General features: G+C 65.6%; 63 protein-coding genes and 1 tRNA gene (2 of these 64 cut by a window edge). 33 read left to right on the forward strand and 31 right to left on the reverse strand.

Going from position 1 to position 52,841, the window contains the following annotated elements; translation table 11 throughout:
• The 7 genes in view from MKI88_RS02755 to flgB are tightly spaced (at most 27 nt apart) and all read right to left on the reverse strand, a layout consistent with a single transcriptional unit that may run on beyond the window.
• A protein-coding gene (locus MKI88_RS02755; RefSeq protein WP_241629373.1) for a flagellar basal body L-ring protein FlgH crosses the window boundary here: on the reverse strand, positions 1–413 show its 5' portion. 277 nt of this gene lie to the left of the window's left edge; the window shows 413 of its 690 coding nt (coding positions 1–413); it begins with the start codon at positions 411–413; its stop codon lies beyond the left edge, outside the window.
• Positions 394–1,182, reverse strand: coding sequence for a flagellar basal-body rod protein FlgG (gene flgG, locus MKI88_RS02760; protein WP_241629375.1), 789 nt, complete (start codon positions 1,180–1,182; stop codon positions 394–396). Before flgG ends, MKI88_RS02755 begins: the two co-directional genes overlap by 20 nt.
• A gap of 22 nt (positions 1,183–1,204) precedes the next feature.
• Positions 1,205–1,948, reverse strand: a complete 744-nt coding sequence (locus MKI88_RS02765) for a flagellar basal body rod protein FlgF (protein ID WP_241629376.1) — start codon at positions 1,946–1,948, stop codon at positions 1,205–1,207.
• Between the two features lie 21 nt (positions 1,949–1,969).
• A complete protein-coding gene (locus MKI88_RS02770) occupies positions 1,970–3,277 on the reverse strand; it encodes a flagellar hook protein FlgE (RefSeq protein ID WP_241629378.1) in 1,308 nt (435 codons plus the stop codon).
• A gap of 27 nt (positions 3,278–3,304) precedes the next feature.
• The gene (locus MKI88_RS02775; RefSeq protein ID WP_241629380.1) at positions 3,305–3,967 is read right to left on the reverse strand and encodes a flagellar hook assembly protein FlgD; all 663 of its coding nucleotides are present in this window, start codon (positions 3,965–3,967) and stop codon (positions 3,305–3,307) included.
• A complete protein-coding gene (flgC, locus tag MKI88_RS02780; RefSeq protein ID WP_407073292.1) occupies positions 3,964–4,365 on the reverse strand; it encodes a flagellar basal body rod protein FlgC in 402 nt (133 codons plus the stop codon). Before flgC ends, MKI88_RS02775 begins: the two co-directional genes overlap by 4 nt.
• Before the next feature lie 2 nt (positions 4,366–4,367).
• The gene (gene flgB, locus MKI88_RS02785; RefSeq protein WP_241629384.1) at positions 4,368–4,721 is read right to left on the reverse strand and encodes a flagellar basal body rod protein FlgB; all 354 of its coding nucleotides are present in this window, start codon (positions 4,719–4,721) and stop codon (positions 4,368–4,370) included.
• Positions 4,722–4,920: 199 nt separating this feature from the next.
• Here flgB and MKI88_RS02790 point away from each other — a divergent pair, with 199 nt between their 5' ends.
• The 7 genes from MKI88_RS02790 to MKI88_RS02820 all read left to right on the forward strand — a co-directional run bounded on the left by MKI88_RS02790 (position 4,921) and on the right by MKI88_RS02820 (position 10,274).
• Positions 4,921–5,604 carry a MotA/TolQ/ExbB proton channel family protein gene (locus MKI88_RS02790; RefSeq protein WP_241629386.1) on the forward strand — a complete coding sequence of 228 codons (684 nt, stop codon included), beginning with the start codon at positions 4,921–4,923 and terminating at the stop codon, positions 5,602–5,604.
• A complete protein-coding gene (locus tag MKI88_RS02795) occupies positions 5,601–6,086 on the forward strand; it encodes a flagellar motor protein MotB (protein ID WP_241629387.1) in 486 nt (161 codons plus the stop codon). Before MKI88_RS02790 ends, MKI88_RS02795 begins: the two co-directional genes overlap by 4 nt.
• Before the next feature lie 46 nt (positions 6,087–6,132).
• Positions 6,133–6,630, forward strand: a complete 498-nt coding sequence (locus tag MKI88_RS02800) for a flagella basal body P-ring formation protein FlgA (RefSeq protein ID WP_241629389.1) — start codon at positions 6,133–6,135, stop codon at positions 6,628–6,630.
• A 71-nt stretch (positions 6,631–6,701) separates the two neighbouring features.
• Positions 6,702–6,980, forward strand: coding sequence for a flagellar biosynthesis anti-sigma factor FlgM (gene flgM, locus MKI88_RS02805; protein ID WP_241629391.1), 279 nt, complete (start codon positions 6,702–6,704; stop codon positions 6,978–6,980).
• Entirely contained in the window at positions 6,977–7,300 is a 324-nt protein-coding gene (locus MKI88_RS02810) for a hypothetical protein (protein ID WP_241629392.1), read from the forward strand. Before flgM ends, MKI88_RS02810 begins: the two co-directional genes overlap by 4 nt.
• A 196-nt stretch (positions 7,301–7,496) precedes the next feature.
• On the forward strand, positions 7,497–9,515 hold the full coding sequence (gene flhA, locus MKI88_RS02815) for a flagellar biosynthesis protein FlhA (protein ID WP_407073297.1): 2,019 nt from the start codon (positions 7,497–7,499) through the stop codon (positions 9,513–9,515).
• Between the two features lie 30 nt (positions 9,516–9,545).
• Complete coding sequence (locus tag MKI88_RS02820; protein ID WP_241629396.1) at positions 9,546–10,274, forward strand: sigma-70 family RNA polymerase sigma factor; 729 nt, start codon at positions 9,546–9,548, stop codon at positions 10,272–10,274.
• Positions 10,275–10,474: 200 nt separating this feature from the next.
• Here the strand turns inward: MKI88_RS02820 and MKI88_RS02825 are convergent, their stop codons facing one another.
• A complete protein-coding gene (locus MKI88_RS02825; RefSeq protein WP_241629398.1) occupies positions 10,475–11,290 on the reverse strand; it encodes a flagellin in 816 nt (271 codons plus the stop codon).
• Between the two features lie 268 nt (positions 11,291–11,558).
• On the opposite strand from MKI88_RS02825, the gene MKI88_RS02830 reads away from it, so the two are divergent.
• The 19 genes from MKI88_RS02830 to fliS are packed head-to-tail and all read left to right on the forward strand — an operon-like array spanning position 11,559 to position 26,727.
• Positions 11,559–12,821, forward strand: coding sequence for a sigma-54 interaction domain-containing protein (locus MKI88_RS02830; RefSeq protein ID WP_407073293.1), 1,263 nt, complete (start codon positions 11,559–11,561; stop codon positions 12,819–12,821).
• Between the two features lie 15 nt (positions 12,822–12,836).
• Positions 12,837–13,166: a flagellar hook-basal body complex protein FliE gene (fliE, locus tag MKI88_RS02835; protein ID WP_241629400.1), complete on the forward strand. Its 330-nt coding sequence runs from the start codon at positions 12,837–12,839 to the stop codon at positions 13,164–13,166.
• Between the two features lies 1 nt (position 13,167).
• The gene (fliF, locus tag MKI88_RS02840) at positions 13,168–14,898 is read left to right on the forward strand and encodes a flagellar basal-body MS-ring/collar protein FliF (RefSeq protein ID WP_241629402.1); all 1,731 of its coding nucleotides are present in this window, start codon (positions 13,168–13,170) and stop codon (positions 14,896–14,898) included.
• The gene (gene fliG / locus MKI88_RS02845; RefSeq protein ID WP_407073294.1) at positions 14,891–15,910 is read left to right on the forward strand and encodes a flagellar motor switch protein FliG; all 1,020 of its coding nucleotides are present in this window, start codon (positions 14,891–14,893) and stop codon (positions 15,908–15,910) included. The genes fliF and fliG overlap by 8 nt, the downstream gene beginning before the upstream one ends.
• Positions 15,903–16,550 carry a FliH/SctL family protein gene (locus MKI88_RS02850; protein ID WP_241629406.1) on the forward strand — a complete coding sequence of 216 codons (648 nt, stop codon included), beginning with the start codon at positions 15,903–15,905 and terminating at the stop codon, positions 16,548–16,550. The genes fliG and MKI88_RS02850 overlap by 8 nt, the downstream gene beginning before the upstream one ends.
• The gene (locus tag MKI88_RS02855) at positions 16,547–17,878 is read left to right on the forward strand and encodes a FliI/YscN family ATPase (protein WP_241629408.1); all 1,332 of its coding nucleotides are present in this window, start codon (positions 16,547–16,549) and stop codon (positions 17,876–17,878) included. Before MKI88_RS02850 ends, MKI88_RS02855 begins: the two co-directional genes overlap by 4 nt.
• Complete coding sequence (locus MKI88_RS02860; protein ID WP_241629410.1) at positions 17,875–18,300, forward strand: hypothetical protein; 426 nt, start codon at positions 17,875–17,877, stop codon at positions 18,298–18,300. The genes MKI88_RS02855 and MKI88_RS02860 overlap by 4 nt, the downstream gene beginning before the upstream one ends.
• Positions 18,297–19,466, forward strand: a complete 1,170-nt coding sequence (locus tag MKI88_RS02865) for a flagellar hook-length control protein FliK (protein ID WP_241629412.1) — start codon at positions 18,297–18,299, stop codon at positions 19,464–19,466. Before MKI88_RS02860 ends, MKI88_RS02865 begins: the two co-directional genes overlap by 4 nt.
• A gap of 14 nt (positions 19,467–19,480) precedes the next feature.
• A complete protein-coding gene (fliL, locus tag MKI88_RS02870; RefSeq protein WP_241629415.1) occupies positions 19,481–20,002 on the forward strand; it encodes a flagellar basal body-associated protein FliL in 522 nt (173 codons plus the stop codon).
• Positions 19,999–20,943 (forward strand): flagellar motor switch protein FliM, encoded by a 945-nt coding sequence (locus MKI88_RS02875; protein WP_241629417.1) that lies wholly within the window; start codon positions 19,999–20,001, stop codon positions 20,941–20,943. The genes fliL and MKI88_RS02875 overlap by 4 nt, the downstream gene beginning before the upstream one ends.
• Positions 20,940–21,263, forward strand: a complete 324-nt coding sequence (fliN, locus tag MKI88_RS02880; RefSeq protein ID WP_241629419.1) for a flagellar motor switch protein FliN — start codon at positions 20,940–20,942, stop codon at positions 21,261–21,263. Before MKI88_RS02875 ends, fliN begins: the two co-directional genes overlap by 4 nt.
• Complete coding sequence (locus tag MKI88_RS02885) at positions 21,260–21,532, forward strand: flagellar biosynthetic protein FliO (protein WP_241629421.1); 273 nt, start codon at positions 21,260–21,262, stop codon at positions 21,530–21,532. The genes fliN and MKI88_RS02885 overlap by 4 nt, the downstream gene beginning before the upstream one ends.
• Positions 21,525–22,277 (forward strand): flagellar type III secretion system pore protein FliP, encoded by a 753-nt coding sequence (gene fliP / locus MKI88_RS02890; RefSeq protein ID WP_241629423.1) that lies wholly within the window; start codon positions 21,525–21,527, stop codon positions 22,275–22,277. Before MKI88_RS02885 ends, fliP begins: the two co-directional genes overlap by 8 nt.
• Before the next feature lie 4 nt (positions 22,278–22,281).
• A complete protein-coding gene (gene fliQ / locus MKI88_RS02895) occupies positions 22,282–22,554 on the forward strand; it encodes a flagellar biosynthesis protein FliQ (protein WP_241629426.1) in 273 nt (90 codons plus the stop codon).
• Positions 22,551–23,330: a flagellar biosynthetic protein FliR gene (fliR, locus tag MKI88_RS02900; RefSeq protein WP_241629497.1), complete on the forward strand. Its 780-nt coding sequence runs from the start codon at positions 22,551–22,553 to the stop codon at positions 23,328–23,330. Before fliQ ends, fliR begins: the two co-directional genes overlap by 4 nt.
• A 3-nt stretch (positions 23,331–23,333) precedes the next feature.
• On the forward strand, positions 23,334–24,473 hold the full coding sequence (flhB, locus tag MKI88_RS02905; RefSeq protein WP_241629428.1) for a flagellar type III secretion system protein FlhB: 1,140 nt from the start codon (positions 23,334–23,336) through the stop codon (positions 24,471–24,473).
• Positions 24,474–24,529: 56 nt separating this feature from the next.
• Positions 24,530–24,841, forward strand: a complete 312-nt coding sequence (locus MKI88_RS02910) for a hypothetical protein (protein WP_241629430.1) — start codon at positions 24,530–24,532, stop codon at positions 24,839–24,841.
• A gap of 53 nt (positions 24,842–24,894) precedes the next feature.
• Entirely contained in the window at positions 24,895–26,289 is a 1,395-nt protein-coding gene (gene fliD / locus MKI88_RS02915) for a flagellar filament capping protein FliD (protein ID WP_241629431.1), read from the forward strand.
• Positions 26,290–26,322: 33 nt separating this feature from the next.
• Positions 26,323–26,727, forward strand: coding sequence for a flagellar export chaperone FliS (fliS, locus tag MKI88_RS02920; protein ID WP_241629434.1), 405 nt, complete (start codon positions 26,323–26,325; stop codon positions 26,725–26,727).
• Here fliS and MKI88_RS02925 read toward each other — a convergent pair.
• From MKI88_RS02925 to recJ, 10 genes are all read right to left on the reverse strand, one after another.
• Positions 26,717–27,754 (reverse strand): sigma-54-dependent Fis family transcriptional regulator, encoded by a 1,038-nt coding sequence (locus tag MKI88_RS02925; RefSeq protein WP_241629436.1) that lies wholly within the window; start codon positions 27,752–27,754, stop codon positions 26,717–26,719. The two genes, fliS and MKI88_RS02925, sit on opposite strands and share 11 nt — an antisense overlap.
• Positions 27,755–28,116: 362 nt before the next feature.
• Positions 28,117–28,563 carry a MarR family winged helix-turn-helix transcriptional regulator gene (locus tag MKI88_RS02930; RefSeq protein ID WP_241629438.1) on the reverse strand — a complete coding sequence of 149 codons (447 nt, stop codon included), beginning with the start codon at positions 28,561–28,563 and terminating at the stop codon, positions 28,117–28,119.
• A gap of 290 nt (positions 28,564–28,853) precedes the next feature.
• A complete protein-coding gene (locus MKI88_RS02935; RefSeq protein WP_241629440.1) occupies positions 28,854–29,255 on the reverse strand; it encodes a RidA family protein in 402 nt (133 codons plus the stop codon).
• Positions 29,256–29,307: 52 nt separating this feature from the next.
• On the reverse strand, positions 29,308–30,474 hold the full coding sequence (locus tag MKI88_RS02940; protein ID WP_241629442.1) for an acyl-CoA dehydrogenase family protein: 1,167 nt from the start codon (positions 30,472–30,474) through the stop codon (positions 29,308–29,310).
• Entirely contained in the window at positions 30,474–31,283 is an 810-nt protein-coding gene (locus MKI88_RS02945) for an enoyl-CoA hydratase family protein (RefSeq protein WP_241629444.1), read from the reverse strand. Before MKI88_RS02945 ends, MKI88_RS02940 begins: the two co-directional genes overlap by 1 nt.
• Positions 31,280–31,765, reverse strand: coding sequence for a MarR family winged helix-turn-helix transcriptional regulator (locus MKI88_RS02950; protein WP_241629446.1), 486 nt, complete (start codon positions 31,763–31,765; stop codon positions 31,280–31,282). The genes MKI88_RS02945 and MKI88_RS02950 overlap by 4 nt, the downstream gene beginning before the upstream one ends.
• Positions 31,762–32,523, reverse strand: coding sequence for an SDR family NAD(P)-dependent oxidoreductase (locus tag MKI88_RS02955; protein WP_241629448.1), 762 nt, complete (start codon positions 32,521–32,523; stop codon positions 31,762–31,764). Before MKI88_RS02955 ends, MKI88_RS02950 begins: the two co-directional genes overlap by 4 nt.
• Position 32,524: 1 nt before the next feature.
• Positions 32,525–34,828, reverse strand: a complete 2,304-nt coding sequence (locus MKI88_RS02960; RefSeq protein WP_241629451.1) for a bifunctional salicylyl-CoA 5-hydroxylase/oxidoreductase — start codon at positions 34,826–34,828, stop codon at positions 32,525–32,527.
• 231 nt (positions 34,829–35,059) lie between these two features.
• Positions 35,060–35,134, reverse strand: a tRNA-Glu gene (locus MKI88_RS02965).
• Positions 35,135–35,198: 64 nt separating this feature from the next.
• Entirely contained in the window at positions 35,199–36,980 is a 1,782-nt protein-coding gene (gene recJ / locus MKI88_RS02970; RefSeq protein WP_407073295.1) for a single-stranded-DNA-specific exonuclease RecJ, read from the reverse strand.
• Between the two features lie 632 nt (positions 36,981–37,612).
• Between recJ and MKI88_RS02975 the strand changes: the two genes are divergently transcribed.
• Positions 37,613–39,616, forward strand: coding sequence for a winged helix-turn-helix domain-containing protein (locus MKI88_RS02975; RefSeq protein ID WP_241629453.1), 2,004 nt, complete (start codon positions 37,613–37,615; stop codon positions 39,614–39,616).
• A gap of 60 nt (positions 39,617–39,676) precedes the next feature.
• Here the strand turns inward: MKI88_RS02975 and glpX are convergent, their stop codons facing one another.
• The 3 genes from glpX to MKI88_RS02990 form a co-directional block, all read right to left on the reverse strand.
• Positions 39,677–40,651 (reverse strand): class II fructose-bisphosphatase, encoded by a 975-nt coding sequence (gene glpX / locus MKI88_RS02980; protein ID WP_241629455.1) that lies wholly within the window; start codon positions 40,649–40,651, stop codon positions 39,677–39,679.
• Between the two features lie 168 nt (positions 40,652–40,819).
• A complete protein-coding gene (locus tag MKI88_RS02985; RefSeq protein WP_241629456.1) occupies positions 40,820–42,112 on the reverse strand; it encodes a homoserine dehydrogenase in 1,293 nt (430 codons plus the stop codon).
• A gap of 88 nt (positions 42,113–42,200) precedes the next feature.
• The gene (locus MKI88_RS02990) at positions 42,201–42,608 is read right to left on the reverse strand and encodes a DUF3597 domain-containing protein (protein WP_241629459.1); all 408 of its coding nucleotides are present in this window, start codon (positions 42,606–42,608) and stop codon (positions 42,201–42,203) included.
• 176 nt (positions 42,609–42,784) lie between these two features.
• On the opposite strand from MKI88_RS02990, the gene MKI88_RS02995 reads away from it, so the two are divergent.
• Together MKI88_RS02995 and rarD are read left to right on the forward strand one after the other, a co-directional pair.
• Positions 42,785–43,006, forward strand: a complete 222-nt coding sequence (locus tag MKI88_RS02995) for a hypothetical protein (protein WP_241629461.1) — start codon at positions 42,785–42,787, stop codon at positions 43,004–43,006.
• Positions 43,007–43,058: 52 nt separating this feature from the next.
• Positions 43,059–43,964 carry an EamA family transporter RarD gene (rarD, locus tag MKI88_RS03000; RefSeq protein ID WP_241629463.1) on the forward strand — a complete coding sequence of 302 codons (906 nt, stop codon included), beginning with the start codon at positions 43,059–43,061 and terminating at the stop codon, positions 43,962–43,964.
• On the opposite strand, the gene MKI88_RS03005 is transcribed toward rarD, so the two are convergent.
• Positions 43,965–44,486 (reverse strand): hypothetical protein, encoded by a 522-nt coding sequence (locus tag MKI88_RS03005; protein WP_241629467.1) that lies wholly within the window; start codon positions 44,484–44,486, stop codon positions 43,965–43,967.
• A gap of 170 nt (positions 44,487–44,656) precedes the next feature.
• Here MKI88_RS03005 and MKI88_RS03010 point away from each other — a divergent pair, with 170 nt between their 5' ends.
• Entirely contained in the window at positions 44,657–45,559 is a 903-nt protein-coding gene (locus MKI88_RS03010) for a DUF1349 domain-containing protein (protein ID WP_241629468.1), read from the forward strand.
• 210 nt (positions 45,560–45,769) lie between these two features.
• On the opposite strand, the gene MKI88_RS03015 is transcribed toward MKI88_RS03010, so the two are convergent.
• The 9 genes from MKI88_RS03015 to MKI88_RS03050 all read right to left on the reverse strand — a co-directional run bounded on the left by MKI88_RS03015 (position 45,770) and on the right by MKI88_RS03050 (position 51,474).
• The gene (locus MKI88_RS03015; protein ID WP_241629470.1) at positions 45,770–45,979 is read right to left on the reverse strand and encodes a hypothetical protein; all 210 of its coding nucleotides are present in this window, start codon (positions 45,977–45,979) and stop codon (positions 45,770–45,772) included.
• Positions 45,980–46,068: 89 nt separating this feature from the next.
• The gene (locus MKI88_RS03020; protein ID WP_241629472.1) at positions 46,069–47,436 is read right to left on the reverse strand and encodes a cytochrome P450; all 1,368 of its coding nucleotides are present in this window, start codon (positions 47,434–47,436) and stop codon (positions 46,069–46,071) included.
• 123 nt (positions 47,437–47,559) lie between these two features.
• Positions 47,560–48,090: a glycine zipper 2TM domain-containing protein gene (locus tag MKI88_RS03025; RefSeq protein WP_241629474.1), complete on the reverse strand. Its 531-nt coding sequence runs from the start codon at positions 48,088–48,090 to the stop codon at positions 47,560–47,562.
• 276 nt (positions 48,091–48,366) lie between these two features.
• Complete coding sequence (locus MKI88_RS21370) at positions 48,367–48,501, reverse strand: hypothetical protein (RefSeq protein ID WP_281063699.1); 135 nt, start codon at positions 48,499–48,501, stop codon at positions 48,367–48,369.
• Positions 48,502–48,660: 159 nt separating this feature from the next.
• Positions 48,661–49,026, reverse strand: coding sequence for a PilZ domain-containing protein (locus MKI88_RS03030; protein ID WP_241629475.1), 366 nt, complete (start codon positions 49,024–49,026; stop codon positions 48,661–48,663).
• Between the two features lie 85 nt (positions 49,027–49,111).
• Positions 49,112–49,453, reverse strand: coding sequence for a PilZ domain-containing protein (locus tag MKI88_RS03035; protein ID WP_241629476.1), 342 nt, complete (start codon positions 49,451–49,453; stop codon positions 49,112–49,114).
• Between the two features lie 90 nt (positions 49,454–49,543).
• Positions 49,544–50,233, reverse strand: a complete 690-nt coding sequence (locus MKI88_RS03040; RefSeq protein ID WP_241629477.1) for a DUF4893 domain-containing protein — start codon at positions 50,231–50,233, stop codon at positions 49,544–49,546.
• A 150-nt stretch (positions 50,234–50,383) separates the two neighbouring features.
• On the reverse strand, positions 50,384–50,767 hold the full coding sequence (locus MKI88_RS03045; RefSeq protein WP_241629478.1) for a hypothetical protein: 384 nt from the start codon (positions 50,765–50,767) through the stop codon (positions 50,384–50,386).
• 332 nt (positions 50,768–51,099) lie between these two features.
• A complete protein-coding gene (locus tag MKI88_RS03050) occupies positions 51,100–51,474 on the reverse strand; it encodes a glycine zipper 2TM domain-containing protein (protein ID WP_241629479.1) in 375 nt (124 codons plus the stop codon).
• Between the two features lie 184 nt (positions 51,475–51,658).
• Between MKI88_RS03050 and MKI88_RS03055 the strand changes: the two genes are divergently transcribed.
• From MKI88_RS03055 to MKI88_RS03065, 3 genes are all read left to right on the forward strand, one after another.
• Entirely contained in the window at positions 51,659–51,970 is a 312-nt protein-coding gene (locus MKI88_RS03055) for a DUF1905 domain-containing protein (protein WP_241629480.1), read from the forward strand.
• A 141-nt stretch (positions 51,971–52,111) separates the two neighbouring features.
• Positions 52,112–52,552, forward strand: a complete 441-nt coding sequence (locus tag MKI88_RS03060) for a hypothetical protein (protein ID WP_241629481.1) — start codon at positions 52,112–52,114, stop codon at positions 52,550–52,552.
• Positions 52,553–52,640: 88 nt separating this feature from the next.
• Positions 52,641–52,841: the beginning of a TIR domain-containing protein gene (locus MKI88_RS03065; protein WP_241629482.1), read on the forward strand. It continues 723 nt past the right edge of the window; only the first 201 of its 924 coding nucleotides appear in the window; it begins with the start codon at positions 52,641–52,643; the stop codon falls past the right edge of the window.

A 52,841-nucleotide genomic window follows, 5' to 3' on the forward strand; every position in this document is an offset into this window, starting at 1 on the left:
GACTGGGTGGCCTGCCCCTTACCATTGAACGTCATGTTGCCGCCCATATTAACATCGGAGGGCTCAAAAAATGACAGCGGCCCCGTCGTGGGCGGGGTGAGGCCGATCTCGCCCGAGCGGTCGCCGCTCTGCGTGGCGCTCTTGGAGGCGAGCGTGCGCTCGACCAGCGCGATCGTCAGAACGTCTCCCACCATCGCGGCGCGCGTACCGCTGGTGAGCGGGGCGTAACCCTGCGACGCCTGGAAGATCGAACCGTTGGCAACCGGCGCCGCGACGGGCGCGGGCGCATAGCTCGGCGCATATTCGGACACGCGATCCTTCTTGCGCGCCTCGGCGGCGTTGATGAACAGCACAGTGGCGAGACCGGTGACGAGCGCCACCGCTGCGCGGCGGCTAGAGCGTCTGGTTGGCATTGCGCAGCATCTCGTCGGTGGCCGAGATCATCTTGGAGTTGATCTCATAGGCGCGTTGCGTCTCGATCATGTCGACCAGTTCCTCGACGATGTTGACGTTGGAACCCTCGAGCGAACCCTGGCGCAGCGAACCGCGACCATCGAGGCCGGGCTGGCCGACCTGCGGCGCGCCCGAAGCCTGCGTCTCGATCAGCAGGTTGTTGCCGATCGACTGGAGGCCCATGGGGTTGACGAAGCGCGCGGTCTCGATCCGCCCCAGTTCGGTGGACTCGGTTTCGCCCGCCACCTTGACCGATACGGTGCCGTCCTGGCCGATCGTCACCGATTCAGCACCTTCGGGCACCTGGATCTGCGGCACCAGCGGCATGCCGTCGCCGGTCACGATCTGGCCCTCGGGCGAAAGCGTGAAGTCTCCGGCGCGCGTATAGGCGGTGCGGCCGTCAGGCATCTCGATCTGGAAATAGCCGCCGCCCTCGATGGCGAGATCGTAGCTGTTGCCCGTCGTCTGGAGCGAACCCTGGGTATCGATCCGCGAGGTTCCCGTCATCTGCACGCCCGTTCCCAGCGAAAGGCCCGTCGCGTAGCGATTGTCGCCCGATGAGGGCGCGCCCGGTGCGGTCAGGATCTGGTAGGTGAGCGTCTCGAAGCTGGCGCGATCGCGCTTGAACCCCGTGGTGTTCACGTTGGCGAGGTTGTTGGCGATCACGCGCATGCGGTTGTTCTGCGCGTCGAGCCCGGTGCGGGCGACATGGAGAGCGGTGTTGGACATGGGTCTTCAGTCTCCGTGAAAATCAGGAAGGCAGGCGCATCAGATCGGCCGACGCCGTATCGAGATCGCGCGCGGTGGTGAGCAGCTTCATCTGCGTGTCCCAGGCGCGGCTTGCCTCGATCATGTCGACAAGCGCCTGGCTGGTGTTGACGTTGGATGCCTCGAGGCTGCCCGCGATCACGCGTCCCTCGGGATCGGCGGGCAAGGTGCCGCCGCCGCGAACGCGGAACAGGCCGTCCAGACCCTTCAGAACGTCCGAACCCGTGGGCGATGCGATCTTGAGGCGATCGGCCCGCTGGGGCTGTGTGGGGTCGCCACCAGCGGGCACGATCCATACCGTTCCGTCCTTGTCGATGCGGACATCGTCGGCCGGCGGCAATGTGACGGGGCCGCCTTCGCCGAGCACGGGAAGTCCGTCACCCGTTGTCAGCAGCCCCGATTCGGTGAGTTGCAGGTCCCCGCGTCGGGTATAGGCTTCCTCGCCATTCTTCGCCTGCACCCCCAGCATCGCGTCGCCCTCGAGCGCAATGTCGAGCGCGCGACCGGTCTCGGAAATCACCCCCGCGCTCATGTCGGCCGCGACGACTTCCTCCGACGAAGCGACGCGCGCGTCGTAGCCGGGACCATCGACCCAGAGTGGGCGCGCATTCGCCAGTTCCTTGCGAAAGCCCGTGGTGCTGGCGTTCGCAAGGTTGTTGGCGGTCGTCGCCTGGCGCGCCATCGCGCCGCGCATTGCGGTGAGCGAAGTGTAGATCAGACGGTCCATGGCCCAGCCCTCCGACTATTCTCAGGTCCGGATGTTGACGATGGCTTGTGTCATCGTGTTGGCGGTCTCGATGGCTTTCGCGTTCGCCTGGAAGTTGCGCTGCGCCGCGATGAGCTGGACGAGCTCCTCGGTGATGTCGACATTGGCCTGTTCGAGCGCACCCGACTGGATCACGCCGAAACCGTCCTTGCCCGCTTCGCCGATCGTGGCGTCGCCCGACTTGCCCGTGATGCCCCAGCTCGCATCGCCGAACTGACGAAGCCCCGAAGGGTTGGCGAAGGCCGCCATCACGACCTTGCCCAGCGGGATCGTGTCGCCGTTGGAGAAGGTCGCGGTGACGAGGCCGTCGCTGCCGACCGAGACATTGTCGAGCTTGCCTGCGGCGACACCGTTCTGGTCGAACGCGGTGGGCACGAAGGGGCCGCCCGCCTGCGTGGTGGCGGTGCCGAAGTCGACGGTGAAGTTGAGCGGCTGCGCGGCGCCCGAGGGCTGTGCGCTCGCAAAGGTCGTCGGGCCCGCGGGCGCGGTCAGCGTACCCGCGGCGTCGAAGGTGAGCTGCAGCGGAACCGCGGGGCTCGTCTGCGCCGGATTCGACGAAACCTCCTGGTTGCCGACGAACAGATGCGCTTCCCAGGTGCTGTCGGTCACCGCGCCGCCGGGGGCACCCGTGCGGACATAATAGACCGTTGCGGCAAGCGCGTTGCCCGCGGCGTCATAAACGGTCGCTGCGGTCGAATAATTGTAGCTGTTGGGATCGGTGCGATCGAACGCATAGGGGTTCGCGGCATTATAGACCGGCCGGCTGGCGGGAAGATCTGCGTTCTGCGGCAGCGTGACCGAGATGTCGATCGCGCTCGTCGAGATCGACGCGCCCGAGGTCTGCGGGATCTGCAGGTTGCGCGTGGCCGAAATGCCCGTGGCGGTCACATTGCCCTCGGTGTCGACGGGCAACACCTGGAGATACGCGCCGCGCGAGTCACGGACATAGCGCTCGGGATCGATACCGAAAGCGCCATTGCGAGTGAAGCTCATCCGGCCACCGGTCAGCTCTCCGCGCGTCATGAAGAAGCCTTCGCCGCTGATCGCGATGTCGAGCGCGCGTTCCGAAGCCTGGAAGCCGCCCTGGCCGAACTGCTGCGTGATGCTCTTCAGCCGCGTGCCCTGACCCGCGACATTGCCCGACGACATCGGCGATGCCGACATCAGATCGCCGAATTCGGTGCGGCTCTTCTTGAAGCCGACGGTGCCGACATTGGCGATATTGTTGGAGACGACCGCGAGTTCGGTCTGCGCGCCCTTGAGGCCGGAAAGCGAGGTGTAGAAGGACATGGCGTGTGTTCCTTTTCTGGAATTGCGTCAGCCGAGACGTACGGCGTCGTCGGGCGAAAGAAGGCCAAGCGGGGTGACGAGGCGCGTCGAGGCGCCGCCCGCGGGGGACTGAACCCCAGTGATCTGCGTCCATGTGCCGATCGCGGCATCGACATCGCCCTTCGCGCCCGTCGCGTTGACTACGACGCGCAACGGGCCGGCAACTGCATTGCCCTCGGCATCCTTGCCGTCCCACGCGAAGGAGGTGGTGCCCGCCTTCTGGTTCTCGAAGGTGGCGTTGTGGACGACCTGGCCATTGGCATCGACCAGGCTGACGATCACGTTCGACGCATCCTCGGGCAGCGCGACTTCGCCGCGATAGCTGCCATCCGAAAGCGGGGTTGCCTGATCGGTCTCGACCAGCGCGTTCTTGCCGATCCAGCTTGCCGCGCTGCCGAGCCGCGAGGCCTGAAGATCCTGCGCGATCGCGCCGAGGCTCTTGTTCATCTCGGCGATGCCCGCGACGCTCGAGAATTGCGCCATCTGCGCAACCATCTGCGTGTTGTCGACGGGATTGAAGGGGTCCTGCGTCTTGAGCTGCGTCGTCATCAGCTTCAGAAACGCGGTCTGGTCGAGCGTGTTGTTGTGCGTCGCGCCCGGCGGCTGCTCGAGCGCGAGATTGCTGAAGGTCGAACCGTTGACTGTCGTCATTTGCCCATCCTGATCGTGTCGAGAGTGAGGGTCTTGGCGGTCTGGAGGACCTGGACCACATTCTGGTACTGGCGCGCGGTCTCGATCATCTCGACGAGCTCTGCCGCGCTGTCGACGCCGGCTTCCCAGACGTCGCCATTGGCATCGGCGAGCGGATGATCGGGCGCGTGGCGCTTTGTCGGTTCGACCTGCGAGTTCACCACCTGTTTCACGCGCACGGTGGCGGCATCGCCGTCGCGCACCGTCTCGAAGACGGGTTTGAGCGAGCGGAACGCGGTTTCCTTGCTGCCCGAAACCGAACCCGCATTGGCGAGGTTGGAGGCGGTGGTGTTCAACCGCACCATCTGCGCGGCCATCGCGCGGCCGGCGATGTCATAGACCGAAAGCGGACCCGCCATTGTCATTCTCCCCTGATCGCGGTCATCAGCGTGCCGATCCGCCCTTCGAGGAAGGAGAGGGTGGTGCGGTAGCGCACTGCGTTCTCGGCAAACATCGTCTGCTCGGTGCCGAGCTCGACGGTATTGCCGTCCATCGATCCTTCCATCGGGATCCGGTAGCCCATCGCGTCTTCGGCGGCGGCGTCGAGCGCCATGCCGTCCTGCGCCTTTGTCAGCGCCTGGGTGAAGTCGATGTCGCGCGCCTTGTAATTGGGCGTCGCGGCGTTCGCGATGTTGGACGCGAGCAGGGTGAGGCGCTGGCTGCGCAGCCGAAGCGCGTCGCCATGCACACCGAAAATATCCTGCGTCGTCGTCATTTGCGGCCCCCCGCTTAAAGCTCTGTCCGCTCCGCCGTTATGATTGGCAGGAGCAGTCGCGCCCAATGGTCGCAAGTGCCGTGCCAGAAATGGTAAATGCACGCATTTCCGGGGGGATGTCCGGGGCTGCAAAGCCTGTGCGGCAAGCAATTGCCGGGGGCGGCAAATTTTTGCCGGTCATTGCCGGCAAGGGGTGGATATGGCGATTTTCGAAAGGCTTGCGCTCTATTTCGACCCTGTCGCCTTCCTGCTTGTTATAGGCGGTTCGCTGCTGCTTGCGGTGTTCAGGTCGCAAAAAAATGATGTCGGACGCGCGATCGCCGCGCTGGTGCCGCTGCTGCGCGCCAATCCCGCCGCCGACAGCGATGCCGCGATGCGCGCGGTGCGCGCGATGGAACGTATCGCCCAGACGCGCAGCATCCGCTGCACCGATCGCGTCCAGACCGCCGAACGCTTCCTGATGCTCGCAGGCCGCCGGCTTTCCGACGCAGCGAGCGCCGAGGATTTCACGCGCTGGGCCGAAGAGGAGCTCGAGGATCGCGAGCGTCGTCATCGCGGTGCGATCGATTTCTGGAATGCGGTGGCGGACAGCGCGCCGGGCATGGGTATGGTCGGTACGATCATCGGTCTTGTCGGCATGTTCGCGGCGATGAACGACGCCGATCGCATCGGCCCGGCAATGGCGCTGGCGATGCTGACGACCCTTTATGGCATCGTGCTGTCCTATCTGGTGGCGGGGCCGATCGCGCGCCGTCTCGAACGACTTTCGGGGCTCGAGCACGACTGGCAGCGTCGCGCGCTCGCTCATCTCGGCTATCTCGCGCATAACGAACTGGGCGAGCCGCTCAGGCCGCGCGTACCGCGCCGTTCGCGTGCCGCATGATGCGCGCTTCCGACCAGACGCGGTGGCTGCTGAGTTTCGCGGACCTCGTCCTGTTGCTGCTCGCCTTTTTCGTGCTGCTCCATGCACAGAGCATCAATCCCGATGCGGTGGTCGAAAGCATCGGTGAGGCCTTTTCGACAGAGGCGCGGCCAGCGACGATCGAGCGTCGGATTGTGGCCGACGAGATCTTCAACCGTGGCGAAGCGGTGCTCAGGCCTGACGCACGCGTGGCCTTTGAGGGCTTTGCGCGAAGCTGGGCGAGGCGCCGCGGCACTGTCTCGATCACCAGCATCGGCCGTGCGGACGATTCCGCGCGCTTCGACGGCTGGGAACTAGCCGCCGCGCGCGCCGCCGCGCTCGGCCGGCTTATCCGCAACGCGGGCATGGATCCGCAGGCGATCCAGATCGTGATGCCGCCAAGCCGCGGCCGCGAAGGGCTGGGTGGGCAGCGGCTTGTGCTGCGTTTCACGCCGGCGCGCTGAATCTGGCGCGGTACTTGCTACACATGGCGCGAAAGGGTTTTTCGCCATGACGATGACGGTTTTCCGACACCTGATGCTGACCGCCGCATTTGCGGCGCCTGCAGCCGTCCAGGCGCAGGCGTTTCAGAATGTCGACCAGCTCGAAACCGCGCTCGTCGCGGCGCTTGGCGCGGGCGTCGGCGAACCTGGCGGCCCTGCCGCGCCGATCGACCGCCGCCTGAAGCTCGCGCAATGCCCGCAGGCGCCGGTCTTCGATGCACCCATGCTGGGTGCAGTCGCGGTTCGCTGCGTGTCGCTCGGCTGGCGGATCCGCGTGCCGCTGGCACGCGGCCTTTCGGCATCGGCGGTGCGCGAGGAACCCGTGATCCGCAAGGGCGATCCCGTCGAGCTGATCGCGGGGGGCCGTTACTTTGAAGTCAGTACCCAGGCGGTCGCCGAACAGGACGGTGCGCCGGGCGCGCGGATCCGCGTGCGATCGGCGCCAAAGGCTGCGCCGGTCTTCGCCGAAGTGGTGCGCGCGGGCGTTGTTCGCATTGCCGATTAAAGTTGTCCCGTTAATTGCCGTTAAGAGCTTCAAGAGGGCAACAGGCCCGCTGAAAAGCGAAGGATAAGACGATGATCAAGGGCGTGGGGCTTGGGCCCGCCAGCAGGATCGATCCGGTCCGCACCAAGGCTGCCGAACAGGGTGGCACGACGCCCGCAGGCGTTGCGCCCAAACCGCGCGCCTCCGCCGAGACCGCGCTGTCGCAGATGCTTGCGGACGGCCCTCCGGTCGACAGCGATCGCGTTGCCGAACTGCGCGCGAAGATCGCCGACGGCAGCTACAGCATCGATCCACGCGCGATTGCCGAAAAGATGATCGCGCTCGACCTCGGTTCCAGGGACGACGCGTGACCGTAGAACTCGAGGACATGGTTGATGGCATCGAGCGGCTTATCGCCGCGCTCGATGGCCGCGATCCGCAGGCGATTGAACTCGCCAACTCCGCGTTGACGCTTGCGATCGGCCGGTTGCGGGGGCTGGGCGGCTGGCGCGACGACCGCGCCGGGCTCGCCATGCTCGATCACGCGCTCGGGCTTGCCGAGGCGGCGCGCGTGCGCGTCAACCTGCTTGGTGACATGACGCAGCGCCAGCTCGACTTGCTCGGGCAAGCGCGCGCTGAAGCGCAGGAATCGAAGGTTTACGGCCGCAAGGGACGCCGCAGCCGCGCCTGAGACTCAGGTGCCGCGCTTGGCACGCTAATTGCTGGACACCCCATGTACCATGTGGAGGTGTCATGTTTCCGACAGTCGACCAAGTCACCGAAATCGTCCGGATTTTCCGGAGGTGAATCCGGTGAACCTGAAGATCTGGGGCGATGCCGGGCGCGGTGCCATCTTCCCGCTCGCCACATTGCTGATCGTCGGCCTGATGGTCGTCCCGATCCCCGCGGTGATCCTCGACATCGGCTTCATCACCAATATCGTGATCTCGCTGGCGGTGCTGATGGTGGCATTGAACGCCGCCAAGCCGCTTGATTTCTCCGCCTTTCCCACAGTTTTGCTGTTCGCGACGCTGCTGAGGCTGTCGCTCAACGTCGCTTCGACGCGCGTGGTGCTCGTCAGCGGGCATGAAGGCCCCGACGCTGCCGGCCACGTGATCGAGGCGTTCGGCAGCTTCCTGATCGGCGGCGACTATGCCGTCGGCATCTTCGTCTTCGCGATCCTGATGATCATCAACCTGGTGGTCATCACCAAGGGCGCAGGCCGCGTCTCCGAAGTTTCGGCGCGCTTCACGCTCGACGCGCTGCCCGGCAAGCAGATGGCGATCGACGCCGACCTCAACGCTGGCCTGCTGACCCCCGACGAAGCCAAGGCGCGTCGTCAGGAAGTCGCGACCGAGGCCGATTTCTATGGCTCCATGGACGGCGCCTCCAAGTTCGTGAAGGGCGATGCAGTTGCGGGCGTCCTCATTCTCGTCATCAACATCCTCGGCGGGCTTGTGCTCGGCGTGGTCAGCCATGGGCTCTCGGTCGGCCAGGCTGCCGAAACCTATATTCTGCTCGCGATCGGCGATGCGCTGGTGGCGCAGGTGCCCGCCTTGCTGCTCTCGATTGCGGCGGCGGCGATCGTCACGCGGGTGTCTTCACCCTTCGACCTGTCGGGCCAGATCACGAGCCAGTTCGGCGACCGTCGCGCCTGGGTGCCCGTCGCCGCGATCCTGGCGCTGCTCGGCGTCGTGCCCGGCATGCCGCATTTCATGATGCTCTCGGCGGCCGCGATCTGCGCTTTCATCGCCTGGCGGCTGAAGGGTAAGGACGACGCTGAGGGCGAAGCCGCGCAGGTCCAGGAATTGACCGCCGCACCGCAGCCAGCTGCGATCGAATGGGACGAGGTCAGCGATGCCGCGCCGCTCGGCCTCGAAATCGGCTATGGGCTGGTCAGCCTGGTCGACGAGCGCAAGGGCGCTCCGCTGATGGGCCGCATCACGGGCATCCGCCGCCAGCTTTCTCGTGAACTCGGCTTTGTCGTGCCGCTCGTGCGCGTGCGCGACAATCTTTCGCTCGCGCCCAACAGCTACCGCATCACCGTGGCTGGGGCAGTGATGGGCGAGGACGAGATCTGGCCCGAGGATCTGCTCGCGCTCGATGGCGGCGATGTCGAATTTCGTATCGAGGGGCGTGCCGTCACTGATCCCACCTTCGGTCTCGATGCGCTCTGGATCGGCGCCGAGCAGCGCAACGACGCGATCGTCGCGGGCTACACCGTTGTCGACCCCGCGACCGTCATCGCGACACACCTCAACCAGCTCGTGCTCAATCATGCCGCCGACCTGTTCGGGCTCGACGAAGCCGAAAAGCTGCTTGCGGCGCTGAAGGAAAGCGCGCCGCAACTCGTCGGCGGGCTGACCCCGCAGCCGTTGTCGCTGGCCGACATCACCGCGATGTGTCGCGCGCTGCTCATGGAAGGCGTCTCGCTCAAGGACTTCCGCCGCATTGCCGAAGCGATGGTCGATGCGATGCGCGACAATCCCGACCTGGCCATGCTCGAGGAAAATGTCCGCAGCCGCATTGGCCCCATCATCATCCAAGGCATCGTCCCCATAAAGATGCCGCTCCCCGTCATCACGCTCGACGCCGAACTCGAAGGGCTGCTCGCACAGGCGATCCGCTCGGGGCCTAATGCCTCGCATCCCTTCGATCCCGCACTCTCGACGCGGATCATCGAATCGGTCACCCAGGCCGCCGCACCGCTCGTGGGGGCCGCGCGCTCATTCGCGATCGTCACCTCGCCGCTCGCGCGCCGCGCGCTCTCGAAGCTGCTGCGGCCGCACCTGCCCGATACGCCGGTGATCTCCTTCCTCGAAATTCCCGACGACAAGCCCGTCGAGGTGGTTGCGGTGATCGGCCGCGATGCGCGCAACGTCGCGATCGGCGAGGCCGTCCAATGATGTCTGAAATGCACGCGATGGAGACGCGCCATGTCCGCTAGCCTTGCGGTTTCCTCTCCCGTCTATGGGCGCAATCCCGCGCAGAAGGATGCGCAGGCGCTGATCCGCGCGCATATGCCGCTGGTCCGCAAGATAGCCTGGCACGTCCATGGCCGCGTCGCCTCGGCGATCGACATCGAGGATCTTGCGCAGATCGGCATGGTCGCGCTGGTCGAGGCCGCCAATGCCTATGAGGATCGCGGCCACGCCTTTGGTACCTATGCCTCGATGCGCATCCGCGGCGCGATGATCGACAAGCTGCGCGCGCAGGCAAGCATCTGTCGCTCGGCGATGGGGCGCAGGCGCGAGCTTGCGGCTGTTCGCGCAAGGCTGGAAAACCAGCTTGGTCGCCGGGCCGACGAGGGCGAAATGGCAGGGGCCATGGGACTCGACGCTGCGGCCTATCGCGCGGTGGTCGACGGTTCGGAAGCCACCATCCATGAATCGCTGGACGATCTCTACTCGGACCATTCGATGTGGTTCGCCGATGTCGAGGAGCGCGCCGACGACGCGCTTGAGCGCGAGGCGCTGCGCGATGCGATCGAGCACGGTATCAAGGGGCTGCCCGAGCGCGAGGCGATGATCCTTCAGCTCTATTTTGTCGAGGAACTGAACCTCGAGGAAATCGCGCAGGTGCTCGGCGTCTCTGGCGCGCGCGTCTGTCAGATCAAGAAGGCCGCGCTCGACAAGCTGCGCGCGCACCTCGCCGACTGGGACTGATCCCCAGGCGCAATCGAACTGTCGCAATTAAGCGTCGGCGCACCAGCATCCATTGGGACGCGCTGAAAGGAAAAGGCCTCGCCAATCGGCGGGGCCTTTTTCCTAGGGCAAATGAAAACCCCCGGCGCCATGTGGGGTAGGCGCCGGGGGTGGTGCCACGCGGAAGGGACCATTCTCCCGCGGAGCCATGAGGCTTGTGCTTAACGCAGCAGGCTCATCACGTTCTGGCCCGACTGGTTCGCCTGGGCGAGCATCGCGGTCGCTGCCTGCGAGAGGATCTGCGACTTGGCGAGGTTGGTGGTCTCGACCGAGAAGTCGGTGTCTTCGATCCGCGAGCGCGAGTCCTCCAGGTTGGTCGAACGGCTGGTCAGGACGTTGACCGTGGCGTCGAGGCGGTTCTGCACCGCACCCAGCGTTGCACGGGCTGTCGTCACCGTATCGATCGCGGTGTCGATCGCGGTCATTGCTGCATCGGCGTCACCGGCCGAGCCGATGTCTTCGCCGTCAACGGCCAGCGTCGCGGAGGTCAGATCGGCCAGAGTGATGTCGAGCGTCTCGCCGGCCTTGGTGCCTGTCTGGATCGCAATGGTGGTGTTGGTGCCGTCGGCCAGCGCAACGCCGTTGAAGGACGTGCGGTCCGCAACGTCGTCGATCTGCGCGATCAACTCGGCGAACTCGGCCTGGAGATTGTCCTTGTCGCCGTCGCTCAGTGTGCCGTTGGCCGACTGGACCGCAAGTTCCTTCATGCGGTGAAGCATGTTGGAGACCTCGCCCATCGCGCCTTCGGCGGTCTGCGCCAGCGAGATGCCGTCGTTTGCGTTGCGCATGGCGGCGCCAAGACCTTTGAGCTCGGCGGTCATGCGCGAGGCGATGGCGAGACCGGCGGCGTCGTCCTTGGCGGAGTTGATGCGCTTGCCGGTCGACAGGCGCTCCATCGCCGTGCTGAGGTTCTTGTCGGCGACGCGCGAGCTGTTGTGAGCGCGAAGAGCCGCACCATTGCTGTTGATGACAGTCATTCGAAAATTCCTTTCCCGCTTCTTTAATCCCGGCGGCCAGGCGAAGAAGCGTGGCAGCCACGATCCGATTAACGGCGGGGTGCAAAGCTCTTTAAGCCGATAAATTTTCGTCGGCTTTCCGACGGCTGGCGCGTCGGCTTTCCGTCAGCAGGACTCCCGCGGGGACGCGCGCTATCCTTTGAATGCGTAGATTCACGACTGGCATGGTTATTGCAGCATTACCTCCGGAAGATGGTCGAGGGACCATCGCGTTCGGGGGTATTTGTTCATGGCCATCGCGATCAGCGACCGCGCCGCGGAAGCAAGTCCGACGCTCGCTGCCTGGATGACGGCGGCGGGGATGCCGTGTGCCGTGGCCGCGATCAACTTCCCAGACCGCAAGCAGGGGCCGCGCATCCTCCACGCGAGCGAGATCGCCAAGGCGACCGTCCAGGACGTGCTGATCGAATTCGAGGATGGTGCGCCCCTCTTCATCCCTTCGGTCAATGGCCACCCCGCGCGGCTGCGCTTCGGCTTTGCCGACATGGTGTTCGGGCATGCGCTCGCGACCGAACTGGTCCGCCCAGCCTGTCGTCCCGCGACGGGCGAACCCGAATCCGCGCGCTTCCTCGATCTTGCCGCGCGCGTTGCCGCGAGCGACGCGACCGTCCTCATCCTCGGCGAGACGGGTACGGGCAAGGAAGGGCTGTCGCGCTTCATCCATGCCAGTTCGCCGCGCGCCACCGCGCCGTTCGTGCCGGTCAACTGCGCTGCGCTCCCCGACACCATGCTGGAAGCGATGCTCTTCGGTCACCAGAAGGGCGCTTTCACCGGCGCAGCAGGCGCCAATGACGGTCTGTTCCGCGCCGCCGATGGCGGTACACTGCTGCTTGACGAGATCGCCGAGCTGCCCCTCAATCTTCAGGCCAAGCTGTTGCGCGTGCTGCAGGAGGGCGAGGTGCTCCCCGTCGGCGCGACGCAGACGGTGCCCGTCAATGTCCGCGTCATCGCAGCCGCCAACCGCGACCTGACCGTCGAGGTTGCCGAAGGGCGTTTCCGCGCCGACCTCTACTGGCGTCTCAATGTCGTGCCGATGGCATTGAAGCCGCTCCATGCGCGCCGGCTCGACATCCGCGCGATCGCGGCTGCGCTGTTCGTGCGTCACGCCCCCAGGGACATGCCCTTTCCCTGGCCTACCGCTGCCGCGCTCGACCGGCTGATGGCGCATGGCTGGCCCGGCAATGTCCGCGAGCTCGAAAACGTCATCCAGCGTGCGATCCTGCTGCACGACGGCGAACGGATCGAGGCGGGCGATCTTTCGATCGAGCGCTCTCCCTTCGGGGCGAGCGTGCCGACGCTTGTTCCTGCCATCGCCGAACCGGCGCCGGCCGCCAGCGGCCAGATGGTCGATATCACACGCAAGATCCAGCAGCGCGCGGTCCGCGAGGCGCTGGACGCGGCGGGTGGTCACCGTGGCCGCGCGGCCCGGCAGCTTGGAATCAGTGAACGTACCCTTCGTTACCGTCTCGCAGAAATGCGGGCGGTGGCCTGACGTGGAGACGACGGAATGACCAAGGTGGATGCAGCCAGCGTGCTCGCGATGCGAAACGCGATCATCCAGCAGAACGCCTCGCTGCAAAAGGCGGCGGGCGTGGCGCCGGGCGGCGCAGCGGGCAAAAGCGATTTCGCGGGTGCGCTCAAGGGCGCGCTCAACGAGGTCAACGAGCTTCAGAGCAAGTCCTCGGCGGCGACCGACGCCTATGAACGCGGCGATACCGCCGACATCGCGAGCGTGATGCTCGCGCGCGAAAAGGCGTCGCTCGGCTTTCAGGCGACGCTTCAGGTCCGCAACAAGCTGCTGTCCGCGTACAAGGACATCATGAGCATGCCGGTCTGACATGAGCGAGCTCGTCCCCATGGCCGATACCGGCACCGTCCCCGCCCGTTCGATGGCTGCGCCGCGCGCCGCGGGTAACAGCCCCTTCGGCCCCGCGCTCACCCGCCTGCGCGACTTCACCGCGCAGCCCGCAGTGCAGAAGGCGATGCCCGGCATCATCATCGCGGGCGTGATCGGCCTTGCCGCGCTTGCGTGGATGGCGATCGCGCAGCCGCCGCAGCGCGATCTGTTCACCGGGCTGGCCGATACCGAAAAGGCCGCGGTCGTGGAGGCGCTCAAATCCTCGGGCATCGTTTATGACATCGACAATGCCACCGGCGCGCTCACCGTGTCCGAAGGCGATTATCACCAGGCCAAGATGCTGCTGGCATCGCAAGGTCTGCCCAAGAGCGCGCCCGATGGCGACGCCATGATCTCGTCCCTGCCCATGGGCGCCAGCCGCGCGGTCGAGGATCAGCGGCTCCGCGCGGCGCGCGAGGTCGATCTTGCGCGCACGATCGAGGCGATCGATGCGGTGCAAACCGCGCGCATCCACCTCGCGGTGGAACAGCCCAGCGTGTTCTTGCGCGATCGCGCTCAGCCCGCCGCCTCGGTGATGCTTCAGCTGAAGCCCGGCCGCGCGCTCGCCGAGGGGCAGGTCCGCGCGATCACGCATCTTGTCGGCTCGTCGGTGCCTGGTCTCGCGCCGGAGGGCGTCGCGGTGATCGACCAGAATGGCCGGTTGCTTTCCAAGGCTGGTGGCGATCCCGCATCGGAGGCTTCGGACCGCCAGATCGATATCCAGCAGCGCATTGAGGGGCGCTATGTCGAGGCGCTGACGACGCTGCTCACCCCGCTCATCGGTGCGGGCAACTTCACCACCGAAGTTCATGCCGATGTCGATTTTGCCGAGGTGCAGGCGACGCGCGAGAGCTTCCCGCGCGAGATCGCGGCCGTGCGCGAGGAGCGCGGGAGCTGGACCAAGGAGGGTGCGCCCGAGGGCGCATCGGGCATTCCCGGTGCGCTCGCCAACACCCCGCCGCCCGCATCGCAGGTCCAGGCAGCACCCGGCGGCGCGATCGCTGCCCCCGTGGCCGCGGGCGCCGCGCCCGCCCCCGGACCCGATCGCACCACCGAGAACTACAACCGCACCTTCGAGCTCGGTCGCGAGATTTCGGTTACAAAGCAGCCAGTTGGCAGCGTTCGTCGCCTGTCCGTCGCGGTGGCGCTTAAAAATCCCGAAGGCGCCAAGCCGCGCTCAAAGACCGAGGTCGCAGCGATCGAACAGCTCGTAAAAGGGGCGGTCGGCTTCGATCAGGCGCGGGGCGACCAGATCGCGATCAACGCCCGCAGCTTCGCGCCCGTCGAGGCGCCCGCGACAAGCTGGTGGGAGGCAAGCTGGGTGAGCACGACCGCGCGCAACCTGACCGCGCTGCTGGTTGTCGCTCTGCTCATTTTCGGGCTTGGCCGTCCGCTGCTCAAGCGTCGCGCGGAGGCCTCCGCAGAGCGCGCCAGGATGGCAGAGGTCAACAAACAGGCGCTCAAGGGTGAGCTTGCCACCGCACTGGCCACGCACGCCGCCGCCGATCCGTCGGCGCAGGTCACGCTCGACATGATCGAAGCAGCGCCCGGCTATGCCGCGCGCGCCGAGCTGATCCGCAGTTTCGTCCGGCAGGATCCCGCGCGCGCGGCGCTCGTCGTGCGCGATCTGATCCGTGCCGACATGCCACAGGCGGAGGCGCGCAATGCCTGAGGAAATGATGACAGAAACGGCCGATATCCAGGGTTCGGAGGCCGCGGCCATCCTGCTCATGCTGCTCGACGAGGCCGAGGCCGCCGAGGTGCTCGGCAGGCTCGAACCCGAAGAGGTCAAGCAACTGGGCGGCGCGATGTTCGGCGTTGCCGATGTGACCGAGGGGCAGGTCAACGGCGTGCTCGACCAGTTCGTTCGCCGCGCACGCGAGCGCACCACGATCGGCTTTGCCGCCGATCAACAGATCCGCTCCATGATGGAACGCGCGCTTGGTCCGGATCGTGCGGACAAGGTGCTTGCGCGGATCACGCCGCCGCAACGCTCGGCGACGCTCGATGCGCTCAAATGGATGGACGCTTCGACGATCGCGGCACTTGTGGAGAACGAGCATCCCCAGATTGCGGCGCTTGCGATTGCGCATCTCGATCCCGCGGTCGCGGCCGAGGTGCTGCAGCTGCTGGACGAAGATAAGCAGGCCGATGTCGTCTACCGCGTCGCGACGCTGCGCCCTGTCACCGCCGAAGCGCTTGAGGAGCTTGAGCGCATCATGCTGCGTCAGGTGACGACCCCCGGGCAGGGCGTCACCACGCGCCGCGGCGGCACGAGCGAGGCGGCAAAGGTGCTCAACAACACCAAATCGGGCGCAGACCAGCGCATCATCCGCACGCTGACCAAGGTCGACAAGACGCTGGCGCGCGCCATCGAGGACGAGATGTTCGTTTTCGACAATCTGATGGAGGTCGAGGAAAAGAGCCTTGGCACGCTGCTCCGCTCGGTGGAGAGCGATACACTTGTGCTCGCGCTCAAGGGCGCCGACGAGAAGCTGCGCGCAAAGATGCTCGGCTGCATGTCGAGCCGCGCCGCGCAGACGATCCAGGACGAAATTGCCGATCGCGGCCCGACGCGCCTCACCGAAGTACAGGAAGCGCAGCGCGAGGTGCTGACCATCGCCCGCCGCCTTGCCGAAGCCGGCACGATCATGCTGGCCGGAAAGGGCGACGACTATGTCTGACATCACGTCCGACCTGTGGAACTCGGTCGAGCGCCGCGGCGCGGGCTTTTCGCCCGCCGGATTCGCGCCGTCCGTGCAACCGCGCTTCGTGCCCTGGCACGACAAATATGCGGAACCCGCCGCCGCGCCCGATGCCGCCGATGCGTCCGTGGAATCGGGGCTGGTCGACACAGTGCAGCTCCAGGCTGACGCGTTCAGCGAGGGCTTCAACGAAGGGCGCCGCACCGTCGAGATGGAGGTTGCTGCCGAACGTCAGGCGATCGCGCGCCTGGTGGAGACGCTGGAGCAATATCGCCCCGAACCGCCGCAGATGCTCGCAGAGATGCTTGCGGAGACCGTCGACCGGCTGGTGCGCCAGATTGTGGGCGAGGTCGTCATCGATCGCGCGATGCTGGAGACGCGTGTCGACCATGTCGCGGGGATCATTGCCGAGGCGGCCGCGCCCGCGCGGATGCGGCTCCACCCCGACGATGTCGCACGGCTGGGCAATATCCGGCTTGAGCTCGATCTGGTTGCCGACCCCGCGCTCATACCAGGAAGCGTCATCGTCGAGACCGCGACGGGCTGGATCGAGGACGGTCCCGAAGTCGGCATCGAGAAACTGCGGCAGGCGCTCGACAGGATGAGCGTTCCGCAATGACCGGAGCGCTCGCCCTTCAGGCCGGACGGCTGCTCGACGGCATCGACGTCGCTTCGCTCGGCCCGCGCCGCGTGGGGCGGCTCGTCGCCTTCGACGGGCTGATGCTGGAGGCGACCGGATTCGGTCAGCCGATCGGATCGGCAGCGCGGATCATTGACGCCGATGGCGAGCCCGTGCGCGCCGAGGTCGTCGGCTTCCGCGGCGATCGTACCTTGCTGATGGCGCTCGACAGCGACCGTTCGCATGTCTGCGGCGCGCGCGTCGAGCCCGACGGACTGGGCGGCTCCGCGCAGGTGGGCGAGGCGCTGCTCGGCCGCGTCGTCGACGCATTCGGCGATCCGCTCGACGGGCTCGGACCCGTCGGGGCGACGCATCGCTGGCCGCTTGCCGGGCGCATGGGCAATCCGCTCAACCGTGCCCGCGTCACGCAAGCCTTCGACATGGGCGTGCGCAGCATCAACGCGTTGCTCACGGCGGGCGTCGGCCAGCGCATCGCGCTCATCGCTGGCTCTGGCGTCGGCAAGTCGGTGCTGATGGGGCAGATGATCGCGGGCGCAGAGGCCGATGTCATCGTTGTCGGCCTCGTCGGCGAGCGCAGCCGCGAAGTCACCGATTTTCTTGAAACCAAGCTGTCAGGCGCGATACGCCGCAAGAGTATCGTGGTCGCGGTTCCCGCAGATCATCCCCCGGTATTGCGCCTGCGCGCCGCGATGCGCGCGACCGCGATTGCCGAATATTTCCGCGCGCAGGGGCTCAAGGTTCTGTTGATGATCGACAGCCTGACGCGCGTCGCGCATGCGCAGCGCGAGATCGGGCTTTCGCTGGGAGAGCCGCCGACGATGAAGGGCTATCCGCCCTCGGCGCTCGCGCTAATCCCCCGGCTCGTCGAGCGCGCGGGGGTCGATGCGCGCACCGGCGGGTCGATCACCTCGGTCTATACCGTCCTTGCCGATGGCGACGATCTCGACGATCCGATCGTCGATACCGCGCGCGCGATCGTCGACGGGCATTTCGTGCTCTCGCGCTCGCTCGCCGAACAGGGGGTATTCCCCGCGCTCGACATCGGCCGTTCGCTCAGCCGCGTGATGGCCGATATCGTGTCCGACGAGCATCGCGCGGCGGCATCGGCGTTCCGCCGGCTGTGGTCGGTCTATGAGGAAAATCGCGACCTCGTGCTGATGGGCGCGTACAAGGAAGGCAGCGATCCCGCGATCGACGAGGCGATCATGCGCCGGCGCGAGATTCTCGGGTTCCTGACGCAGGGGCAGAAGGAACGCGTCGACTTTGCTTCGGCCGAAGCCGATCTGGTCGAAGGGTTCGCGCCATGAAGCAGGTCGTAAAACGCCGTGCGCGCATCGCGCGCGTCCGTCGCGCGCAGCATCTCCAGGCATCTGCGCACGCGCAGATGGCGGAGAACCGCGTGCTGACGCTGGAAGGGCAGGCGGGGCACCTGATCCGTCTTGCAAGCGATCTCGACGCCACGCCCGGCGAAGCGACGGGCCGGATATTGGCCAATGCCGGCGAACTGGCGCAGCGGCTGCGCGCGGCGCGCGACGGGCTGACCGACGCGATCGTCGGCGCAAGAGCTACCGCGCTCGAGCGCGCAGCGCGGCGTATCGAGGCGCGTATCAGGCAGGAAAGCGCCGAAAGGCTCGATCAGCGCGCGCGCACCGCGCTCGCTGAATATCTCGAACGCAAGGGCAATGTCCCGGTGCGGCGTCGTCCGCGCCTCGATGGGGGAGACTCATGATGATGGTCCCGGGCGGACTGAACCTCGAAGCCGGGCTGACGCTCCAGCCGGGCATTGTGACAACGCAGGAAGCTGCGCCCGACACGGGATTCACCGAAATCCTCGCGACTCTCGATGCGGGGACGGCCGCGATCGCGGCGCCGATCGATGCCGCGACCCTGATGCCCGCACCCGTTGAGTCGATCGTCGTACCGGATATGGGCGAGGCTTCTGAACCGGTTGAAGACGAGGGTTCCGAGGGCGCCGCGCAAGCGGGTAGCCAGGGCGCTGACACCGCCGCGGAACCACCCTTCGTGGCGCCCCCGATAACCATCGGCGTTTCGAATACGAGCCCGATCGTCGTCGCGCGCGCATTCCTGGCACAACGCGGCGATGCTGTGTCCGGGCAGAAGGTGACGACGAGCCAGATCACGCCCTTGGCCGCTCCCTTCGCGGATGCTGTCGCCATTGATCAGCCTCCCGGGCCGGACGCGCTGGTTGCCGCACTTGCCAGGATGGAGCCGGTCGCGCCGCGCACGCTGCCGACAGGCCTTGCACCGCGTGCCGATGGCAACGCGGCCCCGCCCTCCGGTTTCGCTGGGGATGAGTTGGTGACGATCCCGGCCGCGAGCGATCCCGTGGGAGCCATTGTTCAGCCCGATGTACCTACCGCCCCGCTCCTGCCCCCCGTCACGACACCCATGGGTGTTGATGCAACGCGCCTCGCCGATGCCGCCCCCGATACCGCACGGCAGCTTGGTGAGCAGGCGATGGCGGCACGGCTCGATATCGCCGACGAGTCCGCGATGATCGACCGGCTGGCCCGCGATCTCGCCCAGCTTTCGGGCTCCGAGGGGCGGCTGAAGTTCCAGCTCAATCCCGAACATCTCGGGTCGCTCCATGTCGAGGTCGAACAGCGCGCCGAGGGTGTGTCGCTGCGCTTTGGCACCGAGACCGAGGGCGCACGCCAGGTGATCGCCGATGCGCAGCACCGGCTCATGAACGAGGCGCGCGCGCATGGCATGCGCATCGCGGAAACGCATGTCGATCTGAACAGCCAGAACCAGCAGGGCGCCGGACGCGGCAACACCGCGCAACAGCCCGTCGTCATCACCCGGGGCGAATCCCCAGACGCCAGTGCCGCGGCCATTCCCGGTCGCCGCGCGGGTGTCGAGCGCTTCGCCTGAAAGGAAACAGGACCATGAGCAAGGACGCTGCCGATACGGCACCCAGGAAGAAGGGCGGCATGAAGAAGATTATCGTCATTGCGCTGGGAGCGATCGCTCTGGTCGGCGGCGGTGCGGGCGGCGCGATCTACGCGTCGCAGGCGGGGTTGATCGGCGGCGCCAAAGCCGAGGATTCGTACGCCGACAAGCCCAAGCTCGTCATGCGCGCGGATGGCGGCCCTGAGGCCACCTATTTCGAAATCGAAAAGAACTTCACCTCGAACCTTGCCGATGCGGACGGCTTCATGCAGCTCTCGCTGGGCGTGGCGACCTATTATGACAGCCGCGTGCTCGACAATATCAAGCGGCACGAGGTGCCGATCCGTTCGGCGGTGCTGATGACGCTCGCCGACCAGTCGGTCGATGTGATCGCGACGCCTGCGGGCAAGAAGCAGCTGCAAAAGGCGCTGAAGGACACCGTCAACCGCGTCCTCCAGGAAAAGGAAGGCTTTGGCGGCGTCGACGACGTCTATTTCACGAGCTTTGTCATTCAATGAGCAAGGCCAGGAAATCCGCCGCCGAGGCGACCGTGATCGAGGTGCCCGAGGTCGGCGCGGAGGGTGCGACTTCGCATGCCTTCGGCGCGAGCGACGAGCGTTCGACCGCATGGATTGGCGGGCTTGAGCGGATCGGCGAGCGGCTGGCGCGGCGCATCCGTCCGCTGGTCGAGCCACTGACTCAGAGCCGGACGCAGGTGGTGGCCGCCCCGGTCGAGATTCGCAGCTTCGAGGAATGGCAGGCCACACTGCCCGATTTCCTGAGCCTCAGCCTTTATCGGCTGCGCCCGCTCAAGGGGGCGATGCTCGTCATTCTGGAGCCCGATTTCGTCGCTCGCGCGGTCGACATATTCTATGGTGGCTCGGGCGAGATCCGCCCCGGCCGCGCGCGCGAATTCACCCAGTCCGAAGAACGCCTGATCGCGCGCTTCGCCGATGGCGTGATCGATCGGCTGGGCGAGGCGTGGACCGAGGTGGCGACGCTCGCGCCGACACTCGCCTCGCGCGAGACCAACATCGCCTATGCCAATATCTTTCGCCCCGGCGAGAGCGTGGCGGTGCAGCGCCTTGTGCTGACCCCCGCACAGGGCAAGCCCGCAACGATCAGCATCGTCTATCCCGTCGTGGCGCTCAGGATGCTCGATTCACAGCTTACCGCGCGCGTCCATGACGATGCCGGCCCCGCCGACGAGATGTGGCGCGCGCGCATGGCCTATGCCTTGCAGCAGGTCCGCCTGCCCGTCCGCTCGGTGCTCGCGCGCCCCGAGCTCACGCTTGCCGAGGTGCTCGAAATGAAGCCCGGCGACATCATCCCCGTGGTGCTTCCCCCACGCGTTCCGCTCATCGTCGCGCGCAAGCGGCTGGCGATGGGCACCATCGGCGAAAAGGACGGCCATGCCGCGCTGATGATCGACCATATCGAGAAAGGTGCATTTGAATGAGCGACATGACCGAAGCCCCAGCGCAGGTTGAAAGCCAGATCGGCCCGACCAGCGCCAATTTCCGCCTGCTGGCAGATGTACCGCTGCGCCTGTCCGTCGAAGTGGGCAGCACCTCGCTGCCGCTTGCCGAACTGCTCGAGCTTGCCGAGGGCAGCGTCGTCGAACTCAACCGCCAGTCGAACGAACTGCTCGACATCATGGTCAACGGCACGCTGATCGCCAAGGGCGAGGTGGTGCAGGTCAATGGCCGCTTCGGCATCCGCGTCGTCGATGTCGTGGCGCGCGACGCGCGCATGGCGGGGATCGAGCGCCGCACATGATGACCGCCTATATCCTGCGCCTGCTGATCCTCCTCCCGCTCGTCGCGGGGCTTGCTTATGGCGCGCTGTGGCTATGGCGCCGCGTCGGTCCCGACATGGCGATCGGCAAGCGCGAAAAGCTGGTGCGGCTCGTCGACGTGCTGCCCATGGGGGCCACGGGGCGGCTCGCGGTCGTGGAATTTGCCGACCGCCACCTGCTCGTCTCGGTCGCGCGCGGGCGGATCGAACTGCTCGCCGACAGCAAGGCGCCGGAGTCGACGGATGCGTAAACGCGTTCTTGCGGCGGCGCTCGTGCTCGGCGCGGGACTGCTGGTGGCGGCTCCTGCCTTCGCCCAGCCCGGCGCGCTCGACCGCGCAGTGACCACCATCGCGGGCGACGGACGCCCGCTTTCGCTGTCGCTCCAGATCCTCGTCCTGATGAGTCTGTTGACGGTGCTGCCGTCGCTCATCCTGATGATGACGAGCTTCACGCGCATCATCATCGTGCTCTCGATCCTGCGCCAGGCGCTCGGTCTCCAGCAGACCCCGCCCAACCAGGTGCTGGTCGGGCTCGCGCTCTTCCTTTCGATCTTCGTGATGCGCCCCGCGATCGACCAGATCAACGCGACCGCCTATACGCCCTATGGCGACGGGCAGATCAGCATCGAGGAAGCGGTCAAGCGCACGGGCACCGTGCTCCACGGCTTCATGATCAAGCAGACGCGTGAAACCGATCTCAAGCTTTTTGCCGATCTGGCCGAGGCACCCAAATTCGCGTCACCCGCCGACGTGCCCTTTTCGATCCTGCTCCCCGCCTTCGTGACGAGCGAGCTCAAGACCGCCTTTCAGATCGGCTTCCTGATATTCCTGCCCTTCCTCATCATCGACCTTGTCGTCGCCAGTACGCTGATGGCGCTGGGCATGATGATGCTGTCTCCGACGATCATATCTATGCCATTCAAACTGCTGCTTTTCGTGCTCGTCGACGGCTGGGCGCTGACCATGGGGTCGCTCGCCGGATCGTTCGCGAGCTAGCGGGATGGCGGACGCGGACTATTTCATCGGGATCGCGCAACAGGCGCTGTGGATCCTCGCGCTCGCCAGCGCGCCGATCCTGATCCCTGCGCTCGTCGCGGGCCTGATCCTCGGCATGATCCAGGCCGCGACCTCGATCAACGAGGCGACGCTGAGTTTCGTGCCCAAGCTGATCATCGTGGCGATCGCGCTTGCCATCTTCGGCGGGTCGATCCTGCTGCTGATCGCCGATTTCACGCGCGAGATCTTCGCGCGGATCCCGGACCTCGTGCGCTGATGCCACAGGGATTTGTGGGGCTCGAGGCGCAGCTCTGGGTGTGGCTCGTCGCGATGATCCGACCCGGAGCAGCCTTCCTTGTCGCCCCCGTCTTCGGTGCGCCCTATGTGCCCCTCCAGCTACGTATGGTCGTCTCGCTGGCGCTCGGCATGGCCGCGCTTCAGGCCAATCCGGTAGTCCTTCCAGAAGGCGGGCTGGTGACGATCGCGGGCTTCATGCTGGTCTTGGGCGAAGTGCTTGCCGGGCTCGCCATTGGCTTCGCGGTGCAGATCGGCTTTGCCGCCGCGATGCTGGCGGGTGAGACGATCGGCAACGTCATGGGGCTCGGTTTTGCCGGCATGGTCGATCCCGCCAGCGGCCAGTCGTCGCCCGCGCTTGGGCAGTTCCTGTCGCTTCTCACCACCTTTCTCTTCCTCGCGATCGGCGGACATCTGATGCTCGCCACCATCATCGTCGAGAGCTATCGGGCGCTCCCACCGGGCGACGCCTTCATGTCGGCCGACGCGATCAATGGGCTCGTCCTGTTCGGCGGCGAGCTGTTCGCCGCCGGGCTCGCAGTCGCGCTCCCCGTCGGTTTCGCGCTCGTCATCGTCCAGCTCGTCATGGCCATGCTCGCGCGCTCCGCGCCCTCGCTCAACCTGTTCGCGGTGGGCCTCCCCGCCGCACTGCTCGCGGGCCTCGTGCTGATGGCGATGGCGGTGCCTGTGATGGGGGAGGCGATCACGCTCTCGCTCCAGAACGGACTTGCGATGGCACGGCAACTGGCGGGACGCTGAGATATGGCGGACACGCCCGACAACGACCAGAAGACCGAAGATCCGACGCCCAAGCGCCGCAGGGACGCGATGGAAAAGGGCGACGTTCTCCAGTCACGAGAACTCGGCACGGCGCTCGTCATCTGGGCGGGCGCGGCGTGGATCGTGCTCGCTGGCCCGTGGATCATGGACGCTCTGGGCGAAATGCTCGCCGCATCGCTGCGTTTCGACAATGGTGATGTCCGCAATTTCGATCCCTGGTCGCGCTTCGTCGATCTGATCGCGATCGTTTTGCTGCCGCTGGGCGCGCTGATGGGGATCGCCTTTCTGGCGACGATTGCCGCGCCCGCGCTGCTCGGCTCGCTGGGATTTCGCGCGAAGGCATTTGGGTTCAAGGGCGAAAAACTCAATCCGATAAGCGGCATCAAGCGCATCTTCGGGGTCAACGGCCTGATCGAACTGGTCAAGTCGCTCGCCAAGGTCGTACTGATGGGGTGGGCGGGCTGGTGGCTGCTCACCAGCTATGCAGGCCAGATGGTGGGGCTCGGCAGCCAGGACGTGCGCGCCGCGATTGGCGATCTTGGTGGTATCTTCATCGTCGCGGTGGTGGTGATGGCGGGGATGCTCGCGCTGATCGCGCTCGTCGATGTTCCCGCGCAACTCTTCCAGCGGCTGCAGCGGCTGCGCATGACCAAGCAGGAGGTCAAGGACGAGCACAAGCAGACCGAAGGTTCGCCCGAACTCAAGGCGGCGATCCGCCGCAAGCAGCACGAGGTGCTGCGCGGATCGGCGCGCAAGGCGGTATCGGAAGCAACGGTAGTACTCACAAATCCCACGCATTTCGCGGTCGCGCTGCGCTATCGCCCGGGATATGATGCGGCGCCCGTTGTGGTCGCGCGCGGGCGTGGCGCAACGGCGGCTGCGATCCGGGAACTGGCGGGTGAAAGCAAGATTCCCGTGCTGTCGTACCCGCAGCTGACGCGCGCCATCTATTATACGGTTCAAACCGGACATGCCGTCCGTGAGGATTTGTATATTGCGGTTGCGACTGTCCTTGCCTTTGTCTTCAACCTCGACGCCGCGATGGCACAGGGCATCGCGCAGCCCGATGTCGACGTGCCCGAAAACGCGCGTTTCGACGAGGACGGACGAATCCAGACTTAAGCTGGCGCCTTGCGCGCCGTTTCTCCTGATCGGGCCGATGCCCATGGGGAGAAGCTATGGCTGAGCGACCGCGTTCCGCGCGCCTGAGTGAAATTTGCGCGCCGTGGCTCGTGCCGGGGCTCGCCCTGTCCGCAGCAAGCGCGGTGCCGCTCTCTGCACCGACGGGGACTGTCAGCGACGGACGGGCGCGCAGCACCGCAAAGGTGAGCGCGGAGATACGCGAGGCGGCGCGCATCACGGTGCCCCGGCCCGGAGACGGGCGGCAGGAACAACAGCGCGACATGCCGGTGGTCGTTCAGCGCCCGTGTCGGCCGGGTGATGTGCCCGAAGGAATCGCCTGCACGCTTCACATCGTCGATCTGCCCTGATTTAAGTGCGCGCCGACTCTGCCGTTATCCCTGATGAGCAACAGGATAGCGCAATGGTCACCTCAATCACGTCAAGCATGGGTCTGGGTGCGGGTTTTGACACCGCGCAGCTGATCGAGGATCTCGCGGCCGCCCAGCGCGGCCCGCAGGAGGCGCGGATCAAGGCACGCGAGACAGCCAATTCCGCGCAGATCTCGACAATCGGCAGTCTTGCAGGAGCGATTGACAGCTTCGCCAGCTCGCTCAAGGCGCTTATCGCCGGCGGTTCGCTGTTCACCCAGCCGACGACATCGGATGCAAGCATCGTGGGCGTCAGCGCCAAGGCGGGCTATTCGCTCGGCGGGCTCTCGGCCCAGATCGAGGTGGTGCAGATCGCCACAGCGCAGTCGCTAGCGTCCGCGCATGTCGCCGATCCGACCGCGCCCGTGGGGCAAGGAACGCTGATCCTGACCACAGGCAAGGGTAGCTTCAACGTAAAGATCGACTCGACCAACGACAGCCTGAACGGCCTCGCCGCCGCGATCAACAACGCCAAGGCGGGCGTTTCAGCATCGGTCGTCAAGGACAGCCTGGGCTCGCGGCTGGTCATCCGTGGTGGCAATGGCGAAGCCAGCGCCTTTACTCTTGAGCCGCAGGCCGGCGCGGATCCCGCGCTGTCAGCCTATAGCTGGAACGGCACCAGCGGAGGGATGACCTGCGCGCAGCAGGCGCGTGACGCGATCGTGAAGCTCGATGGCGTCGAGATCCGGCGCGACACCAATACCTTCTCGGACGTACTCGACGGCGTGAAGATCGATCTCAAAAAGGCGGCGCCGGGCCAGGTCGTGACGATCGGCGCTGAACGCCCCGTCGACGATCTCCGCCAGGCGGTGCTCGATTTTGCCGCAGCCTATAACGAACTCGAGACGATGCTCGACGATGCCGGTGCCGGCGGACTTGACGGTACCGTGGCTGGGCCGCTGCGTGGCAGCTCGGCGGTACGCGACATGCGCCGTCAGCTGGCGGCTATCACTGCCACCGCGCTGCGAAGCGGCGACGGCCCCAAGACGCTCGCCGAGATCGGCGTAGTCACGCTGCGCGACGGATCGCTGAAGGTCGATACATCGGTGCTCGATGCGGCGCTACTCGCGCATCCCGAGGCGATCGAGAGCTTCTTCAATCCTTCGACGGCCACGGGCAGCACCGACAAGGGGCTAGGCGGCGTGCTGCAGGCAGTGCGCGACACGCTGCGTGACAAGGACGGCGCGCTGGCTTCGATCCAGGATCGCCTGAGGGCGGAGTCCAAGGATATTGAGGGAGACCGCGAGACGATGGAGATGCGTGCCGACGCCTATCGCGAGCGGCTCGTACGCAATTTCACGGCGATGGACACGCGCGTTGCCTCCTACAAGGCGACGCAGTCCTATCTCGAGCAGCAGATCAAGATGTGGACCAACGGCAACGACTGACCGCCGCCGGCGATCTAGAGGAAGGACCAGACGATGTTTCGAGCGGCTGCAAGGCCCAGCGGCGCTTCGGCGCAATATGGCCAGATCGACCTGAATGCGCGTATCGCCAGCGCTTCGCCGCATGGGCTGGTCTCGATCCTGTTCGAGGAGCTGCTGCGCGCCATGGGCATGGTGCGCAAAAGCACCCAGCCGCATCGCCGGTCGGAGGCCTTGTCGCGCGCGCTGTCGATCCTGCAATCGCTCAACGATACGCTGAACTTCGAATCGGGCGGGCAGATCGCGACCAGTCTGTCGGCAATCTATGGCGAGGCGCGCCGCCTGCTGCTCAAGGGGATGCGCGAACAGGATACCGCACCCGTGGCCGAGGCCGAAGCGATGATCGCCGAGATCGCGCAGTCCTGGAATACGATCAGCGAGGGCGCCGCGGTCAGCTCGTGACGCGGCTGACCCCGTATTTCTGCATCTTCTCGATGAGCGTAGTGCGCTGGAGCGAAAGCAGGCGCGCGGCGTCGGCGACCACGCCGCGCGAGGCCTGAAGCGCCTCGACGATATGGCGATATTCGAACTCGGCGACCAGCGACTTGAGATCCACCGGGCGACCCGGGCCGATCGTCGCGGGTGCGAGTGGCAATTCGCCCTGCATCAGCGTGGGCTCCTCGGCTGGCTCGGGCACTCTCGCCTTGTCGCGCTCGACCACGCGGCGGCGCGGCTGGCCACGGGTCAGCAGCATGTCGACCTCGTCGGCCGACAGTTCCTTGCCGGGAAAGACGATCGACGCGCGCTCGACGAAATTTCTGAGCTCGCGGACATTGCCGGGCCAGCGATAGGCCTGAAGCCGCATCATCGCGCCGTGCGAGAGCGTAAGCGGCCGACGCCGTTCGGTCGATAGCGCAACGAAGTGCGCGATCAGCGGCGCAATGTCCTCGGGGCGTTCGTTCAGTGCGGGCAGGTGGATCGGAAAGACCGCGAGCCGGTAGAACAGGTCCTCGCGGAAGCTGTCATTGTCGATCGCAGCCTCGATATTGCGATGCGTCGCCGAGATGATGCGCGTGTCGATCGGGATCGGCGTACGTCCGCCGATGCGCGTGATTGCGCGCTCCTCGATCACGCGGAGCAGCTTCACCTGCATGTTTGCCGGCATGTCGCCGATCTCGTCGAGGAAGAGCGAGCCGCCATTGGCGTCCTGGAAGCGTCCGCGCATCTGCGTCACCGCGCCCGTGAACGAGCCACGCTCGTGGCCGAACAGTTCGGATTCCAGAAGCTCGCTCGGGATCGCGCCGCAGTTGACCGCGACCAGATCCCCCGCAGTGCGGCGGCTTTCGACGTGAATGGCGCGCGCGACCATTTCCTTGCCGCTGCCCGATGGCCCGGTGATGAGTACCGATGCGTTGGTCGGCGCAACCTGCCGGACGAGTTCGCGGATCGAAAGAATGGCGTCACTCGCGCCGATCAACAGCGAATCCACCGTAAGCCCTGCGCCAGGGTGTGGCTGCCACGCGACCGTCATCGACGACCGATGTCAGATTGGACGATATTTTCCGGACTATGTCCGGACAAGCCAAGCCCACTCATACGACGCCCCCCAGCGTTCCCGTTATCGATAACCGGAGGATGCGAAGCGCGAAATTCCAATCGCTGCCGATTTGACAGCTTTATCGATTCATTTCGTGGGTGTTTCGTTAACCATTGTCGTGCGACGCCCCGACAATTCCGTCGGCGGTGCGGCGCAATTCGTTAACGTTACGGCCGCGTGTTTTCAGAAATCGCTGCCGATCTGAAAATGACCCGGAATTCAGTGAACCTGCAATAACTTGGCCGTGCGGCGTGTCAGATCCTGTTCCAGTGGCCAAGCAAGGCTGAAAGCGCCCGATGCCCCTGCGGCGTTACGGCCAATATTGTACGGCGCGCGTCGGTGGCATCGCGCGTGCGGACCGCAAAGCCATCGCGGACGAGAATTGCGATCCAGCGCAGTGCGGTCGAGGTGGGCGTGTGCGACGCGATGCAGGCGTCGTTGACATAGACGGTGCGCCCATCGGCCTCGGCGACATAAAGGTCGAGCAGGATATTCAGCGCAGGTTCGTCAAAATAGCTCGCGGGGAGATATTTGCGCTGGATCTCGCGCATCCGGACCGCGGTCTTGGCGACGCGGAGCAGTTGGGCGGCGTCGGGTTCCTCGCCTATGTCGTCATTGTCGGGCTCGATGGCGGGCTGTGCCCCGGCTTCGAGCCGACGCAGAATCGTCAGCATCTCATCGAGCGTTGATTCGAGCGGCATAGTCGAACGCGAATCCTTGAAATGCACCGATATTTCCCAACTCGCCGACCGAACCCGCGTGAGCAATAGTGCCGCGACGCTCCGGTTTCAAATCTGGAAACATATGTCTGCGACGAATTGATCCCCACGCGCCATGACCACCGCCCCCGGCAGGTCTTCTCCGGATGTCGCCCGGCAGCGATCGTGACGTGCGCTGCCTAGGCCAACCTTCGTTGCCAACCGGTTGCCATTCAAGGTGAATCTGTGTTCGTGACGAGATCGCAATAAAAAGTGGCGCCGCGCTGTCCGGGTCAGCCGGGCACCACCGCGATAGTCTCGATCTCGATCTTTGCCCGCGCTTCAACGAGCGCCGATACCTCGACGACGGCCATGGCCGGAAAATTTTTTCCGATCAGTTCGCGATAGGCGGCGCCGATCTCCGCAAGGCTTGCCAGATACTCGTCGCGGCTCGTGACGTACCAGGTCATTCGGACGATATGTTCGGGGCCCGCGCCGTCTTCGCCAAGGATGGCGAGCGTGTTGACGAGTACCTGCCGGAACTGGGCGGCGATATCGTCTGTCAGGAACTGTTCGTTTTCGTCCCAGCCGACGACGCCCGCGGTGTAGATCGTGCGTCCGGTAGCGGATATCCCGTTCGAATAACCCTTGGGACGTTTCCAGCCGGGCGGGAGCAGGGCGCGATGGGGTGTCATTGGCATTCCTCGGTAAGCCGTTCGGGCAATAGTGGACGGTCGACACGAAACATCAGGTCGCGCTGTCGGCCAGATGCTGGCGCGCGATCACCACCTTCTGAACTTCCGACGCGCCTTCGTAGATGCGTAGCGCGCGCACCTCGCGGTACAGATTCTCGACGGGGACGCCGACGGTGACGCCAAGCCCACCGAACATCTGCACGGCCTTGTCGATCACGCTTTGCGCGCCGTCGGTGGCATGGAGTTTGGCGAGCGCGGCCTCGCGCGTATTGCGCCTGCCCTGGACGTCGCGCACCCAGCCGGCACGATAGATAAGCAGTGCAGAAGTTTCGACGTCGAGCACCATTTCGGCGAGTTTCGACTGGGTGATAGCATTGTCGGCGAGCGTGCCGCTGCCCAGCTTGCGCATCTTCGCGCGCGCCGTCGCTTCGTCGAGCGCACGGCGCGCAAAGCCGAGTGCTGCCGCGCCGACGGTGGTCCGGAAGATGTCGAGCGTCGCCATCGCGGCGCCGAAGCCCTTGCCCGCTTCGCCGAGCAGGGCGTCAGCGGGAAGTGCCATGTCGCTGAAGGTGAGCATGGCGAGCGGGTGGGGCGCGATCACCTGCAACCGTTCGGTAACCGCAAGGCCGGCCGTGTCGGCGTCGACGATGAAGGCGGATACGCCGCGCGCGCCCGGCGCTTCTCCGGTGCGCGCGAAGAGCACATAATAATCGGCAATGCCGCCATTGGAGATATAGGTCTTGGCACCGTTGACGACATAGCCGTCGGCCGCACGATCGGCGGTCGTTTCCATTGAAGCGACGTCCGAGCCCGACGCGGGTTCGGTGAGCGCGAACGCCGCGATTTTCTCGCCGTGACCCACCGCCGGGAGATAGGCGCGTTTCTGCGCTTCGGTGCCGAACAGCGTGATCGTGCCCGATCCCAGTCCCTGCATTGCGAATGCGAAATCGGCGAGCCCCGAATGTCGCGCCAAGGTCTCGCGGATCAGCGCGAGCGAGCGGACGTCGAGCGTCTCGTGCACGCCGCCATAGGCCGCGGGCACACAATAGCGCAGCCAGCCGCCCGCGCCGAGCCTGCGAACCAGATCGCGGCATTCGGCATCGACGTCATCGCCATGCGCATGGGTGAGATTATCCACGCACCATGCCTCGAGCGCATCGGCTAGCTGGCGGTGCCCATCGTCGAGGAAGGGCCAGTCGAGGAAGCTGCGATCGGCCATCAGTCGCCAGCGAATTCTGGCGTGCGCTTGGCCGCAAAGGCTTCGAATGCGCGCCGGAAATCCTTGGTCGCCATGCAGATCGCCTGTGCCTGCGCCTCCATCTCGATCGCGGTTTCGAGGCTGACCGCCCATTCGGTGTTGAGCTGGGTCTTGGTGATCCCGTGCGCGAAGGTGGGACCGGCCGCGAGCGAACGTGCCAGCGTCAGTGCTTCACCGGGCAGATCCTCGGCGGCGACCAGCCGGTTGTGGAATCCCCAGCGTTCGCCCTCTTCGGCGCCCATCATCCGGCCCGTATAGAGCAGGTCGGACGCACGCCCCTGGCCGATGATGCGTGGCAGGATCGCACAGGCCCCCATGTCGCAGCCTGCAAGCCCTACGCGCGTGAAGAGGAACGCAGTTTTGGTCGCGGGCGTGGCGAGACGGATGTCCGATGCCATCGCCATGATCGCGCCAGCGCCGACGCAGATGCCGTCAAGCGCGGCAATGATCGGCTGCGGACAGCCGCGCATCGCCTTGACAAGGTCGCCTGTCATCCGCGTGAAGGCGAGCAGTTCGGGCATCGCCATTTCGGTCAGCGGGCCGATGATCTCGTGCACGTCGCCGCCCGAGCTGAAATTGCCGCCCGCGCCTGTCAGAACCACGGCCTTTACCGTCGGAACATAGACGAGGTTGCGAAAGGTATCGCGCAGCTCGGCATAGCTTTCGAAGGTCAGCGGGTTCTTTCGCTCGGGGCGGTTGAGCGTGACGGTGGCGACGCCATCGGCGAACTGCCAGCCGAAATGCTCGGGCGCGAAGGTTGCGGGGTTCATGATTTCTCCTCTCCGATATCCGCGGCCAGCGACTGTTTCAGCACGCCGAGAAGCCCGTACAGTGCGATGCGTTCGTCGCGCGCCATCCCGGCCAGCATCGCCTCCACCCACGCGTGATGCGCCTTTGCCAGCCCGGTGAAGCACGTCTGCCCCTCGGGCGTGAGACGCACGATCGTCGAGCGTCCGTCGGTTGGCGAGGGCGCCATCACCACATAATTGTCGCGCAGAAGCGCCTGCACCACGCCCGTGACATTGCCGTTGGAAACGAGCAGCGCCTGAGAAAGATGGCCCATAGTCATCCCCTCGGGATTGCGGTCGAGCGCCGCCATCACGTCGAAGCGCGGCAGCGTGACGTCGTGCCGGTCGGCGAAGCGCCGCTTGATGCGCTTCTCCATCACCGTCGAGCAACTCAGCAGCCGCAGCCAGAGCTTGATGCTGGTCCGGTCGCCCATTGCGCCGTCGTGCTTCTCGCGGATCGTCACGTCACCTCTCCGCCGGCGATCGCGATCGATTGACCGGTGACCGACTGGTTTTCGGGCAGGCAGAGCCAGGTCACCGCGCTCGCCACCTCCTCGGGCGCGATCAGGCGTTGCTGGGGATTGAATCGCGCAAGTTCGGCGCGCGCTTCTTCGGCGCTGCGCCCGGTTCTGGTGCGGATATTGGCCACCGCATCGGCAACGATATTGGTGTCCGTAAAGCCGGGACACACCGCATTGGCGGTGACATTGGTGCGTGCCAGCTCTGCGGCGAGCGCGCGCATCAGCCCGATCGCGCCGTGCTTCGACGCGACATAGGGCGCGGTATAGGCATAGCCCTTAAGCCCCGCGGTGGACGCGACGGTCACGATGCGTCCCGCCGCTGCCTCGATCAGGTCGGGCAGGGCTGCCTGGCAGCAATGGAACAGCGCATCGAGGTTGATCGCCATCGTGCTGCGCCAGTTTTCGGACGTTACCTTGGCGAAGGGCGCGGCCGGCGCCGCCCCGGCGTTGTTGATGAGGATCGCAATCGGGCCATGTGCTGCGCGCGCTGCGGCAAAAGCCGCATCAACCTGCTCGCGGCTGGTGATGTCGGCGGGCGCCACGCATGCATCTGCGATGCCGCCCGCGACCGCCTCCAGCATATCGCGACGGCGGCCTACCAGCGTCAGTCTTGCGCCTTCGGCCGCCAGCGCTCGCGCGATCGCGGCACCTATGCCCGATCCGCCGCCCGTGACGAGTGCATGGATGTTGGTCAGTCGCATATCAGCCTTTCAGCGCCGTTTCCTGCTCGGCCGCCCGTTTGAGGTTGCGTGCGAGCTGGCTCATGCCGCCCAGATAATTGCGCGGCACTTTCACGCCACGATAGTCGTGCTGCGCGGCGGCGCGCAGTGTCCACATCGGATCGATCAGGTGCGGGCGGCCGAGCGCGACCAGATCCGCGCGTCCGGCAGCCAGAATCGAATTGGCGTGATCGGTCTCGAAGATATTGCCCACCGCCATCGTCGAGACGCGCGCCTCGTTGCGGATCTGGTCGGCAAAAGGCGTCTGGAACATGCGACCATAGACGGGCTTGCAATCCGCCCAGGTCTGTCCGGCGGACACATCGATCAGGTCCGCGCCGGCTTCGTGGAAGGCCTGCGCGATCTCGACCGCTTCGTCGGGCGTCACGCCCATATCGCCCATCCAGTCGGTCGCAGAAATACGTACCGACATAGGACGTTCGGAGGGCCAGGCCGCGCGCATCGCTGCGAACACCTCGAGCGGGAAGCGCAGCCGGTTTTCGAGGCTGCCGCCATATTCGTCGGTGCGCGTGTTCTGCAGCGGGGTGATGAAGCTGGAGAGCAGATAGCCGTGCGCCGCATGCATCTCGATCATGTCGAAGCCCGCTTCGATTGCCATGCGTGTCGCCGCCACGAACTGGTCGCGCACCATGTCCATGTCGGCGCGAGTCATCGGGCGCGGTATCTGGTTGGCGGGGCTCCAGGGCACGTTGGATGCCGCGATCAGCGGCCAGTTGCCCGTGTCCAGCGGTTCGTCCATGCCCTCCCAGCCGATCCTGGTCGACCCCTTCGATCCCGAATGGCCGAGCTGGAGGCAGATCTTCGCCGCGGTGTTCGCGTGGACGAAATCGGTCACGCGTCTCCATGCCGCAACATGTTCGGGCGCGTACATGCCCGGGCAGCCCGGCGTGATCCGTCCTTCGGGCGAGACACAGGTCATCTCGGTATAGACAAGCCCCGCGCCGCCCTGCGCCCGCACGCCATAATGCACCAGATGGAAATCGTCGGGGGTGCCGTCTTTCGCGCAGTACATCGCCATTGGCGAAACGACGATGCGATTCTCCAGCGCCATCTCGCGCAGCCTGTATGGCGCGAACATCGGCGGCGCGGCCTTGTTGTTCGTACCACCGCGCGCCTGCGACTGGAACCAGCGCTCGACGCTTTCGAGCCATTCCTTGTCGCGCAGCCGCAGATTCTCATGGCTGACGCGCTGCGACCGCGTCAGCAGCGAATAGGCGAACTGGATCGGTGCAAAGGGCAGGTAGCGGTCGAGCGTCTCGAACCATTCGGTCGAGTTGCGCGCGCTGTTCTGCAGCTTCAGGACTTCGACGCTGCGCTCGTCCTGATATTCGGCGAGCGCCCGCACGCGGTCGAGGCCCGGGCGGTTGAGCACCTCGGCCAGCTTGATCGCGTCCTCCAGCGCCAGTTTCGTCCCCGATCCGATCGAGAAATGCGCGGTGTGCGCGGCATCGCCGAGCAGGATGATCTTGTCGTACGACCAGCGCGCGGTGATGATCCGGCGAAAACTGAGCCATGCCTGCGGACCGGGCAGATGCGTCGCGTTGGACATCAGCGCGTTGCCATCGAGATATTTGCCGAAGATCTGCTCGCACAGCGCGATCGCCTCGCGCTGGTCCATCTGGTCCAGACCCAATCCGGTCCAGGTGTCGGGATCCATCTCGACGATGAAGGTGGAGAGATTGTCGTTGAAGCGATAGGCATGCGCCCACACCCAGCCCGCCCCGGTCTGTTCGAAGGCAAAGGTGAAGGCGTCGAAGACCTTGCGGGTGCCGAACCAGAAGAACTTGTTCCGCTTCATCTGGATATCGACGTCGAAATGCTCGGCATAATGATTGCGAATGCGGCTGTTGGCACCATCCGCCGCGATCACAAGATCATAATCCGCCCAGTCGGCGAGATCGGGACTGGCTTCGTGCTCGAAATGCAGGCGGATCCCGAGATCGCGCGCGCGCTCCTGCAATATGGCGAGCAGCCGCTTGCGTCCGATGCCGATAAAGCCATGGCCCGACGACCGGATGCGCTCGCCGTGTATATGGACGTCGATATCGTCCCAGTGCGTGAATTCGTTGCGGATCGTTTCGCCACTCACCGGATCGTTCGCCATCAGATTCCCGACGGTCTGATCCGAAAAGACGACGCCCCAGCCAAAGGTGTCGTCAGCACGGTTGCGCTCGAACACATCGATCTCATGGCCCGCATCGCGCAGCTTCATCGATATCGCGAAATAGAGGCCCGCCGGTCCGCCGCCCAGGCATGCGATCTTCATGGGTCCGAATCCTTGCAAGGGTGCAAATCGCGAGGCGATCCTACCTTCGCGCGGAGAAATTTCAAGCTTAAAGCTTTAAGCTTGAAATATATGGCGTGGGTGAAGGATTGCCTGACATGGCGCAAGCGGATGATCGCTGCCGGAGCATCCGGGAAACCGTTGGTGGGAAATTTCTGTTTGTGTCCGGGGAACTGTCAGCGCCGCCAGATCAAAAAGCACCATAATTCTATATGGTGACCCCTACGGGAATCGAACCCGTGTTTCAGCCGTGAAAGGGCCGCGTCCTAACCGCTAGACGAAGGGGCCTGAGCCAGAGGCGCGCCATTACGGTCTTGCGCCCGCGGGGTCAAGGCTCGGGAGCGCTCTTTTTTCAATCAACCCATGCCGCATCGTCGATATGGAGTTCGGCCGCCGGGCGGCTGCCCCAGTCGTCGATCCGCGCGCGCCCCGCGATCCAGAGGCGACGGTCGCGCGGCGCGCCCAGCAGCGCCTGGCCGAGCGGCGTCTCGGCGGCGCGGAAGGCGACCGCCTTGATGCTGCGCCCGTCATCGCCCGCGACGATCGCGCGGACATGACCGGTGCCGACGATATCGGCCTTGATGACGCGCACCGGTCCCGCGGCGACGCGGGGCGCGGGCCAGCCCATGCCATAAGGGCCGCCCGCCTCGAGCGCCTCGACAAGCGCGGGGGTGACGCCGCCGGGCGAGAGGACCGCGTCGAGCAGCAAAGCGCGCTCGCCCTGCGCGCGCGCGACATCGGCGGCGAGGCGTTCGTCGAGGAAATCCGCCAAGGCGTCGATGCGGTCGGCATTGACCGTCAGCCCCGCCGCCATGGCGTGGCCGCCGCCCGCGACGAGCAGGCCGCTGTCCTTGGCGGCGAGCACCGCACTGCCGAGGTCGACGCCGGCAATCGACCGGCCCGATCCCTTGCCCGTCCCGTCCGAATCGACCGCGATCACGATGGCGGGGCGGCCGAGCTTTTCCTTCAGCCGGCCCGCGACGATGCCGATCACGCCTGGGTGCCAGCCATCGCCCGAGACGACCGCGACCGCGCGATTGCCCTGACCCAGCGCGACCTGCTCGGCGGCTTCCTGCACTGCGCCCTCGATGGCGCGGCGCTCCTCGTTCAGCCGGTCGAGTTCGGTGGCGATCTCCTCGGCCTCCGCCGGATCCTCGGTGGTGAGCAGGCGAACGCCGAGATCGGACTTGCCGACGCGGCCGCCCGCATTGATCCGCGGCCCGAGCGCGAAGCCCAGATCGGTCGCGGTCGGGGCGCGGTTGAGGCGCGCCGCGGCGATCAGCGCGTTGAGCCCGATATTGCGCCGCTGCCCCATCACCTTCAGCCCCTGTGCGACAAAGGCGCGGTTGAGGCCGCGGAGCGCCGCGACATCGGCGACGGTGCCGAGCGCGACAATGTCGAGCAGGTCGAGCAGGCGCGGCTCGGCGCGGTCGGCAAAATAGCCTTGCTGGCGCAGGCGGCGTAGCAGCGCGGCGCCGAGCAGAAAGGCGACGCCCACCGCGGCGAGATGGCCGTGCGCGGCACCTTCCTCCTCGTCGAGCCGGTTGGGGTTGACCAGCGCGTGCGCGGCCGGGAGCGCGCTCGCGCATTTGTGATGGTCGACGACAATGACGTCGACGCCCGCGGCCTTGGCCATGTCGAGCGCCTCGAAAGCCTGCGCGCCGCAATCGACCGTGACGATCAGTGACGAGCCCGCTTCTGCCAGGCGCACCAGCGCTTCGCCCGACGGTCCATAGCCTTCCATCAGCCGATCGGGGATATAGGCCATCGCATCAAGGCCGAGTTCGCGCAGCAGGCGGATCAGCAATGCGGCAGACGTCGCTCCGTCGACATCGTAATCGCCGAAGATCGTGACCTTTTCCCGCGCGGCGATCGCACCGGCGAGCCGATCGGCCGCTCGGTCCATGTCACGGAAGATGGAAGGGTCGGGCATGAAGCCGCGGATGCTGGGCGTACGGTGCGCCTCAAGCTCCTCGCGCGGGCAGCCGCGGGTGAGCAAGAGCTGGGTAACCAGATCGTCGGGCTGGAAATTTTCGTCGCGCGTGTCGGTGTGCATCCCGCGCCAGCGCCAGGGCTGACCGAGAATAGAATGGGTGACGTTGAAGACGGCGGGGGGCGGCATGGATTCGGTCATGCGCCTCTTAGCTTCACAAACTTCTCACAAAACGCCATGTGATTCACCCCGCCCGATCGCCGACCTGAAACTGCCCGGATCGATCATGGCAGAAGCAGCGCCTGTAGGACAGGGTTTGCGCTTCGAAGCGTTGGTGAAGAGGCGTTCGCGACTGGCGAACGCCGCCGTTCGCTCAGCCGAGGGTCAGCATATAACTGTGCGACACGGCGTTGATCGGCGCGCCGCCGGTCACCGCAATATTCAGGAACAGGGCGGTGAGCGTGCCCGCGCAAATGGCGACGCTCATCCGGAGGCCGCGTCGCGTGACCATACGCGGACCGCGCGCACTTCTCGTATCCAACATCCTCATATCCCTTCAGAAATTCTCTGTCTGGCCAAAAGGCGAACAGATGCCTGTCGCTGAACGCAGCGACCGAATCCCTCTCGCCAAGGCCGGAAATGCTCTGAATTTGGAGGGCCCTTTACAGTTTAACTCGCACCAAGTCGCGGGAGGAAAAATACGTACGATGGTTCGCCTTGCTGGCTCGCAATGGCCCATCCGGCTACGCATGAATGCGGTAAGGAAGTTCTGCGGCGGCGGCGCGGGAATGCGATCGAGCGGTCCTGCTGCCCAAGGGGCCCCGGCTTATGCGATGATTCATCAGCGTTATCTGATTGCGGGCCCGATCAGGCTCGACACGCGCGACGAACGCCTCTGGTATCAAGGCCAGTCGGTCAGGCTGGGCGGCAAGGCGTTCGGTCTGCTGCGCGCGCTGATGGAGACGCCGGGCACGCTGGTGACCAAGGACACGTTGTTCGAGAGGGTTTGGCCGGGAGTCACGGTGTCGGACTCGGTGCTGACGACCGCGGTCAAGGAATTGCGTCAGGCCATTGGCGACGACGCGCGCACGCCGCGCGTGATTGAGACGGTCTATGGCAGGGGGTACCGCTTCCTTCCGCGTGTGGAGGAAAGCGATGATGCAGGGCCACTCGCACCGCCACCGCCACTGGTTGCGGAGACGCACTCGACGATCCCGGTGCCCGATCCGCCTGCCGTTTCGCAGCGCACAGGCGCATCGCAGACCACGCAGGGTGGCGGCCGCGTCCGGCGGCGACCGGCCGCGCTGCTCGCCATCTTCGTGCTCGCGGTTCTCGCGCTGGTCATATGGCGTCCATGGGAGATGTGGCAGCGCGGCGGCAGCACAGCGGAGGCCGCGCTCTACCCCAAGTCGATCGCGGTGCTGCCCTTCGACGATCTGTCGTCGGGCGGCGATCAGGGTTGGTTTGCCGAGGGGCTGACCGAGGAGATTCTCAACAGCCTTGCGCGCATTCCCGATCTGCATGTCGCTTCGCGCACCTCGGCGGCGGGGATGAAGCGCAAGGGCGCGGGCGTGACCGAGGCAGCGCGCGCACTGGGCGTTGCGCATATATTGGAGGGTTCGGTGCGCCGCAGCGGCGGGCGCGTGCGCGTGACCGCACAACTGATCCGAGCATCGGACGGCTATCATCTCTGGTCGCAGAATTTCGACCGCGCCGAGCGCGACGTCATCTCGATCCAGGAAGAGACGGCCTTCGCGATCGCCTCTGCGCTCAAGACCGTCATGGATCCCGCGAAGCTCCGCGCGATGACCGAAGCGGGGACGCGCTCGGTGGATGCCTATCAGGAATATCTGAGGGGCCTCGCATATGATCAGCGTCACCTGGATCTCGGCGAAATCGAATCCGCGCGAAAGGCGGCCGCGGCTTTTGAGCGCGCGCGCATGCTCGACCCCAATTTCGCGGCGGCACACTGGCAATCGGCGCAAAATTGGTTCGGACGCGCGACGCGCGTGGATTCGCAGGCTGGCGTGCAGGATGGGACGCCAGCCGAGCGGCTGGCGGGCTATATGACGCGCGTCGACGCTGCGATCGCCAATTCCAGGGATCCGGCAGACACGCTCAAATATCGTGCGGCGCGTGCATCGATGCAGCTTCGATTTCGCGAGGCGCTCAGGCTGCTGACCGCCTATCTGGAACTGCGGCCGCGTGACATCGATGGCTGGCAGGAAATGACCGATGTGTCGGCCTATGCCGGCGATCGTGCGGCGACCGCGAAGGCGGCCGAACGCATCCACGCGCTCTCGATCGAGAATGGCAATCCGTTGTCGCGCGCGATCACCGCCTCGGTGATGGCATTGCAGTTCGACAAGGCGGCGGCGCGTGCGCGCGAGCAGCTGAAGCTGCGCCCCGACAATGCGCTGATCCAGTATCAAGCGCATCGTGCCTTTTTGTGGGCCGGGCGCACCGACGAGGCACGGCGCATCCTGCCCAGGGTGCTGGCGGGCAAGCTGCCCGAAGACAATCGCCTGATGGCGCAGATGCGGCAAGCCTGCGCCGAGGGACGCCGCCCTGATGCCGAAGCGCTGGGGCGACGGATCGACGCACTGAGCGACCCCAGCGTGAACCCGCGCTGGCTGTCGGCGATGCTGATCGGCGACCATGCGCGTGCCGACGCGCTGCTGCGTCCGCTCGACACGCCCGAGGGACTGCCGACGCTGATGCAGTTCATGATTTACCCGATGTTCGATGCGCGCCACTTCCCCCAGCTCAGCGCGAGACTGGCCGCGGATGGGGTGACGCCGATCCTCCCGGTAGCGGAGCCCTATGCGTGCAAATAGGGGGCAGCTCCGTGTCATTCCCGCGAAAGCGGGAATGACAGGGGGAAGGCCGTCCAGGCCTTATTTTGCCTTGCGGTGCTCGCCCTTGACCCAGCGTACGGTGCCCGAGCTGGCGCGCATCACGACGCTTTCGGTCGTCATCAGGCCGCCGGGAAGGCGCTTGACGCCCTCGAGCAGCGAGCCGTCGGTGACGCCGGTTGCGGCGAAGATGCAGTCGCCCTTGGCGAGTTCGTTGAGGTCGTACACGCGGTCGAGATCCTCGATGCCCCATTTGCGCGCGCGGCCACGCTCATCGTCGTTGCGGAAGAGCAACCGGCCCTTGAACTGGCCGCCGACGCAGCGCAGCGCCGCCGCGGCGAGGACACCCTCGGGCGCGCCGCCCGATCCCATATACATGTCGATCGTGGTGTCGGGGTTGGTGGTCGCGATCACGCCCGCGACGTCGCCATCTGGGATCAGCATGATGCCGCAGCCGATGGCGCGCAGTTCGGCGATCAGCTTTTCATGGCGGGGCCGGTCGAGCACGCAGACGATGATGTCGGCCGGATTGACGCCCTTGGCCTTCGCCACCGCGGTGACATTGTCCTTCACAGACTTGTCGAGGTCGATGATGCCTTCGGGGTACCCCGGGCCGACCGCGAGCTTGTCCATATAGACATCGGGTGCGTTGAGCAGACAGCCTTCCTCGGCGATCGCGAGGACCGCGAGCGCGTTGGGCCCCGCCTTGGCGGTGATCGTGGTGCCCTCGAGCGGATCGAGCGCGATGTCGATCCGGGGACCGGTGCCCTGCGCGGTGCCGACCTTTTCACCGATATAGAGCATCGGCGCCTCGTCGCGTTCGCCCTCGCCGATGACGACGGTGCCATCCATGTAGAGTTCGTTGAGCGCGGCGCGCATCGCCTCGACAGCAGCGGCGTCGGCGGCCTTCTCGTCGCCGCGTCCGATCAGCTTCGACGCGGCGATCGCGGCGGCTTCGGTGACGCGCACCATTTCGAGCACCAGCACGCGATCGAGAATATGGCTTGCTTCCACCATCGGTTCATCTTCCCCTGACTATGTCCTGTTGCGCGCGATAGGCGAGGGGTGTTGCAATGTCGAGAAGGGCAGGCGCCGGAATTGTCGTTCTGACGCTGATTGCGACCGGTCGAACCGACGCACCGCCTTTGCCCCGCCGAGGTCCTTCCGGTTTCGCGTTGCCTGCCCTCAAAAATCGAGGATATGCATCAGCATGGGCGCGCCGATGAGGCTGGCCGAGCCTGACAGACGCTTGAGCGCGTCGGCGACGCAGCGTTCAGGGGATTCGTGCGTGACAAGCGCGATCACGGCGTCGCCATCCTCGGTGACGCCGCGCTGGATGAAGCTCTCGATCGAGACGCCCGCATCGCGCATCGCGGTTGCGATCTCGGCGAGCACACCCGTCCGGTCCTCGACGACGAGGCGGATATAGCAGCGGCCCACGCGCTCACCGGCATCGGCGCGACCCGGATGCGCGAGCGACGCAACCGGCATTGCAAAGGCGGGGCCATATTCGTTGCGCGCAACGTCGATCAGATCGGCGACGACGGCGGACGCGGTCGGGCCGTCGCCTGCGCCCGCGCCCTGGAAGAAGAGGCGGCCGACGAAATTGCCCTCGGCGACCACGGCGTTCAATGATCCCGCGACATGCGCGAGCGGGTGGCTCACGGGCACAAGGCAGGGATGGACGCGCTGGAACAGGCCGGTGCCATTGGCTTCTGCCACGCCGACCAGCCGGACACGGAAACCGAGTTGCGCGGCCTCGAAGATGTCGGCGGCTATGACATGGCGGATGCCAGTGGACGCGACGCCTTCGAAATCGAGCGCGCTGCCAAAGGCGAGGCTGGCGAGGATCGAGAGCTTGTGCGCGGCATCGACGCCGTCGATGTCGAAGCTGGGATCGGATTCGGCATAGCCGAGCGCCTGCGCTTCGGCGAGCACCTCGGCGAAGTCGCGCCCGTCCTTCTCCATCGTAGTCAGGATGTAGTTGCAGGTGCCGTTGAGGATTCCGTAGACACGCATGATCTCGTTGGCGGCCGCGCCCTCGCGCAGCCCCTTGATCACAGGGATGCCGCCCGCGACGGCGGCCTCGAACTTCAGCGGAATGTCAGTTTCGTCGGCAAGCCGCGCGAGATCGACGCCATGGTGCGCGATCATCGCCTTGTTGGCGGTGACGAAGGCCTTGCCCGATTTGAGCGTGTTGCGCGCTAGCGTGAGCGCGGGGCCGTCCGCGCCGCCGATGAGCTCGACAACGACGTCGGCGCCGCTTTCGGTGCCCAGCGCGGTCATGTCGTCGACCCACTGGAAGCGCGAGATGTCGACGCCGCGGTCCTTGCCGCGATCGCGCGCGGACACCGCGACGATCTCGATGGGGCGCCCGGCGCGGCGCTCGATCAGCGCGCGGTTGGCATCGATCAGACGAATGACGCCGCTGCCCACGGTTCCAAGCCCCGCCAGCGCTACTTTGAGCGGCTCCGCCATTTCGATCCCTTCATCGCTTTAATGATGCCCGCCTCCTAAGCCGTGGAGGCGGGCATTGCCAAGGGATTCAGGGTTGGGTGTTCGAAAGTCAGTCTTTCAGCTCGGCGGGGACGATGCCGCCATTTTCGGCGAGTTCGCGCATCACCTGCTTGTGCAGCCAGATGTTCATCGTCGCACTGTCACCGGTATCGCCGGTATAGCCGAGTTCGGCCGCGAGTTCCTTGCGGTTCTCGAGGCTCGAATCGAGGTCGAGCAGCTTCATCAGATCGACGATCGAGCTGCGCCAGTTGAGATCCTGACCAGCACCGGCGGCCTTTTCGGTAAGCACCGCCACGACATCGACCTCGGTGATCGTCACCGCGGCGGGCGTGGCTGCGGGGGTGAAGCCCGGATCGGAGGGCGTGTTCATCTGCGGCATCGCAGAGGTGGAAGGGGTGGGTTCCGGCGCCTTCTTCTTGCCGAAGATCGCGTCCTTGATCTTGCCGAAAATGCTCATCGGTCTTCTCCTCCGCTTCGTTCGGGCGCGGTGCATATGCGCCCCGAGAGGAAACCCATTGACTGCCTCCCCGGTTTCGCCGTCTTCTATATTCAGGCGCGCGGCCGAGTCCCGGGCCTGGATCGCGCAGACGCGCTGCAACGCGCCGCATCACAAACGACTCCAAGGAGTTCGCAATGCCCGGCAAAGGTGACATCCCCGCGACTCGAAACCGGCCGAAGGAGGAAGTGCTCTTCGGTCTCTGGCACGAAGGCGAGGGCATCGAGGCCGGGCTTGACGGATATGACCTGGGCCAGCGCAACGAGATCATCGAGGTGATGGGCGACGTGCCCGATGGCGAGGAGCTGTTCGAGAGCGCGCTGTTGCCCGATCTCGATGAGGAGGAAGACTGGGGCTGACGCGCCGGGTACAGCGCTTCCCCTTCAACCGATCAGGCTCTATGGCGCCGCCATGGTCAGTCATTCCGCACCGGGCCGCGCCGGCATCGCCTATGGGCTGGGCGCCTATCTGATCTGGGGCTTTCTTCCCGCCTATTTCAAATTGCTGTCAGCGGTGTTGCCGAGCGAGGTGGTGGCGCAGCGGATCATATGGTCGGTCGCCTTTCTGGCGCTCCTGATTGCGATCAAGGGCAGTTTTCCGACGCTGCGCGCGGCTCTCGCCAATCCGAGTGCATTGCGCATCCTTGCAGCAACCGCGCTGCTGATCGCGGCCAACTGGCTGATCTATGTCTGGGCGATCGTGAACAGCCACGTGCTCGAATCGAGCCTCGGCTATTTCCTCAATCCGCTGGTCAATGTCGCGATGGGCGTCGTGCTGCTGAAGGAGCGGCTCGGACGCGCGCAGATGATCGCGGTGGCGCTCGCGGCGATCGGCGTCACGGTGCTCGCGATCGGCGCGGGAAGCGGGCTGTGGATCAGCCTGTCGCTGGCCTTCACCTTCGCGACCTACGGGCTGCTCAGAAAGATCGCACCGGTCGAATCGCTGGAAGGACTCTCGGTCGAGACGCTGATCCTTGCGCCATTCGCGCTCGGCTATCTGTGGTGGTTGTCCCATACCGGCGGACTGGCGTTCGGCGCCGACATGGGGATCAGCCTGTTGCTCGCCGCGGGCGGCATCGTGACCGCGGTGCCGCTACTGCTTTTCGCGGCGGCCGCGCGGCGCATGCCCTATGCGACGTTGGGCCTGCTCCAGTATCTGGCGCCGACGCTCCAGTTCCTGCTCGCGGTATTCGCCTATGGCGAGCCGCTGACCACGGCGCACCTGATCTGCTTTGGCTTTATCTGGAGCGGGCTCGCAATCTTTGCGGTGAGCGGCATCAGCGACATGCGGCGCAGAAAGCTGGCTGTCGTCGACTGATCATCCGGTGATCGTGAAGGTGCCCGTGGTATGACCCGCGGCGCCCGGCGTGAAGTCGAGCGTGAAGGGTTCATCCTCGTCGGTCTTGCCCGAAAGGCCATTTGCCGTCGCGGCCACAGCGAATTTCTCGTCCGCCATTTTTTCGGTGAACCACGCCTTGAGCGCGGCTGCGTCGGTGGGCGCATCGAAGACGATCACGACCTTGTCGTGGTCGCTGTCGGCCTTGCCGTCGCCGAGGATGTTGACCGCGGTGACCTTCGAACCGGGGTAGAGCTTGACCCCGCCGATATCCATATTTTCGGCGTCGAGCGAGATCGTGGGCAGGTTCACATCGGCCTTGAAGCCCGGAAGGTCGATCTTCACGCGGCCGTCAGGGTTCGCGCTGGCCGACGCGTTTTTGCCCTCATCGGTCTTTCCCTGGATACTGATCGCTGTGCCATTGCCGGCGTCGCCCGACTTGTCGCACGCCGCGAGAAGCGCGTACATAGTCAGGCCCGCAAGTGCGAAGGTGCGCGACGTCATCGATCGTTCTCCACTGTATTAATCAAGTAACACGGTATCGCCGCGCTCGTGTCGCGTCAAGCCGCGATCCTTGCGACGTTGGACGCGCTGGCATGGGCGTTGGTCGAAAAGCAGGTTGCCGCGAGCGCGTCGATTGTTCTGCAGGACGGCGCATTTGAGTGGGAGATGGCATGCCAAGGTTTGAACGGCTTCTTGCGGCAATCGCGGTATTGGCGGCGGGCCCACAGGCGATCGCGCAGACCGCGGCGCAGCCCGACATTGCGACGCTCAACGACGAGTTCGACGGCAAGGCACTGTCCGAGGGATGGACGCTGTTTCACCAGGCCTTTGGCTGGCCCGACAAGATCAAAACGCTCGATGTCGGCAAGACGACCGACGGCGCACTGCATATTCAGCCTTATCATTCGGCATGGGTGCGTGATCTCAATGCGCCCTTTCTGTTCAAGACCGTGGCGGGTGATTTCGACGTCCGTGCGCGGGTGCGCTCGCGGGGCCTGAAGGGCGCGGTTTCCGAAGACACATGGGCGCTCGGCGGACTGATGGCGCGCGTGCCCAGCCGGAGCACCGCCGCCGAGTGGCGTCCGCGCGCCGAGAACTGGCACTTCATCACCACGGGTGTCGGCCATGAGCCGGGCAAGACGATGACCGAGACCAAGGGCACCTATAACAGTAGTTCGTCTTTGAAACTGCGGCCCTATGCCAATGGCTGGATCGAGCTTCGGCTCGTCCGCGTCGGCATGGCGCTGTTCGCGCTCGCGCGGCGCGACGACAAGAGCGGCTGGGAAGTGCGCGACCGCTTCTATCGCATGGACGCGAGGCCGGACATGCAGGTGGGGCTGATCGCCTATACGACGAGCAAGGCGGTGGCCGAGGGCCCCGAGGACCCCGAACGCATGAACCGCACGGTCAACACCGAGGCGCCGGTCGACATGGCGCTCGAGGTCGACTGGATCCGTTTCAGCCGCCCCAAGACCCAGGCGCCGCGCGACTGGTATGCGCAGGTGAGCGGCGGCAATCCGCTGGCGGACCCCAATCTGCCCGAAGCAGATCTGCTCGCGGCACTCGGCGCTTAAGTCCTGGGATCATAAGGCTGTCGGTTCGGACGTGCCGACTTCTTTACCCCTCCCTGTAAGGGAGGGGTTAGGGGTGGGTGTCGCCGTCTGGCGATCAAAACACTGATTTTAGAAGGGCTCGCTCGGGTCGCTACCCACCCCCAGCCCCTCCCTTGCAGGGAGGGGAGCACGCTGCGCTCGACGACCGCTTTCCCCGACATTGCGGACGCATCATAGAGCACGCATAACAATGGCATGGATGATGTTTTCGTTCTTCATCACGTTCGTTCCTGCGAGGAAGGGGATGATGCCAAGCTCATCGGTGTTTATCGGTCCCAAGAGGCCGCTGAGATTGCTGCCATGAGGCTGAGCACCCAAGCTGGCTTCATCGATCACCCCGACGGCTGGCATATCGATCGTTACCCACTGGACAAAGATCATTGGACCGCAGGGTTCGTTACAGTGCCCGGCTGAGTGCCTGACGGCAGCCAACTACGACCTCTCGATCCAGGGTTCCGACCTGACCGCCTTCAGATCCGCTCGAGCCGGACGGGAAGACCGTCCCTCGGTTTCGGGATCGGGAAATATTGCCATTTGGGCTCGTCGCTGCCGACGGGTACGATCCGGTGCGTGGTGAGCAGGTGGTAGAAAAAGATCTTCGCCTGAAGATAGGCGAAGTGGAGCCCGAGGCACATGTGCGCGCCGCCGCCAAAGGGCACCCACGCATATTTGTGCCGCGCGCGCACCGCCTCGGGGGCGAAGCGCATCGGATCGAACTTTGAGGGCTCGGGCCAGTATTCGGCCATGTGATGCGTGTAGTCGGGATGGAGCCCGATGAAGGTGCCCGCGGGGAAGTCGTAACCGCCGAAGGAGAAGTCGCGCACCGCGCGGCGCGGGATCGCGGGCACCGGCGGGATCAGCCGCAGCGATTCCTTGAAGGCATAGTCGGTGAGCACGAGTTCATCGACGCGCTCATAGGGGAGGGTGTCGCCGTTGAGGCCGAGCCCCAGCATCTCCTCGCGCAGCCGCTCCTGCCATTCGGGGTGGCGGCCGAGCAGTGAGACCATCGTCGTGATCGACGAGGTGGTGGTGTCGTGCGCCGCCATCATCAGGAAATTCATGTGATCGATGATTTCATCGTCGCTCAGCTGGCGGCCGTCTTCGTGCGTGGCGCGGCAGATCTGGCTGAAGATATCGTCGCCATTGCCACTGCGGCGCTTCGGCACCTCGCGCCCGAAATAACCGACCAGATATTCGCGCGCCTTCACGCCCTTGCGCATTGCGGTGAAGGGCAGCGGAAAGCGTATGATGCCGATCGTTGCCTGGACCTCGTCGACAAAGGCCTGGTTCACCTTCGCCGCCTCGGGGCCGAAGGGGATGCCGAAGAAGGAGGTGGCAGCGAGGTCGAGCGTCAATTGCTTGATCGACGGGTAGAAGCGGAGCTGCTGGTTGGACCAGGGCTTTATGCCTTCGCGGATCCCAGCGTTCAGCGATTCGGCGTAGCGGCGCATCGGTTCGGGCTTGAAGGCGATCGAAAGCGTCTTGCGGTGTACGCGATGCTTCTCGAAATCCATCAGCATCAGTCCGCGCGGAAAGATGAGGTTGAGCATCGGGCCCCAGCCCTGCTCGGACGAGAACAGCTTGTCGCGGTCGAAAAAGCCGAGCTCATTGGCCTCGGCGCCGATGAGCTGGACCGAGCGCCCGCCGAAGCTGCGCGTGCGAAAGACGCGGCCATAGCGCGCGACCAGCGGTTCGGTGAAGGCACGCGGATCGCGCAGTTCCTCGAGCGTGGTACCGATGACCGGAGAACCGTCGGTGCCGGGCACATGATCGAGCAGCGATGGAGGATTGCGCCGCGGCCAATGCGGATTGGCCTCGAAGGTATGCGCATAGGCCATCGGAACGCCTCCACGTTATTGACATTGAAGTCAGTAAAGCATCGGGCGGGGGTGTGGCAAGCCCATGAAAAGGCCCGGCCGGGGACTTCCCGGCCGGGCCGAAGCATTACGCCCGCGCGTTCGTCAGCGGCAGCTGACGCCCTTGTCGACTTCACGGCCGAGCAGTGCGCCCGCACCGCCACCCAGGATCGCACCGATGGTCTTCGAACCGCCCGGCGCGAGCTCGTTGCCGAGCAGTGCGCCGAGCGCGCCGCCGACGATCAGGCCCGTCGTGCCGTCGTCGCGGCGGCAGTAATAGCGGTTGTCACGGCCGCGATAGACCCGGTCGTTATAGGCGAGGCGGCGCGGCTGATAGTAGCGGCCGTCGCGATAGTAGCGATCGGCATAATAGCCGCGATAGCCGGGCTCGTAGCGATTATGGTCATAGCTGCGATAGCGGCGCCAGTCGCGGTGGTCGTTGCGCCGATCATCGCGCCGGTCATCGCGATAGTCGCGGCGCGCCTCGTGGACATCGCGGCGATGTTCGCGGTCCGCGTCGCGCACGTCGCGGCGGTACTCGCGCTCTCGCTGATGATCCGACCTGGCTGCGGCGGGGGTGGCTGCAATCGGCGCAGTGACAGCGAGTGCTGCGAGCGCAAGGATAAGTTTCTTCATTATTTTACTCCTACGCGGTCCCGCATTGGGCGGAACCAGGGCCCCTAACGAACTGATCATGTACGAAGTTGCGTGAACGCACAGCTACAGCGCGTTCATGCACGCGACAGGAGGCTTCGCACCGCGCGCAAAACGAGACAGGCAGATCGCATCAATTGAGAGAGGGAGGTCGGGCGCCCGAGGCGCGCGCGGCGGATTGCACAGGCAATCGAACGGATCGCGGACGGCATGGCGCGGAACTGGAAATATCAGAATGGCGAGCCGCGGACGGCGCGCTCACATCAGGACGTAGCGGCGCTTCTTGGGTTTGGCGACGACCGCTTTCATCGCCTTGGCGGCCTCGATCTCCTGAGCGCGGCGCTCGGGGCACTCCTCGGCAGAGCGTGTGGCCGCATCGCTGCGTGAGGCCATGGCCGGACCCGCATTCAGCCCAAGCGGCACAAGCGCCGCCGTCAAGAGTAGAGTCGCGCTTCTCCCCATATGCTAACTATATCGCGCGCGTAACTGTACGCAAGATGAACGTGCGCATGCGATGCGGTCGAAGCCGTCCAAAATACGGCGGATCGTGGATCAGGAAACGAGGCGCGGACGGCGATCGCGCTTGGGCGGCGCGGCGCCCGTTGCGGCAAGCACCGCGCGCAGGCGGGGCAGATCGATCTCGTTGGTGAATTCGCAGCCGACCCTGCCCTCCTTCACCCAGACGACGCGCGCGAGCACCGTGCCCAGCGAGGGCAGGCGCACGCGGATACGGCTGTCGGGTTCGAATTCGCCCGTCGCCTCGGCCATGAAGCCCAGCGTCGAGATGTTGCGGATCACGATATCGACGCCGTGATTGCCCGATGCGCGCAGGGTGGTCGAAACTTCCACCTCCTGACGCGGCACGCGGCGGTGATTGGGGCCGGGCGTTTCCAGGGCGACTTTCGCGGCGATATGCACGATCGGTTCTCCAATATCGCTGCACAGCCTAAGGCGAAAATGTTAATTTTCTGTAAGGGTTGAGGTCGTCCGCCTTCGGCCAGGATCAGTGCGCAGGGGCGGCGCCCATTCCCATGCCCATGACCAGCCGCAGCCGGACGGGATTGACGGTGTTGAGGAACTCGCCGCCGACCTGTCCGCCCTTAGCCCATGCGATGCGCGCCAGCACGGTGCCGACACAGGGCAGCTTCAGCCGCACATAGGAGCCTTCGGCAAATTCGTTGGCGGTGTCCGCCATGAAGCCGTGCTCGGAAATGTTGCGGATCACTACGTCAAAGCCGTGATAGCCGAGCGCGCGCATGGTCGTGCTGACCTGGACCTGCGCGCGCGACGCACGCCGTTCGCCCCCGGGCCCGTTCTCAACCGCCATCCGCGCCGCAATCCGCATGATGCCATTCCCCCCAGAATATCGCAGCATAGGCTTAATTCGAGAGGGTTAACAAGGCGTTTCACGATCGAAACGGTGTCGGAGGTGCCGTCAGGACGGCGTTTCCCCCGTCATCTGGGGCACAAGTGGAATGAGCTCGATGACATCGAGCCGCGATTCCTGGACGGGATGTGGCAGAACCATGCGCCAGCGAAAGGGTTCGACGCGTTCGACGACGCCGACAAGATTGCGGCTGACATCGTCGCCATAGGCGGGCGGGGTCTGTTCATCGCCGCGCGCCATTGCGCCGAGAAAGACGAGCTGCGTCTCGCCATCGGGCCAGATCCTGCCCGCTGGGCGTTCCGAGCCGCTTTCCTTGGTAAAGGTCAACAGCGCATCGTCGGCGCCGACATAGCAGGAAAAGGGCTTGTAGGAGACGAAGCCGCGACTGGCGCGCGTCGCCGAATTGGGCAGTCGCCAGACACGGCAGCGATAGCTGCCGGGCGGCGGGGCGGGTCGGGGCAATGCCACCGTCGGATCGAGCAATGCTCCCAGCGCCGCGATGGCGGCCTTGGCGCGGCCGGGTCGCACCGCCGCAAGACCGTTGCGCCAATCCTCGCGCAAGCGCTCCAGCCGGCCGATATCCTCGGGACTGGCAAAGTTTCGCCATTCCACCTCGGATTCGTCCTCGACGGAAACCACGGCGGGTGCGGCGGGTGGCGGCGCTTCGGGTTTGACGCACCCGCCCAGCAGCGCAAACGCGCCCATGATGATGGGGTATTGAGCGAACACGAAACGCACGCACGCCTCCGCGATGCCGCGCCCCCGCGCGCGGTGATCTTACTTTCGAAATACTGCGAAATGGTAAATAACGAAAGTTAACGAAAGGCTAATAGGATGGCGCAACGGGGGAGGCGGCGGGCACGGAATGGCCGGCCCGCCGCCCTGGGGTTACCAGCGATCGCCGCGGTCGCGGTGCCAGTAACCCGCGCGGTCGCGCCACCAGCCGCGCCGGTCATGGCTGTACCAGCGGTCGCCGCGCCAATTGCCCCGGCCCCAGCGCCGGTCATCGCGCCAGTCATCGCGCCTGTAGTCGTGCCTGTCGTCGCGATAGTCGCGCCGCGCCTCGCGCAGGTCGCGCTCAAGGTCGCGGCGTGCCGCATAGACGTCGCGGCGGCTGTCGGCGCGGCGCATGTCGCGGTCATAGTCGCGATAGGCATCGCGCACGTCGCGCTGATATTCGCGACGATCGCTGCGCGGGCTGTCTGCCAGTGCGGGGGTGGCGGGAAGCGCGGCCAGGCCGATCAAACCCGCCGCGATGATGAGTTTACGCATACCATTACTCCATTCATGACCGACGCGCCCGGCGTCGGGTATCGCAACAATGGCATGGTGTAGCTGAACCGCCGAGAACGGAGCGTTCATCGGGGGTTAGGCTGATTTTCGGGGGCGGGCGGCGTCCGGCGGAACACATGCGGAATTTGCAATACGCGCGCGCGGCTTTGCGCTATGCAGAGTTGCGGCATTGGAGAAACGACTCCGGCGCCGCACGAGATTCGGACCCGGCGATCGCGACCCCGCCGGGTGCGTGGGGACATAGGGCATGGTCGGTGTAACCCGCCATGCCCTGTGTCCAACCCTTCACTTCATGTCAGAGCTTGACGACGTCAGCGGCAGCGCAGCTCGCCGCGGTCGATCTCGCGCCCGAGCAGCGCGCCGCCCGCGCCGCCGATGATCGTGCCGACGGTCTTGTCACGCCCGTCATCGAGTTCGCGACCGAGCAACGCGCCGACCGCACCACCGATGATGAGCCCGGTGGTGCCGTTGTCGCGGCGGCAATGATAATGCCCGTCATCGCCGCGCCAGACGCGATCATCGTAGCGCAGCGGGCGCGGGTCGACATAATAGCCGTAACGATCGTAGCGCGCGGCGTCCTTGGCGCGCTTGCCGTGCGCGGGCGCCCAGGGCGGCGGATCGGCAAGTGCCGGCGCCACGGGCGCTGCGAAGGCGGCGAGGGTGGCTGCCATGATGAGCTTGCGCATGATGTCCTCCTTGTCGGATTCGTTCTTCACGACGATCAACGAGCGCAATTTGCATTGGGTTGCATGAACATAAAACTACCTCGCGTTCATCTGCGGTACGGAAATCGCGCGCGGGGGCCTGGCGCGCAGGCCCGGGGCGCGCGCCGCGATTGCCATCGCCCGCGCCCGCGGGCACGATCGGTCGATGGACGGTGAAGGCGAATTCGAGATCAACGCGCGCATCTGGGTGTGGCGCGCCGCGCCCCCGGCCAAGGGCGCGTGGCACTTCCTGACGATCGAGGGGCAGGCCGCCGCCGAGATCCGTTATGCCGCGCTCGGCCGCACCGGCGGCTTCGGATCGGTCAGGGTGACCGCAACGATCGGCGGGACACGCTGGCGCACCTCGTTGTTCCCGCACCGGGAATCGGGCGGCTTCCTGCTGCCGATCAAGGCCGATGTGCGCCGCGCCGAAGGGATCGCGGCGGGGGACGTGGTGACGGTTTCGCTGACCGTGTGAGGCCGCGCCCGCGGTCGGCGTACGAGTGCTTGCGCGTTTTCCCCTGATAGACCCGGGTGCGGGCGCGGATTATTGAAATGTGCAGGTGCAGGCGATGCCCGATCCGCGGGCGGTCGCGCACTCGAGCCGAGGAGTTCCGCGATGCACATGCTGCGCAACGCCTGCTGCCTTTTCGCGCTGGTCGTCGCGGGCGAGGCGGTCGCGCAGGACGATCTCTGCCCCGCACTCCGCAAGCTGCAGACGCTGGCGCCTTCGGATTTTGGCTCGATCGACGGCGGCCCGATCGGGACATCTGGCATGGACCATGCGACGACGATGAAGCTCCCCCGCGCGCAGATGTGCGGGATCTCGGCGCAGCCCGACAAGCACGCCGAATATTGGTGCAAATGGGAGTCGACCGAGGACAGTTTCGAGCGGCGGCTGACGTCTTATGGAAAGGCGATCGGCACCTGCCTCGGCGCGCCCCCGGAACGCGTCAACGAGTGGACGATCGCCATCCGCGGCCATGGCGTCGAATTCATGCTCGACGGCGGCGAAGACCTCGGATGGACCGAATTGCTGCTCTACGTCGAGGCGCAGTGAGCGCGACAAAGCGGCGCAACACCGTTGACATGGCCGCCATGCTGCCATCAACTCGCCGTCCGTATCGGAAGGACTCTCGGAGGCACTGATGGACAAGCCGCGACTCTTTCTGGGCTCGTCAGGGAAGCAGGAGAAGCTGCTTCAGGCGCTGACGCGGGGCTTGAGCGATATCGCGCAGGTCGAGCCGTGGACGACGTCCTTCAATCCGGGAACCTCGACATTGCAGCGCCTGATCGACCTCACGCGCGAGGTCGATTTCGCGGCGTTCATCTTCGCGCAGGACGACTGG

This window comes from Sphingomonas sp. LaA6.9 (assembly GCF_022601895.1).
GTDB lineage: Bacteria > Pseudomonadota > Alphaproteobacteria > Sphingomonadales > Sphingomonadaceae > Sphingobium_A.

What these genes read in the sequence shown, in the direction of transcription:
- flgG (WP_241629375.1), bottom strand. Translation starts at nt 1,182, where the DNA reads ATGTCCAACACCGCTCTCCATGTCGCCCGCACCGGGCTCGACGCGCAG.
- MKI88_RS02765 (WP_241629376.1), bottom strand. Translation starts at nt 1,948, where the DNA reads ATGGACCGTCTGATCTACACTTCGCTCACCGCAATGCGCGGCGCGATG.
- MKI88_RS02770 (WP_241629378.1), bottom strand. Translation starts at nt 3,277, where the DNA reads ATGTCCTTCTACACCTCGCTTTCCGGCCTCAAGGGCGCGCAGACCGAA.
- MKI88_RS02775 (WP_241629380.1), bottom strand. Translation starts at nt 3,967, where the DNA reads ATGACGACAGTCAACGGTTCGACCTTCAGCAATCTCGCGCTCGAGCAG.
- flgC (WP_407073292.1), bottom strand. Translation starts at nt 4,365, where the DNA reads ATGGCGGGTCCGCTTTCGGTCTATGACATCGCCGGCCGCGCGATGGCC.
- flgB (WP_241629384.1), bottom strand. Translation starts at nt 4,721, where the DNA reads ATGACGACGACGCAGGATATTTTCGGTGTGCATGGCGACGCGCTTCGG.
- MKI88_RS02790 (WP_241629386.1), top strand. Translation starts at nt 4,921, where the DNA reads ATGGCGATTTTCGAAAGGCTTGCGCTCTATTTCGACCCTGTCGCCTTC.
- MKI88_RS02795 (WP_241629387.1), top strand. Translation starts at nt 5,601, where the DNA reads ATGATGCGCGCTTCCGACCAGACGCGGTGGCTGCTGAGTTTCGCGGAC.
- MKI88_RS02800 (WP_241629389.1), top strand. Translation starts at nt 6,133, where the DNA reads ATGACGATGACGGTTTTCCGACACCTGATGCTGACCGCCGCATTTGCG.
- flgM (WP_241629391.1), top strand. Translation starts at nt 6,702, where the DNA reads ATGATCAAGGGCGTGGGGCTTGGGCCCGCCAGCAGGATCGATCCGGTC.
- flhA (WP_407073297.1), top strand. Translation starts at nt 7,497, where the DNA reads ATGGTCGTCCCGATCCCCGCGGTGATCCTCGACATCGGCTTCATCACC.
- MKI88_RS02820 (WP_241629396.1), top strand. Translation starts at nt 9,546, where the DNA reads ATGTCCGCTAGCCTTGCGGTTTCCTCTCCCGTCTATGGGCGCAATCCC.
- MKI88_RS02825 (WP_241629398.1), bottom strand. Translation starts at nt 11,290, where the DNA reads ATGACTGTCATCAACAGCAATGGTGCGGCTCTTCGCGCTCACAACAGC.
- MKI88_RS02830 (WP_407073293.1), top strand. Translation starts at nt 11,559, where the DNA reads ATGGCCATCGCGATCAGCGACCGCGCCGCGGAAGCAAGTCCGACGCTC.
- fliE (WP_241629400.1), top strand. Translation starts at nt 12,837, where the DNA reads ATGACCAAGGTGGATGCAGCCAGCGTGCTCGCGATGCGAAACGCGATC.
- fliF (WP_241629402.1), top strand. Translation starts at nt 13,168, where the DNA reads ATGAGCGAGCTCGTCCCCATGGCCGATACCGGCACCGTCCCCGCCCGT.
- fliG (WP_407073294.1), top strand. Translation starts at nt 14,891, where the DNA reads ATGCCTGAGGAAATGATGACAGAAACGGCCGATATCCAGGGTTCGGAG.
- MKI88_RS02850 (WP_241629406.1), top strand. Translation starts at nt 15,903, where the DNA reads ATGTCTGACATCACGTCCGACCTGTGGAACTCGGTCGAGCGCCGCGGC.
- MKI88_RS02855 (WP_241629408.1), top strand. Translation starts at nt 16,547, where the DNA reads ATGACCGGAGCGCTCGCCCTTCAGGCCGGACGGCTGCTCGACGGCATC.
- MKI88_RS02860 (WP_241629410.1), top strand. Translation starts at nt 17,875, where the DNA reads ATGAAGCAGGTCGTAAAACGCCGTGCGCGCATCGCGCGCGTCCGTCGC.
- MKI88_RS02865 (WP_241629412.1), top strand. Translation starts at nt 18,297, where the DNA reads ATGATGATGGTCCCGGGCGGACTGAACCTCGAAGCCGGGCTGACGCTC.
- fliL (WP_241629415.1), top strand. Translation starts at nt 19,481, where the DNA reads ATGAGCAAGGACGCTGCCGATACGGCACCCAGGAAGAAGGGCGGCATG.
- MKI88_RS02875 (WP_241629417.1), top strand. Translation starts at nt 19,999, where the DNA reads ATGAGCAAGGCCAGGAAATCCGCCGCCGAGGCGACCGTGATCGAGGTG.
- fliN (WP_241629419.1), top strand. Translation starts at nt 20,940, where the DNA reads ATGAGCGACATGACCGAAGCCCCAGCGCAGGTTGAAAGCCAGATCGGC.
- MKI88_RS02885 (WP_241629421.1), top strand. Translation starts at nt 21,260, where the DNA reads ATGATGACCGCCTATATCCTGCGCCTGCTGATCCTCCTCCCGCTCGTC.
- fliP (WP_241629423.1), top strand. Translation starts at nt 21,525, where the DNA reads ATGCGTAAACGCGTTCTTGCGGCGGCGCTCGTGCTCGGCGCGGGACTG.
- fliQ (WP_241629426.1), top strand. Translation starts at nt 22,282, where the DNA reads ATGGCGGACGCGGACTATTTCATCGGGATCGCGCAACAGGCGCTGTGG.
- flhB (WP_241629428.1), top strand. Translation starts at nt 23,334, where the DNA reads ATGGCGGACACGCCCGACAACGACCAGAAGACCGAAGATCCGACGCCC.
- MKI88_RS02910 (WP_241629430.1), top strand. Translation starts at nt 24,530, where the DNA reads ATGGCTGAGCGACCGCGTTCCGCGCGCCTGAGTGAAATTTGCGCGCCG.
- fliD (WP_241629431.1), top strand. Translation starts at nt 24,895, where the DNA reads ATGGTCACCTCAATCACGTCAAGCATGGGTCTGGGTGCGGGTTTTGAC.
- fliS (WP_241629434.1), top strand. Translation starts at nt 26,323, where the DNA reads ATGTTTCGAGCGGCTGCAAGGCCCAGCGGCGCTTCGGCGCAATATGGC.
- MKI88_RS02930 (WP_241629438.1), bottom strand. Translation starts at nt 28,563, where the DNA reads ATGCCGCTCGAATCAACGCTCGATGAGATGCTGACGATTCTGCGTCGG.
- MKI88_RS02935 (WP_241629440.1), bottom strand. Translation starts at nt 29,255, where the DNA reads ATGACACCCCATCGCGCCCTGCTCCCGCCCGGCTGGAAACGTCCCAAG.
- MKI88_RS02940 (WP_241629442.1), bottom strand. Translation starts at nt 30,474, where the DNA reads ATGGCCGATCGCAGCTTCCTCGACTGGCCCTTCCTCGACGATGGGCAC.
- MKI88_RS02945 (WP_241629444.1), bottom strand. Translation starts at nt 31,283, where the DNA reads ATGAACCCCGCAACCTTCGCGCCCGAGCATTTCGGCTGGCAGTTCGCC.
- MKI88_RS02955 (WP_241629448.1), bottom strand. Translation starts at nt 32,523, where the DNA reads ATGCGACTGACCAACATCCATGCACTCGTCACGGGCGGCGGATCGGGC.
- MKI88_RS02960 (WP_241629451.1), bottom strand. Translation starts at nt 34,828, where the DNA reads ATGAAGATCGCATGCCTGGGCGGCGGACCGGCGGGCCTCTATTTCGCG.
- recJ (WP_407073295.1), bottom strand. Translation starts at nt 36,980, where the DNA reads ATGACCGAATCCATGCCGCCCCCCGCCGTCTTCAACGTCACCCATTCT.
- MKI88_RS02975 (WP_241629453.1), top strand. Translation starts at nt 37,613, where the DNA reads ATGATTCATCAGCGTTATCTGATTGCGGGCCCGATCAGGCTCGACACG.
- glpX (WP_241629455.1), bottom strand. Translation starts at nt 40,651, where the DNA reads ATGGTGGAAGCAAGCCATATTCTCGATCGCGTGCTGGTGCTCGAAATG.
- MKI88_RS02985 (WP_241629456.1), bottom strand. Translation starts at nt 42,112, where the DNA reads ATGGCGGAGCCGCTCAAAGTAGCGCTGGCGGGGCTTGGAACCGTGGGC.
- MKI88_RS02990 (WP_241629459.1), bottom strand. Translation starts at nt 42,608, where the DNA reads ATGAGCATTTTCGGCAAGATCAAGGACGCGATCTTCGGCAAGAAGAAG.
- MKI88_RS02995 (WP_241629461.1), top strand. Translation starts at nt 42,785, where the DNA reads ATGCCCGGCAAAGGTGACATCCCCGCGACTCGAAACCGGCCGAAGGAG.
- rarD (WP_241629463.1), top strand. Translation starts at nt 43,059, where the DNA reads ATGGTCAGTCATTCCGCACCGGGCCGCGCCGGCATCGCCTATGGGCTG.
- MKI88_RS03005 (WP_241629467.1), bottom strand. Translation starts at nt 44,486, where the DNA reads ATGACGTCGCGCACCTTCGCACTTGCGGGCCTGACTATGTACGCGCTT.
- MKI88_RS03010 (WP_241629468.1), top strand. Translation starts at nt 44,657, where the DNA reads ATGCCAAGGTTTGAACGGCTTCTTGCGGCAATCGCGGTATTGGCGGCG.
- MKI88_RS03015 (WP_241629470.1), bottom strand. Translation starts at nt 45,979, where the DNA reads ATGATCTTTGTCCAGTGGGTAACGATCGATATGCCAGCCGTCGGGGTG.
- MKI88_RS03020 (WP_241629472.1), bottom strand. Translation starts at nt 47,436, where the DNA reads ATGGCCTATGCGCATACCTTCGAGGCCAATCCGCATTGGCCGCGGCGC.
- MKI88_RS03025 (WP_241629474.1), bottom strand. Translation starts at nt 48,090, where the DNA reads ATGAAGAAACTTATCCTTGCGCTCGCAGCACTCGCTGTCACTGCGCCG.
- MKI88_RS21370 (WP_281063699.1), bottom strand. Translation starts at nt 48,501, where the DNA reads ATGGCCTCACGCAGCGATGCGGCCACACGCTCTGCCGAGGAGTGCCCC.
- MKI88_RS03035 (WP_241629476.1), bottom strand. Translation starts at nt 49,453, where the DNA reads ATGCGGATTGCGGCGCGGATGGCGGTTGAGAACGGGCCCGGGGGCGAA.
- MKI88_RS03045 (WP_241629478.1), bottom strand. Translation starts at nt 50,767, where the DNA reads ATGCGTAAACTCATCATCGCGGCGGGTTTGATCGGCCTGGCCGCGCTT.
- MKI88_RS03050 (WP_241629479.1), bottom strand. Translation starts at nt 51,474, where the DNA reads ATGCGCAAGCTCATCATGGCAGCCACCCTCGCCGCCTTCGCAGCGCCC.
- MKI88_RS03055 (WP_241629480.1), top strand. Translation starts at nt 51,659, where the DNA reads ATGGACGGTGAAGGCGAATTCGAGATCAACGCGCGCATCTGGGTGTGG.
- MKI88_RS03060 (WP_241629481.1), top strand. Translation starts at nt 52,112, where the DNA reads ATGCACATGCTGCGCAACGCCTGCTGCCTTTTCGCGCTGGTCGTCGCG.